Source organism: Brevundimonas sp. GW822-FHT03E11, from assembly GCF_058801445.1.
In genome coordinates this window covers 1-57,671 of the sequence record NZ_JBXANG010000012.1, presented here as the reverse complement: position 1 = coordinate 57,671, position 57,671 = coordinate 1, and the positions used below count along the sequence as shown (strand labels likewise).

Genomic DNA, 57,671 nt, shown 5'->3' with positions numbered 1-57,671 from the left:
AATCGCGTCCATCAGCGAGAAGTCCGATACCGTCCAGGGGAACAGCGTCCCCTCGCGATAGCCTGACCCGCGCAGGAAGAAGGGGGTGGCCGACAGGTCGTAGACCATGCGGACGCCCACCTTACGCTTCAGCGCTTCCAACCCCGAAATCCATAACCGGGCGGCCTCTGCGTTGCGCTTGGCTTCTTCTCGCTCTTCTGCCGCCACCGGAGCCTCGGCGTCGCCGCCCGCGCGTTCGCGATAGCAGTGGTGTGCCTCGTCGTTGATCACGACCAGATTCTTGAACGCTAGTAGCTCGCCGCAGGCGCGCTTGAGCATGGCGCCTTCGGTTTCCAACGTCTGGATAGGTTCGTCACGACCCTGCAGAAAGGCCCTGCCGACCTTTGACAGCTCCATGGTCTCGCGTCGTTTGAAGGCGTGGTAGTTGGCGATGACCACCTTGGCCTTCGCCATGTCTGGCAGAAGGTCCTGCGGGACCAGTTCACGGCGGGCGTAGTAGTTTTCGGGATGGCTAGGCTGCAGGATCTGTAAGCGGTCCCGAATGGTGATCCCCGGCGCCACGATCAAAAAAGCGCGGCTGAACCGATCGCTATTAGCCGCGCGAACAGCGTTCAGTGTTTGCCAAGCCATCAACATGGCCATGACCGTCGTCTTGCCCGCGCCTGTGGCCAGCTTAAGCGCCGTTCGTAACAACTCCGGATTGGCGTCCTGATTGGCTTGTCTGAGGTTCGCCACGAGGTGGGCATGCTGCTTCTGGCGCGGGGCGACCTCAGTGAGCCAGATCGCCGTTTCCACGGCCTCCACCTGGCAGAAAAATGGACGGACCGTTTCGAAATTGTGGTGCCGCCAGTATTGCAGCAGGCGCTGAGTGATCGGCGTCACTCCCCAATCCGCCGGGTTGGGCAGGCGCCGCCAGTTGGAGACGTGGGTACGGATCTCGTTGATGTTTTGGAGGGTGTAGGCCTGACCTTCCTCATCCTCCTGTTGCAGCCAGTCGCCCTGCGAGTCACGCTTCTTCTGCTTTTTCGCAGGGGGTACCGGTGAAATCAGCTCTGATCGCCGCCGGCCTTCCTTAGGAGGCAGGTTGAGCGGCTGTCCGTCCTCGCTCAGCGCATGATGCCGCCGTGGCTCCTCATACGGTGAGTTCAGGATCGGATTTTCGAAAAAGCCGTCGGCCATGCACTCCCCCGAGTTATAACCGGTGGTTTAGCGACCGAAACCCGCCCTGCACAGGGGTTGTGGGCGCCATGAGCAGAACTGCATACGAACGATGGTTGCCCAGATGGCGGCGAAGGGCGTGGGGCGGCTTCCGACCAACATCTATCCAGACGCAAAAACGCGAGGCACGGTTAGTCGTCGATGGCGTCTAGCGACCGAGCGATCCAAAAAAGCCGCTGCGCATCCCGTTTCCGCAGCCGGTCTTCTCGCGCCGCCCAAATGGCTTCGACCCAGGCAACATCATCCATGTCGTCGATGCCGAAGCGATTTTCAAAACAAGCGCGCATGAGGAACTTCACGCCCACGCCTCTGTACTGTGACAAAAACGTTGTAGAATCGCGAATATCGAGCAGCCACTCTACCTGCCTATAGCTGAGTTCTTTTGAGCGCCAAGGCCTTTGCAGACTTTCTAGAAAGTCAACATGCCTGTCTTCCAGATCATTCACCTCGCCATATGCGAGCAACTGGCGGACTAAGGCAGTCCATTCTGCGTGATCATGCCGAATTCGGGATATTTCACGTTCAGTTGCCACTGGAGCTCTCGCCTCAGCTTGGAAATGTAACTGAGAACAGCGTTATATCGATTCGGCATGGGTATGAATTTGCGAAATCCGGTATCCCGTATCCGCCCACTCTAGGACTGCGATATGTGCCGAACTTTGTGCGTTAAAGATCGTAATCCGCGTTGAATCAAACACCCGCTTAGTTTCTCTGCATCGCTGGAAGTTGAATTTCCCCTTTCAAGCCAAGGTGACACGCAACTGCGGAATGAGCTAAGTTTAGCAAATATCAGCTTCTTCTATAGAGGTATGAAATGTCCCTCTCGGAAAGTTTTCTGGCGATGCTTGGTCTGTCGCTGGTGTCGGGGGTGCTGCTGATCATCCTGAAGCATTTAGGCGAATGGCTTTTTATGAAGCTCATGCCTCGGTTACTGGGGGAGGGACGCTTCGCAGAGCTCCTACGCAGCACTGACCGAGACCGTGGGTCATGATCTGGCGTCCGAATAATATGCCTGCCGCGGCCCGCGCCGCACGAGTGAATAGCTCGTGCTGCGCCCGCCTTCGGCCTCTCTCGCCAAAACTCCTCGGTCCACCAAGTCGTTGATGTCCCGTAGGGCCGTGTCCGACGAAGTCTTCGCCAGCGCCGCCCACTTGGCGTTGGTGAGCTTGCCTTCGAAGCCGTCGAGCAGCCGGTTCAGCACCTTCCTCTGGCGTTCGTTCAACGGCTGATCGGCTAGGGCTTCCCAGAAGTGCGCCTTGCGCATGACGCTGGCTAGGATGGTCTCGGCGCCGTCGAAGGCGCGGTCGAGGCAGGCGATGAACCACAGCAGCCAAGCGGTGATGTCCAGGTCGCCTTTCTGGGTCGCCTCCAGCATCTCGTAATAGGCCTTCCGCTCGGCGCGGATCTGGGCGGACATGCTGTAGAAGCGCTGGGCCGTGCCCTCGGCTCGGGCCAGGGCGAGGTCGGCGATGGCGCGGGCGATGCGGCCGTTGCCGTCGTCGAAGGGGTGGTTGGTGACGAACCACAGGTGGGCGACGCCGGCCTTCAGCACCGGATCAGGTGCGGCGGTTTCGAACCAATTCAGGAAGGCGCCCATTTCGGAGTCCAGTCGCTCGGCAGCCGGGGCCTCGTAGTGGACGCGTTCGCGGCCGACCGGTCCTGAGACGACCTGCATTGGGTCGCCGTCCGGGGTGCGCCATGCTCCGACGGTGATCTTGGTCATGCCGCTGCGGCCCGTCGGGAAGAGGGCGGCGTGCCAGCCGAACAGGCGGTCAGCCGTAAGCGGCTGAGCGTAGTTCTGGGTGGCGTCGAGCATCATTTCGACGACGCCCTCCACGTTGCGATCAGCAGGGATCAGGCCGACGACATCCATGCCCAGACGGCGGGCGATGGAGGAGCGGACCTGGTCGCGGTCGAGGACTTCGCCCTCGATCTCGCTGGACTTCAATACGTCCTCGGTCAGGGTGCGGAGGACGGCTTCTTCGCGCAGCGGAAAGCCCAGGGCCTCCATCCGTCCGATCAGCCGGCCCTGGCGATGGCGGACGGCGGCGAGCGGTTGGGCAAGGACGCTGTCGTCCCAGGTCAGGTTGGGCCAGTCGGTCAGTTCGTGGATATAGGTCATATTTGCCGCATCAGTTGCGGTGAATGTGGGAGCTATTCGCCGCAAGGGCAAGGCATAATTGATGCAAATTGTGCGGTGAATATCGGGTGTATTCGCCGCATGCCTCTCGATCAGGCCGCGAGCTGCCGGGGTCCGCAGGGCTGCAATGCGATGGACACGCCTTTCGCCGCGAGCGGCCGACCGACGAGGTCTCTCAGTCGGGCGAAGGCTGTCTGGCTGGTGCAGAGGATGCGCCGTTCGTCGGGCTCCCATCTGGCGTGATCGAGGTAGCTCACCGCCGCGCCTTCCCCAGCGATCTGGACGACCGCCTGACGGATGTCGGTCTGGGCGAACGGGATGAGCCGCGCCGGCGTCTCGGCGCCGCCATCCGGTCGTCGGTTTTCGGCGGCGCGAAATCTTTTAATGGGTTCATAAAGGTATTGTCGGTCGCCGGTGACCGGTTTTCGTGTCGCTGATGTCCGGTTTTCCGGCGTTTGAGCGGTCGCCTGTGACCGCTTTTTGCGGATTTGATCGGTCGCCGACGACCGGTTTTGCGGCGCCTCGGCCGCGTCGCCAGGAAAGGTTGCGCGGCAGATGTTGGTGCGGCCGCGTCCCCGGCGGACCTCGACCTCCAGATAGTCGGCGGTCTGAAGCTCTTCGAGCAGGCGTCGCAGTTGGCGGGGGCTGACGCCCAGGCTGGTGGCCATGCTTTCCTGGCCGCGCCAGGCGCCGCCCTCGCAGGGGTTCAGGTCGTGGAGGATGAAGCCGGCGACGGCCTTGGCCTGGAGGCTGATCTTGGGATCGCTGGCGATCCGCTGATGCCAGACCAGTTTTTCGGCGACAAAGTTCTCGGGATTGAGGCGGCGCTTCATTTGTGTGCCCCCGACGTTGCGGTCGGGCAGGGCAGGGGGTAGAATCCCTTCGGCCTTGAGTGTTGTGCCAAGCTCATTCGAACCCCGCCGAGCGCTGCAACGCTGGCGGGGTTTTTCGTGTCCGGGAGGCGTCCCGAGGGGTTAGCCAAACGGGAAAAATCCCTAGGGATATCAATATGCGCTATATACCCCGTTAGACGACATAAGGCGTTGTATTCACTATAAGAAACGACTTCCTCTCTGTCCGCCACGGCTTTCCCTCCGTACCCCCCCCCTGCGAGCGAGTTGCTTCGGCCCGGCGATGGTCTGGACCTGCGCCGCTGAACCGAATAGCGCATGACAATGCGGAGAAGGCTACGGCTGGCCGCGCAGAACGCGTCGGAATTTTATCCCCTAAAAGACGAAACGCCGCGCCCGTCTTTTGTCCGAAATGTGTTGACGACGGTGCTCGCGCCGGTCGATTGAGTGTTTGAATTGCGCCGTGGGGTTGCAAGCTTAAGCGTTCGGCCGTCGGCCGAAGAGGGGGAAAGAGTGGCTTTCAGTTTCAAAATCGGCCTGATGGCTGCGACGGCGGGCGTGTCGGTCCTGGCGGGCGCGGCGGCGGCGCAGACGGCGCCGACCCCGCCGGCCGGCGGCTTCTATATGGCCAATGGGACGCGCACGACCAACTATCAGACGGCCCTGGCCTCGTGGCGGTCGGACGCCCAGTTTTCGGTCGACTATTCCAAGCGTTTCCTGGGGCTGGAACATGCCTACGCCATGGGTTTGACCGGGCGGGGTCAGACGATCGGGGTCAATGACGCCGGCGTCTATATGGACCACCCCCTGTTCGGATCGGCGGGCAAGGTGACGGGGCTGCGAACCCAGGTCGTCGAGGGCTACGGCAATGACGGGCGGATCAATCCGCGTCGTCGATGGGAGGGCCACGGCACCCATGTGGCGGGCACCATCGCCGGCGACCGGGTCGCGGGTCAGCCCATGTTCGGCAACGCCTACGGCGCCAAGCTCTACGCCGCCACCACCAACTTCGCGGCCGGCGACTTCCTGTGGTTCAAGGACGTCTATATCGACGGCGACATCGTCGCGACCTCGAACCAGAACATCGTCGATCTGGCCAATACGGGGCAGGTGCGCATCATCAACAACAGCTGGGGCAGCGGCACGTCCCTGCCGTACAATGCGTCGCTGTCGACCGTTCTGGCGTCGATGAACCGGAACTACGGCGACTACTACAAGCCCGTGCTGGACAAGGACGTGCTGGTGGTCTTCTCGGCCGGCAACGGCTATGGCGTCCACGCCAGCATCGACGCCGTGGCGCCCCTGTCGGATCCGCGCCTGCGCTCCAACTGGCTGTCGGTCGCCAACTATTCCAGCTTTGCCGCCGCCGACCCGTCGACCAGCTTCTGCGGTCAGACGGCGACCTGGTGCGTCGCCGGACCGGGTTCGGCCGTCGTCTCGTCCGTGCCCGCCTATACGATGGACCGGGCCGGCATCCTGGCCCTATATCCCCGGGCGAACTATACGGGACTCTATGCTGCGACCACCGTCTCGGCCCTGCAATCTGCGGCCGTGAACCAGTTTCTGGTCGTGCTGAACAACTATCTCGACGCGCGAGAAGCCGGCGGACCCGGTTATGACGAGGACGCGCAACGGCGCGAAGTGGCTCGGCAAGCGGCGGCCATCACCCTGGTTGCGGGAGCCCGCCTGGGCGATCCCGACAGCTTCACCTCCACCCTGGCGGGCTTGCTGGTCTCGACCAACAACATGGCGATCCTGACCCCGGCCTTCTCCGGCGCCGTGCTCGAATACGCCAACGCCGAACTGCAGCGGGTGCTGAACCAGTACATCCGCTACACCGGCGCCGGCTATGCGGCCTATACCGGCACGTCGATGGCGGCGCCGAACGTGTCGGGCTTCGCCGCCCTCCTGATGGAGAACTTCCCCGAATATTCCACGGCCCTGATTTCGGACATTCTGGTGTCCAGCTCGCGGGATCTGGACACGCCGGGCGTCGATCTGAAGTCCGGCTGGGGCGCGCCCCAGATGAACGTCGCCTTGGGCGGCCCGACCGCTTTGCGGGCGACCCGCGACGTCACCGTGGCGGTCGGCACCGTCGATGTCTGGAGCAACAACATCGGCGACGCCCGCGACCGCTATTCGGCCGAGGTGCGGGCCAACTTCGGCAATGACATCGGCGGTCTGGTCAAGAAGGGCGGGGGGCAGCTGATCCTGACCGGCGCCAATGACTACAGCGGCCCGACCCGCGTCGAGGGCGGTCTTCTGACCGTCAACGGCAGCCTGCTGCGTTCGAACGCCACCGTCGGCGGCGTGGGCATGATCGGCGGCGTCGGTCGTCTGCTGAACCTGACGGCGGAAAGCGGCGGCGTGGTCGCGCCGGGCGACGGGGCCAATCCGTTCGGAACCCTGACCGTCGCCGGCGACGTCAACTTCAAGCCGGGCTCCTTCCTGTGGATCCGCTCCAGCGTCAACGGCGGCGCCTATTCGCGGCTGAACGTCGGCGGGGCGACGCGCCTCGAGGGCGGTCAGGTCGTGCTGAAGGCCGACAGCGGCGAGTGGAACCTGCGCTCGCGGATGAACATCATTCAATCGACGGGCGCAGTCACCGGCGCCTTCACCGGGGCGCAGAGCGATCTGGCCTTCCTGACGCCGGTCCTGACCTATTCGACCAACGGGGTCACGCTGACGGTGCGCCGCAACGACGTGACGGTGGCGTCTCTAGGCGCCAACTCGAACCAGAAGTCGGCGGGCGCAGCCCTGGACGTGATGATCAACGGATCGGCGACCGGCGGAAGCCGCGACCTGTCGCTGGAGAACGCCCTGCTGGACGCCAGCGTGCCCGCGGTTCAGGCCGCCCTGCCCAGCCTGACCGGCGAGGTTCACGCCTCTCTGGCCGGCCTGGCGGTGTCCGACACGCGCGCGATCCGCGAGGCCATGTCGGATCGCGGCCGGGGTCAGGCCGGCGGTCAGACCTATGCGGGCAACGGGGTTTCGGTCTGGGGCAGCGGCGTCTTCGGCGACGGCCGCGGCTCGCGTCATGACGGCCTGGCGGCCTTCCGCAGCGAATCGTCCGGCTATCTGGTCGGGGCCGAAAAGGCGCTGTCGGACGATGTTCACATCGGCTTGGCCTTGGGCGAAAGCCGTTCGGAACTGCGGTCGGCGCGGCTGAACTCGACGGGTCGTGTCAACAGCGAACAGATCGGCGTCTACGGCGGCGGCGCCCTGGGCGACTTCCAGGTCCGTGTCGGCGGATCCTGGGCCAAGGCCGACGTCCGCACCGACCGCACCGCTCAGTTGAACCAGTTCAGCAACGCCTTGGCCGGCGACTATGACGGCGACGTCTGGCAGGTCTATGGCGAACTCGCCTGGAGCCGGGCGGTCGGGGCGACGATGTTCGAACCCTACGGCGCCTTCAGCCATGTCCAATACGACGCCGACGTGGTCGAGGTCGGCGGAGACGCCGCCCTGTCGGGCCAGGTCGAACAGACGGCGGATCTGGTCACGGCCGGCTTCCGCACCCGCACCGTCCTGGCCGGCGGTCAGGGCCGTCCGCGTCTGTCGGCGGTGACCCACCTGGCCTATACCCACGATCTGAACGGCGACGGGCCAGTCTTCGACGCCGCCTTCGCCGATGGACCCGGCTTCGTGATCAGCGGCGCCAATCCGGGGGACGACGTCATCTCCGGCGGCCTGGCCTTCACCGTCCAGGCGACCGAACGGACCGCGCTGGAGATGGGCTACACCGGCCTCTACAAGGACGAATACCGCGACAACCGCATCTTCGGCCGGTTCAGCGTCAAGTTCTGATTCCCGCCTGAACGCTGACTTTCGCGCCCCTGACGGCTCCGTCAGGGGCGCGATCGTTTCAGGCTCAGTCGAAAGACTTCAGTGGGGACCGGCGGACAGGGCGTCGTCGTCCAGGAAGAAGGGCCGGTCGCGATTGGCCGGGCGATGTTCAATCCAGGCGCCGGGCTGACCGATCCTTTGCTCGACCGCCTGAACCGCGCCCCGCATGAAGGCTTCTGGCGAGACGGCTTCGGACTGCGGCGCGATCGGCGTCTCTGGATCGCCGTGCAGGACGGCGGCGGCGTAGATGTCGAGCTGAAGTCCCTGGCGCGCGCCGTCGCGATAGGGAAAGAGACAGAGGGTGTAGCGGGTCCCGACCGGCCCGACCTGACGCGGGCTGACTTCGGCGCGCCAGGCGGCGCCGTTGCAGACGACCGTGCGGACCGGCCGCAGCCAGCCCGCCGCGGCGCGCGTCGTCGGACCCTCCAGCCCAAAACCCGTCGGCGCGGCCGGGTCCGCCAGGGTAAAACGACCGGGCGTGCGGGGCGGGGCGCCGGAGGCTTGGCGGCGGGTGACGACCCGGAAGCCCTGACGGCGCAGATGGCGCTCCAAGGCTTGGGCGACGCTGCGGCCGTCGTGGCGGGTCTGGAAGTCGATGACGGCGTAGGCCTGATCGACGGTCCAACGCCCCGTCGTCTGCGCAGCCGCAGTCCCAGCCTGTCCCAGGGCCGCCAGCGCCAGGATGGTCGACAGTATCGAGCGCATCGCCATGAACCATCTTGGCTCCGGCTGGGCGGCCGTTGTCAATGCGGCTCCAACAGGGCCGCCGCCGCCGCCGTCTTGACCGTCAGACCGGGCGCTTCGGTGAAGACGAGGTCGCCGGCGCCGAAATACTCGGCCTGATTGGTCGCGCACCAGTCGGTGGTGACGATGCGCACGGGGCCGTCGGCCGGGGCGGCGCCGGCGGCGTAGAGGAAGTCGCCGTTGCGCGCGCTGAGCGGCATCGGCCGGTCCTGGTTGGCGCGGGCGAGGAAGGCGTCGAACCGATCACGCGGGACGACGGCGGTCATCAACCGGCCGTCGAAACGCACGACGGCGTCGAAAACGTAGCGGCTGACCGGCCCCGCAGGCAGGCCGGCGCCCAGGGTGGTGTGGCCGATGAAGCCCGCATCGACGCCTGCGGCCTGGGCAAGGCCTGCCGCGACCCGCCGTCCAGTGTCGCCCAGGGACAGGGCGCGGGGGCTGACGCCCAGTTTGGCCCGCTCCTCCGCCGTCATCTGGGCGGCCAGGGTCGCCGCGATCCGTTCGGCCAGGGGCTGATCGGCTGCGGCGTCCAGTGCGACCGGGTGAGAGGCGGCCGTGACCGAGCCGTCGGCGCGGAATTCGCCAACCGTATAGGCGCTTGTCCACGAGCCGGTGTGGGCATAGGCGCTGCGGCCCTGTTGATGCTGGAACAGCAGATGGTTGTGGCCGCCGATCATCAGGCCGCCGTCGGGCAGCAGGGGCAGGATGTCGCGATCGGCCGCGACACCCGCATGGCTCAGGATCAGAACCCGATCGGCGCCCGACAATGCGGCTCCAAGTTGGGCCCTTGCCCAGACCGCAGGAGATGGAATGTCCAACTGGTCGCGAGAGACCTTGGGATAGGTGTTCAGGGCGTCGGTCCCTATGCCCACGACGCGCAAGGATCGGGCGCCGAAGGGCAGGGTGGTCGAAGAGGGGGCGTAGCCTTCGCCCGTGCGTCGGTCGCCGATGGTGGTGACGACCTGGACGCCCAGGGTCCGCAGCCGCGCCACGACCTCAGCCAGGTCCGGGGTCAGGTCGTTGTCGTGATTGCCCAGGTTGAACACCGTGGGCGCCAGGCGCGGCAGGGCCTCGACGAACGCCCAGTCGATCACACCGCCGGACCGCACGGCCACGGCGTTGCCGTGTTCGAACAGGTCGCCGTTGACGGCGATCACATGGGGAATCGAATGGGTCCGCACCTCCCTTTCAAAGGCGGCCAGCAGTTGGGCGGTGCGTTCATAGGCCGAATGCATGTCCGAAACCGCCAGCACCCGGCCGATCGTTTCGGTCTGATCCTTCGCTCTCAGGCCGATCAGGCCCGGCGCCAGCGTCGTCGCCCCGGCCAGTTGAAGAAGACGGCGGCGGGAAGGCCTGACGAGAGACATTCGCAATCCAGGATATGGGGAAGGGGCGCGCAGCGGAGGGACGCACCCTTACATCGTCGCACTTCAACCTTGTTCGAACAAGACTGGGGGGCCGCGCGGCGCCTTGTCTGAAGTCGATTGTCACACCGCTGTGTCCGCGTCTTCAAAGCTTCAACAAAGCGGCCCGTCTGACGCTGGCGATTCCCTTTTCGAAGCTTTACGGCGTCGCGCGATCGTTTCCTCCCTTACGACGCCAAGGATAGTTCAGCCATGCTTCGTCCCGCCCTTCTGGCCGCCACCGTCAGCAGCATCGCCCTGCTGAGCGCCGGCTCGGCCCTGGCCCAGGTTCAAACCCAGGCCCAGACTGAGGCCCAGACGCAAACCGCCGCCGAACCGGCCGGCGTCGATGACATCGTCGTCACCGCCCAGCGTCGCAGCGAGAACATCCGCGACGTTCCCTTCGCCGTTTCCGCCTTGACGCCCCAGACCTTGCAGGACATCTCGGCCGGCGGCGCCGACGTTCTGGCTCTGTCGGGCCGGGTGCCCAGCCTTCAGGTCGAAAGCTCGAACGGCCGCTATGCGCCGCGCTTCTACATCCGCGGCCTGGGCAATGTGGACTTCGACTTCACCGCCTCCCAGCCGGTTTCGGTGGTGCTGGACGACGTGGTTCTGGAAAGCGTCTATCTGAAGGGCTTCCCCCTGTTCGACGTGCAGCAGCTGGAAGTGCTGCGTGGACCGCAGGGCACCCTGTTCGGCCGCAACACCCCGGCGGGCGTGATCAAGATCGACAGCGTCAAGCCGTCGGACGAGTTCACCGGTTTCGGCTCCCTGACCTACGGCAACCTGGGTTCGACCCGGGCCGAGGCCGCCGTCACCTTGCCGGCGTCCGATACGCTCCAGGTGCGCGGCGCCGTCCTGTGGAACCATCGCGACGACTGGGTCGATAACGCCTACAATCCGTCCTTCGCCAATCCGGACAAGGACGACCTGGGCAATTTCGACGACATCGCCGGCCGCGTCCATGTCGCCTGGACCCCGACCGCGCGTCTGTCGACCCTGTTGACCCTTCAGGCTCGCGACTATGAAGGCACGGGCACGATGAACCGCGCCAACGCCCTGACCAAGGGCTCCAACAAGCTGAACGACAACTTCGACCGGGACACCGTCTATTACGACGGCGGCCGCAACAACTTCCAGAAGCAGAAGACCACGTCCCAGTCGCTGCGCGTGGCCTATGACTTCGGCCCCGCCACCCTGACCGGCATCGTCGGCTCCTACCAGGGCTGGTCGCAGGGCGACGGCGACATCGACGGCGGCGTGGCCACCGCCCCGGCGACCGCCTCCTACAAGACGCCGTTCAACTCCGAGACCGGCACCCTGTCCAGCGACCTGCTGCAGAACACCTACGAGCTGCGCCTGGCCTCGAACGGCGATGCGCGCCTGGGCTGGCAGATCGGCGCCTTCTATTGGGACGAGCGGATCAATCTGGTCTCGGGCACTTTCAACGGCGTGGGCAATCCCCAGCCGACGCGCGTGACCGACATCGTGCAGAAGTCGGACTCCTGGTCCGTGTTCGGTCAGGGCAGCTACAAGCTGACGGAGGCCCTGAAGGTCACGGCGGGTCTGCGCTATACCGACGACAACCGCGACTATTTCGGCCAGATCGTCCTGGGAGCCGGCGCCGGCGGGACGGGCGCTGTCTCGGTCGGCGACGAGCAGGTCAGCTGGGACGTCAGCGCCCTGTATGAGGTCAACGACAGCCTCAACCTGTTCGCCCGCGTGGCCAAGGGCTATCGCGGTCCGTCGATCCAGGGCCGCAACCTGCCGGTCCTGACCACGGCCGATTCGGAAACCGTCATGTCCTATGAGACCGGCTTCAAGGCCCGTCTGTTCGACGGCCGCGGCCGTTTGAACGGCACGGCCTATGCCTATGAGGTCAGCGACATGCAGTTCACCGCCATCGGCGGGGCGGACAACACCAACCGCCTGATCAACGCCGACAAGGGCGAGGGTTACGGCCTGGAGCTGGACGGCGACCTGTATCTGGGTGCGGGCTTCAGCCTGGCGGCCGGCGCCGCCTGGAACCACACGGAGATCAAGGACGGCGACCTGCTGGTCGCCATCTGCGGCTCCAACTGCACCGTCACCGACCCGATCGTGACCGTGGGCGCGACCCGTCGCGCCAAGGTCGACGGCAACCCCTTCCCGCAGGCGCCGGAATACACCGCCAATCTGACGCTGAACTACGTCCTGCCGCTGAGCGCCGACACCGAGTTCTTCGCCTCGACCGACTGGGCGATGCAGAAGGATTTCAACCTGTTCCTCTATGAATCGGTCGAGTTCATGCAGGATACGCACTTCGAGGGCGGTCTGCGGGCCGGCTGGCGCGACCTGGGCCGCGGCCTGGAAGCGGCGGCCTATGTCCGCAACCTGACCGACGAAGAGAACGTCATCGGCGCGATCGACTTCAACAACCTGACCGCCTTCGTCAACGAGCCGCGCACCTACGGCGTGCAGCTGACCAAGCGGTTCTGAGGCTCCAGATTAAAGCCAGAGCATGATTCACGCTTCTGTCGGAACCGCGAAGCGGTTCCGCCCGAAACGATCATGCTCTAGGCCGGCGAGGCCTTCGCTTCGCCGGCCCTGTCAGTTCGGCCGGGCAAGGCGCGCGCGCCAGGCGGGATAGTCCCGCTCCAGCAGCGTCTTCGCCCAGTCGCCATAGTAGTTGTAGCCGGCGCGGCGCTCCCGCTCGATGTCCGCCAGGGCCGGGCGCGGAACGCCGTCGCGGCCGGTGAACAGCGGGCGATTGTCCTCGAGCCCGTAGAATCGGGCCCAGAGCGGGCCTTCGCCCGGCGCCGGCACGACCCGTCGGTCCGCCCGTCCCTCAGCGTCGGTGAAGGACTCGATGCGGATGTCATAGAGGGCCGTGGCGCGGAACCAGGCCACGGCGCCTTCGACTGCGGCGATCACGTCAGGGCCGGGCGGGTCGATCCCCATCAGGAAGCGCACCAGGCCCACGCTTTCCTGCCCCGACAGAGACGCCGGCTCGAACCGGCGGGCGCCGACGGGCGCCAGGGTGACGGGATCGTGCTGGGCGGACCAGACGGTCAGTCGGCCGTCCTGTCGCACCTGGGATTTCAATAGGGCGTCCACGCCGCGCCGCACGGCCTGGGCCGCCCGCTCGCGCCGCGCGCCGTCGACGAAGCCGTAAGGCGGTTTGGCCTGGGCGACCTCGTCCAGCAGGCGCAGCACCCGCACCATGGCGTCGTCATTATAGGTGACCGCATCGTGATAGCCGCCCCGCAGCGGAGCGTACTGGGGCCATCCGCCGTTCGGATATTGGGCGGCCAGCAGATAGTCGAGACCCCTGTCGAAGGCGGCGCGCGGCGTCGAATCGCCGGCCTCGATCACCCGCGCGAGAAAGGCGAGGGGCAGGGTGGTGGCGTTGTTGTCGATCGTGTTGGTCAGGGCCGGATCCGCATCCGGCGCGGGCGGTGCGAACAGATCCGTGTTCTTGGGCCAGCCGCCTTGGGGCGACTGATGCGCGATGACCTGAAGCGCCAGGCGACGCGCCTCATCCGAGCCGTACCAGCCCGCCGGACGGCTGACGGCGGACGTCCCCCAGACCATGGATGAGGCCGCTGCAACCCGTTGGGACCCGGGCGGCGGGGTCTGGGCGCAGGCGGCGCCCGCGATCGCCGTCAGGCTTAGGATCAGGGTGGCTCTCAGCATGGCGCTTTCCTGGATCGAAGGGCAAAAAAAGCGGGACGTCGCCGGGGCGACGTCCCTTCAGGGGGCAGGGAGCGTCGGTCCGCCTCAGAAGATGAAGCGGGCGCCGACGAAATATTGGCGACCTGTGCTGCCATAGCTGTTGACCAGCGGATCGGCCTGATAGGCCCAGCGCTCGTCCGGCTGATCCGTCAGATTCAGGGCCTCGGCGGTGATCGTGACGTTGTCGGTCAGTTTGTAGGTGAAGGCGGCGTCCACATTCAGCGTCTCATTGGAGCCGATGAAGTCGTTGATCAGCGGCGAGTCGCACTGGCCCGGATCGCAGCCGCCCGACGCCAGCGGATAGGTGGTTTGGTAGGCGGCCCGATAGGCGGCCGAAACGCGGGCGCTCCAGCGCGGCACCTCATAGAAGACGGTCGCGTTGAAGGATTCCGGCGAGGCGCCCAGGAAGGGGGCCGTTCCGGTCAGGTTCCGCGCGGGATCGAGGATGTATTCCAGCTCGGATTCGATGTTGGTGTAGTTGGCCTGAACCCCGAAACCGTCGAACGGCGCCGGCAGGAAGGTGAAGTTCTGCTGATAGGCGACCTCGAAGCCGGACAGGGTCCCGCCCGGCGCGTCATTGTACTGACGCAGGACGAACGGCAGGTCGGCGTCGATATAGGCGCGGCGGCTGTCGGAGGCCAGGTCGGTCAGGTCGTCATAGGCGGCCCGAAGATTGGCGATCTGCTCGCTGCTGAAAACCTCGCTCAGCCTGCCCTCACGCAGCACCACCTGCGGGAAGCTTTCGATTTCCTTGTGGAAATAGGCCACGGACAACAAGGCGTCCTTGGCGAAATACCATTCGACATTGAAGTCGAGGTTGGTAGCTCGGAACGGTTTCAGCTTGGTGTTGCCCAGGCTGATCTGGGCGTTTGAACCGTCGAACTCGGCCGCCGCGCCAGCGACGCCCACAGGCACCGTGAAGGAGGTGACGCCGGGCTGCAAGGCCATCATCTGCGGGCGCGCCATGACCTTGGCCGCCGCGAAGCGCAGGATCAGGCTGTCGCTGACCTCCCACGCCAGGTTCAGCGAGGGGAGGGTGTCGTTATAGTGGTTGTCGTTGCTGATGGGGCGGCCGCTGGGCGAACGCCCCCGTGAGTCGACGCTGGTCTCGGCCCTCCGCAGACCGGCGTTGCCGCGCAGGGTTCCGGCGAACAGAGGCAGGTTGAAATCCATCTGGCCGTAGTAGGACAGGCTCTCTTCATCGACCCAGAAGGTGTTGACCCCGCCGTTGCGAAGGTCCGACAGACGCCAGTCGCCCCATTCGTTGATGCAGTCGCAGTCGAAGCCGAAGCGGTTCTGGAAGGCTTGAAGATTGGGGGCGAAGAAGGACGTCGGCATGCCGTCAGGCACGTTCAGACCGTCTCCCCAGCTGACCGTCTGGCCCATGTCAGCCACTGTCGTGGCCTGAGCCAGGCCGCTGCGGACCCCCTCCAGCAGGCTGGGGTTCATGGTGTCGCTGACCAGCCGCTCGAACCGCGTATAGTAGAAGTCGAACTTCCGCTTGCCGATGCCGAAACGCAGGGTGACGTAGTCGTTGTAATCCCAGCGGAAGTCGGCCTTGGCCGTCTGATAGCCGTTTTCGGTGACGGTGCGGAAGGCGCGCAGGGCGGAATAGCCCTTTACGAAGTCCCAGTTGTTGGGATCGGCGACATCGAAGCCGAAGTCGATGAAGGGCATGTCGCCGCCCGCGCGGTCGTCATAGACGAAGTAGTCGTTTCCTGCGACGCCCTGGCCGGAGTCCAGCCGGATGAAGTCAGCGAGCAGACCCATGTTTTCATTGGTCGATTCGGAATCGCCGACCAACAGGGACATGCTGAAGCGGTCGCTGAAGTCATGCTCGATATTGATCGAGTTCTGGCGGAACTTGGTCGTATAGGAGCCCTGATCGACCGCCGAGCGCATGTCGACGTTGCCGAGCACCAGATAGTTGGCGTTGGCCCCGGTCTCGCTGAGGCCGGCGTCGATCAGGCGCACCGAGGGGCGGCCGATGAAGGCGCCGCGCATGGCCAGATACTGCGGATGCGCGACATAGCCGACCGAGCCGGGCTGGTTATAGTAGTCGTAGACGTCGAGGTTGTTCGGATTGAAGCTGCCGACGCCGGCTGCCAGAGTCTGGTTCGTGGCGCCCGGCGCCGTGGTGAAGATCGGCGTATTGCCATAGAGGGACTGCCCGCAGTCGATGGCGTCGCGAAACTCGGTCGCGGTCTGGGCGGTGCAGTTGGCGTATACGCTGCGGCGGTTATTGTAGCTGTTGTTGGAGTTGCTGGCGGTCGTCGCGGTCTGATAGCTGAAGGCCGTAGCTGTGCGGTTGCCGTTCGTGTTGTTGCGGTTCAGGCCGACCGGACCGATCTGATAGTTGGTCGAGGTCTGGGTCATCTCCGAATAGAGATTGTCGAAGTTGATCGTGGTCCGCTCCGTCGGCCGCCATTGGCCGGACAGGGTGACCCCTAGGCGATCCTGATCCACCTCCCGGTGATTCAGGGTGGCCAGGGCCGGGATGCGAACCAGAGAGCCGCGGTTCCCCGTTCCGTTGATCAGGGCATAGGCGGCCGGGTTCGAGCCGATCAGATAGTTGCGCGCCTCGGGATTGGTGACGCGCGGCAGGGCCGAGTTGGGCGTGCCGATCGGCAGGGCGAAGCCTTGAGGGTCCCCTGCGGCGTTGGCGCCGGCGTTATTGAACGTCGCGCCGCGATAGGCGTAGTCCATCGAGCCCACCTGACGGGCGTAGCTGTCGATGACCTGTTTACGCTCATTGTAGGCGACCGAGCCCAAGAGGCCGAACTCGCCGATCTTGCTGGTCCAGCGGTCAGACGCCAACAGGGCCACGCGCGGGCTGTGGTTGCCGCCGTTCTCGTAATAGGCGTCCTGAAGCGTCAGGGCGAGACGGCGCTCTGTGAAGTCGAACGGCCGGCCCGAGATCAGATCGACGGTCGCGCCCAGGGAGCCTTCGTCCGTCTGGGCGTCTGCGGACTTCTGGACCTTCAGGGAGTTGAACAGCTCGGAGGCGAAGGTGTTGAACTGGAAGCCGCGGTCGCGCCGCAGGGCCCCGTCGGCGCTGCTGGCGCCGGAGGTGGACAGGGTTTCCAGCCCGTTCAGCCGAACCCGGGTGAAGTCGCCGCCAAGGCCGCGGACAGAGATCGAATTGCCCTCGCCGTTTTCGCGGTCGATCGAGACGCCGGGAATCCGCTGGAGCGACTCCGCCAGGTTGGCGTCGGGGAAGTCGGCGATGTCTTCGGCGTTGATGACGTCGACGATGGTGTTCGACCGACGCTTTTCGCTCAGGGCGCTGGCGAGAGAGGCGCGGATCCCGGTGACGACGATCTCATCGACGGTCGTAGCCTCCTGATCGTCGGCCTGTTGAGCCTGGGCCCAAGTGGGCGCCGCCAGCAGCAGGGCGCCGATCAGAAGCGCCGCCGGGGACGCCGCCGCGCGCAGTTGTCCTGTGGTTTGGTTGTGCATCCGTTCCCTCCGTTGCTGTCGCGCTCCGACCTCTGGCGGGCCGGATGCCGACATCCTCTGTCCCCCTCTTGATGAGGGGATCGTCTTGAATTCGTCCCCCCGCCGTTGCGAGGCAGGACAATGTCACCGGTGTCATATGGCGAAAATGTGGCGAACGCCAGGGCAAAAATCAGCGTCTGACTGGAAGGGGTCGAAAAGGACGAGGCGATCCTCGCCCATCGACGCTCCCCGAGCGGCTTAGGCGCCGAGCGCGCGGAAGCGGAAATTCCTGAACCGCGCCTCACCTTCTCCGGCGGCGTAGAGGCCCGGACGCAACATCATGAAGCCGCCCCTAACATTCTGATTATAGCCGGAAACTTCCATGCCTCGATCGAACCGCCGCCAGGTTACGCCGTCGCCGGAGGTGTCGAAATAGAGGTTCTGATAGGCGTTGGTCAGGCGGATGAACATGCGCCGTCCCTGGGGATTGGCCGGGCGGCCGCGCTCGATTCCGTATTGGTGGGTGACATAGCGCTGAGCGTCGAACCCCAGACCGGCGTAAAGGGCGCGATCGTAGAACAAAATCAGCCCCGCCACCGCGCCGGGGTCGATCTCGATTTCGCATTCAATTTCATAAGCTTGCTCGCCTTGAACGAAGGTCAGGGGCGAGCAGTCCGCCGGCGCCCTGCCTTTAGCGCGCATATGAAGCACGCCGCTGTCTCGCCGCAGACGGTCCTTTTCGTTCGGCTGCGGATCATAGAAGCTCCACTGAAGGCCGAACTTGTCGGTTGAAAAATCGTCCGACAGGGCCATGCCGTGCGGCACGGCCTGCCCGCCGCGCGGCATGGCGATCGGCTGCGACAGATCGCCGCCCCCGGCGCGGAACCAGCCGTCGTCGGTCCATTCGATCGGATCCAGCAGGGTCTGGCGGCCCAGGCTCCAATAGGCGTTCTCATAGCCGTGGTAGACCATCCACCAGTCGCCGGCCGGACCTTCGACCAGGGTGGCGTGACCGCGCGACCACCATTTTTCAGCGCCGGAGCGGGTGCGGACGATCGGATTGTGCGGGCAGTCTTCCCACGGGCCATGGATGGACCGGGAACGGGCGGCGATGACCATATGCCCCGTCGGCGGGCCCGCCGTGCCGCCGATGGCGGTGATCATGTAGAAATAGTCGCCGCGCTTCAGAAGTTTGGGGCCTTCCTGGGCGAAGCCTTCGACGATCCAGTCCTCGGGATAGCGCCAGGCGTCATAGACGCCCTCCTCGACCGGACCATCGACCGCCAGGCCGTCGTCGGTCAGCCGGACTCGGTCGCCGCCGTTCAGGAACAGATAGCGTTTGCCGTCTTCGCCGACGATGTGGCCGGGGTCGATATGGGCCGGCAGCTTCAGGTCGATCGGCGCGCTCCAGGGCCCTTCGATCCGATCGGCCCAGATCACGTAGTTCGACCGGTACTCCGGGAAACGGGCGGGGATGTAGCAGTAGAATCGCCCCTCGTGTTTGATCAGCTCGGGCGCCCAGACCGAGCCGATATTGGTGGTGAGGGCCGCAGTGACGGGGCGCCAGTTCACCAGGTCGCGCGAATGCCAGATATGGATGCCCGGCACGGATTCGAACGACGAAAAGGTCATGTAATAGTCGTCGCCGTCCTTCAGGATCGACGGGTCGGGGTGGTCGCCGGACAGGATCGGGTTCAGGAACGTCCCGTCGCCCAAATCCGCCATCCGCTGGTTTTCGATCCCGCGACGCCATTTCATGTTCGCCCATTCGCGGCCGAGCGGCGCGGCCTCTTCCAGCGTCTGGGCCAGAACGTTCCGGACCGGCAGGGCGGAGGCGGCGACCCCGCCCAGAAGACCGGTCAGTGCGGTGCGACGGTCGATGAACCTCATAGGCGTTTCCCTTGTCCCTGTTTTGTGGCCAGCTTGTCAGGTTTGCTACCGGTGTCAATTTGCGACCGGAGCCCGACGCCCTGACACGATGCAGGAACCGGGCAGGCAGGGGTCGGTTACCTCCTGGTCCCATTGGATGGAGGTTCGACATGAACAAGGAACAAGAGGCCGAAGCGGCCCTGCCGCCGGGCGTGGCGCGCGGGCGGTCGCTGAACACCCCGTCCGAGGCGCTGCAGGAACGGGCCGGCGGCGTCGGTCCGGGCGGCCAGATCGGCCCTGATCCCAATACGCTGGCGGTTCAAAAGACGCCGCACGACCAGCGCCCCGAAGGCGACCTGCCCCAGGGACCGATCAGCGGCGACCCGCGCACGCCCGTCCCGACCACCGCCAAGGACGAGGCTGTGGACGATCTGAACGAGGGCTGAGCAGGCCCGCCTACATCGGCGGCTGGGTTCGCAGGAAGGCGGTGGCGCCGACGCCGAAGTAGAGCAGGCCGAAGATCAGGGCCAAGACGAGGAGCAGGATGGCGACGCCGCGCTTGCTCTTCAGGATCGGGGGTTTGGGGGCGCGTCTGGGCATGGGCTGAAAACCGCCTTCAGCGCCGTCCGTTCCGGCCTCAGCCCTCGATCTTCAGCCGTTTTCATACCCGCGCCACCAGGCGGCGAACTTCTCAAGCCCCTCTTTCAGAGGCACCTTTGGCCGATAGCCGATCAGGGCGTTCAGCTTGGAGACGTCCGCATAGGTGGCGGTGACGTCGCCTGGCTGCATGGGGCGCATGATCTTTTCGGCCTCGGCGCCGAGCGCCGCTTCGAGGGTGGAGATCATCTCCATCAGGCCGACCGGCTGGCTGTCGCCGATATTGTAGACCTCATGACCGCCCAGTGCAGGCGGATGATCCAAGACCCCGACGATCCCGTCCACGATGTCGTCGATATAGGTGAAGTCGCGCGCCATGCGGCCCTCGCCATAGACTTCGATCGGTTCGCCGCGCGCGATCTTCCGCGTGAAGCTGAAATAGGCCATGTCGGGCCGACCCCAGGGGCCATAGACGGTGAAGAAGCGCAGACCCGACTGGGGAAAGCCGTACAGTTTGGCGTAGCTCTGGCTCAGCAGTTCGCAGGATCGTTTGGTGGCGGCGTACAAGGAGACCGGCGTCACGGTCGGATCGTCCTCGCGAAAGCCGGAGCCCTCCAGCGGCCGATCGCCATAGACCGAGCTGGACGAGGCGTAGACCAGGTGCTGGACCGCGTTGTGACGCGCCGCCTCTAAGATCGACAGATGCCCCGCCAGATTCGACCGCTCATAGGCGAAGGGGTTCTCCAGCGAATAACGAACCCCGGCCTGGGCGGCCAGATGGACGATCCGCTTGATCCCCTGATCCCGCACCAGGGCCAGCACCTGCTCATGTTCGGCGATGTCGGCCCGAACCAGGCGAAAGCCCTCGCGGGCCTGCAGCCGCGCCGCGCGGGCCTCTTTCAGCGCCGGGTCGTAATAGGTGTTGAAGTTGTCGATCCCCACAACCGTCTCGCCGCGCGCCAGCAATCGCTCGGCCGTGTGCATGCCGATGAAGCCGGCGGCGCCGGTGACGAGGATCGGCCCTTCGCTCATCCGCGGCCGATCCCGGAATATTTGAACCCACGCCGCGCCATGTCGTCGGGACGATAGATGTTTCTCAGATCAATCAGCACCGGCTGTTTCATCAGCAGCTTGATCCGGTCCAGGTCCAGAGCGCGGAACCGGTCCCATTCGGTCACGATCACGGCGACGTCGCAGCCCTCGACCGCGTCATAGGCGTTGGCCTTCATCTTCACGTCCGGCAGCAGCTTGGCCGCCTCGTGCATGCCTTCGGGATCGAAGGCCTGGACCTGGGCCCCGGCGGCGATCAGGGCCTGGGCGATGTCCAGACTGGGGGCGTCGCGCATGTCGTCAGTGTTGGGCTTGAAGGTCAGACCCAGCAGGGCCACCGTCTTGCCCGCCACGGCGGCGCCCAGGGTGGTTTCGACCCGTCCGGCCATGGCCTTCTTGCGCGCGTCATTGACCTCGACCGTGGTCTCGATCAGCCGAACCGGTGATTCATATTGCTGGGCCGTGCGGACCAGGGCCAGGGTGTCCTTGGGGAAGCAGGAGCCGCCGTAGCCGGGGCCGGCGTGCAGGAATTTCGACCCGATCCGCTTGTCCAGACCGATGCCGCGCGCGACCTGCTGCACGTCGGCGCCCACCGCCTCGCACAGGTCCGCCATCTCGTTGATGAAGGTGATCTTCATCGCCAGGAAGGCGTTGGCGGCGTATTTGATCAGTTCGGACGTGCGCCGGCCGACGAAAAGCAGCGGACTCTCGTTCAGGTTCAGCGGACGGTACAGTTCGCTCATCACCGCCTTGGCGCGGGCGCCGGCCTCGCCCTCGATGTCGTTGACGCCGATCACCACCCGGTCGGGGCGTTTGAAGTCGCCGATGGCGGCGCCCTCGCGCAGGAACTCGGGATTGGAGACCACGACGAAGTCCGCGCTCGGATTGGCCTTGCGGATCACCGCCTCGACCTCGTCGCCGGTGCCGACCGGGACGGTGGACTTGGTGACGATCACGGTGAAGCCGTCGATCAGGCCGGCGATTTCCTCAGCCGCCGCATAGACGTAGGACAGGTCCGCATGGCCGTCGCCGCGGCGGGTCGGGGTGCCCACGGCGATAAAGACCGCATCGGCCCGGCGGATCGCCTCGGCCCCGTCCAGGGTGAAGAACAGCCGACCTTCCTTGACGTTGGCGGCCACCAGATCATCCAGCCCCGGCTCGAAGATCGGAATCTCACCGCGTTCCAGACGCTCGATCTTGGAGGGATCCTTGTCGATACAGGTCACGACGTGGCCGAAATCGGCGAAACAGGCCCCAGACACCAGGCCCACATAGCCGGTGCCGATCATCGCGACGCGCATCCTAACATCCTCAAACGAACAGGAGAGACGGCCCTATATCATGCGATCCGGGCGCTGCTGGACTTATTAAGGCCTCGGCGAAAAGACTGTCGCCTAGCGTGAGCCGCCAGACCGGGGCGGGGCGGTCGAGCCGCGAGGCGCAAAGCCGAAGGCCACCCTGCTTTGGGACGGCAGGTCCGTTTCCCCCGCCTTGAACCGGATCAGCAGGTCGGCGGCGACCGCGCTCATCTCGGCGACCGGCTGGATAACCGCCGTCATGTCGGCGAACCGCGCCAGGGGCGTGTTGTCGAAACTGACGACCGACAGATCCGACGGCGTGGAAAGACCGCGCCGCTGGGCGGTGCGGATCGCCGCCAGGGCCATGCGGTCATTGCTGCAGACGACGGCCGTCGGCGGCGACGGCAGATCGAGCAGGGCGTCCACAGCGGCGACACCCGACTCATAGGAGAAGTCGCCGCGTCCGATCAGGGTCTCGTCCAGCCCATGGGGCGAGGCGCTCATGGCGGCGCGATAGCCGGACAGGCGGGCGTCGCTGACCGCATATTGCGGGCTGCCGGTGACGAAGCCGACGCGCCTATGGCCGAGGGAGAGAAGATGATCCGTCGCGTGGGCGGCGGCCTCGGCGTCGTCCATCGATACGGCGAAACCGTCGCCCTCGGCGATCGACGCGATCCGCGCAAAGGGCAGGCCCAACTGGCTGAGCAGGCCGGTGATGGCCGGGTTTTCGCTGTGCGGCGGGGTCAGGATGACGCCGTCGGGGTGAAGAGCGGCGAGGGCGGCGCGCACGGCGCGATCCACATGGTCGGAATGGGTGTCGACCAGTTCGAAGATCATCCGATAGCCGTGCGACTCGCACTTCAGCATGCCGCCCATCAGCATCTGGTCGACCCAGTCGGTGCCCTCGCCGGACTTCCAGCCCTCGATGGTCCGGTCTCGGTCGTTCAGCGCCATCAGCAGATAGGAGCGCGAGCCCCCCATGCGCCGCGCCGCCAGACTGGGTACATAGCCCAGCTTGGCCACGGCCGCCCGCACCCGCTCCTGCACCACGGGCCGCACGTTCGGTTCGTTGTTGATGACCCGCGACACCGTCTGCAGGGAAACGCCCGCCTCGGCGGCGACGTGCTTGATGGTGACGGCGCGGCGCAAACTCTGGTTCCTTATCCCCGCCTCATACTGTCAGGCTCGGCGGCGACAAGGCAAGCGCGCCGGCATCAAGCGGGTACGGCGGCCGGGGCGACCGGCGCCAGGTCGACCGGCGGGGCGGGACAGTTGTCCTGCAGAAACTGCTGATGCGACGGCAGGTCCTTGACGAAGGCGTTCAGAATGTCGGCCGCCCGGTCCATCTCGGCGGTCAGGCCGGCGAAGTCGATCCGGTCCACCAGCGGCGGATAGGAGCGGGGCGTCACCCCCATGCCGTCCATCACCGCGTACCAGCTGACATTGCGGAACAGGGGGTCCAGCGCCTCGACCAGGCTGCCGTTGGCGCGGAAGACGTCCAGCTTGTGCTGCAACCCCTCGGGCAGGACCATGTCCCGGCATTCCCGCCAGAAGGGCGTGTCGTCCCGCCGCGTCAGGGCATAGTGCAGGATGATGAAGTCGCGGATCTCCTCATAGTCCACGGTCATCCGCCGATTGTATTCGGCCGCCAGTTTCGGATCGCAGTCCAGATCCGGCATCAGCCGGAAGAAGAAGTCCATCCCGCGATAGATCAGATGGATGGCCGTCGATTCCAGCGGCTCGATGAAGCCGCTGGCCAGACCCAGGGACAGGACGTTCCTGTCCCAGATCTTCTCCCGCACCCCGGTCTTGAACGGCACCACCATCGGATTGACCACGGGCCGGCCCTCGACCTGGGCCAGCAGGCGCGCCGTCGCCTCGTCGTCCGACATGTAGTGGCTGCAGAAGACATGGCCGTTGCCGGTCCGGTGCTGCAGCGGGATGCGCCAGCGCCAGCCGCAGTCCTGGGCCTGGGCCAATGTATAGGGTTTGGGCGCCCCGACATTCTCGGTCTGGATCGCGATGGCCCGGTCGCACATCAGCCATTCGGACCAGTCCGTATAGCCGACGCCCAGGGTCTTGCCGATCAGCAGGGCGCGGAAGCCGGTGCAGTCGATGAAGAAGTCCGCCTCGACCGTCTGGCCCGATTTCAGCTTCAGCCCGCTGACGAAGCCGTCGGGCCGCGTCATCACATCCTCGACGATGCCTTCGGTGCGCTTCACCCCCCGCGCCTCGGCGAAGTCGCGCAGATAGCGGGCCACCCGTTTCGCATCCACATGGACGGCGTAGGAGGCCCCGCCGATGGGGCTGCGCTGGGCCTTGAAGGGCAGCATGAACCTTTCGTGGGCCGCCATCTGCGCCGCAGAGGCGAAGTCCATCAGCGGGCGCCGATAGCCGTTCATCCGCGCCTTCAGCCAGACGGGATAGAAGTCGCTGACGTCCACCGGCACGCCGATGGCGCCGAACGGGTGGAAATAGCTTTCGCCCTTCTCGGTCCAGTCGTCGAACTGGATGCCCAGTTTGAAGCTGGCCTGGGTCTGCTGGATGAAGTCCTGCTCGTTGATCCCCAGCTTCTTCAGCATTTCCAGGAAGGGGGGCACGGTGGATTCGCCGACCCCGATCGTGCCGATGTCGTCGGACTCGACCAACTCGACCTCGGCCATCCGGCCCTTGAAATGCTCGGCCATCAGGGCGGCGGCGATCCAGCCGGCGGTCCCGCCGCCGACGATGCAGATCTTCTTCAGGGGCCGGCGGGGTTGGTCCATCTCGGGTCTCATGCGGCTGAGGCGGCGGGATCGAGACCCGCCAGGAATTGGGCGTGATCGGGGGTCCGAGCGACGAAGTCGGCAATATTGGTCCGCATCTCGGCCAGGCTGCGCGCCAGATAGGCCGGGTCCATGGCGTCGACGGCGGGGTCGTAATGGTCGGGATACAGGCCGAAGCCGTCATAGATGGCCAGCCAGCTGGCCGGGTGGAACATCTCCCACCGATAGCGGACGAACTGGCCCCGCGCGGTCCACAGGGCGAGCTTGCGCTCCAGCGTCTCGGGGACGGCCATATCGCGGCAGTCGCGCCAGAAGTCCGTGTCGGTCCGCCGGTTCAGCTTGTAGTGCAGGATGATGAAGTCCCGCACCCGCTCCATCTCCCGCGCAGTCTGATCATTGAACTCGTCCAGGATCGGCTGGGCGAAGCGGCGGTCGGGGAACAGGGCCTTCAGTCGCTCGATGCCCGTCTCGATCAGGGCGATACTGGTGCTCTCCAGCGGCTCCAGGAAGCCGGACGACAGGCCGATGGCGACGCAGTTCCTGGCCCAGGCCTGGGTGCGACGGCCGGGGCGGAAGGGGATGCGGCGCGGCTCCGTCAGCGGATCGCCCAGCAGATGGGGCATGAGCTCGGCCAGGGCCTGATCGTCGCTCAGATGGGCGCTGGAAAACACCAGGCCGTTGCCGGCCCTGTGGCGCAGCGGAATCCCCCATTGCCATCCGGCCGACCGGGCAGTGACGCGGGTGAAGGGGGCGGGGGCGTCGCCGGGGCGGTTGGCGCTCTGCACCGCATAGGCGGCGTCGCACGGCAGCCAGCGGCCCCAGTCCTCGAACCCGACGCCCAGGGCCTCGCCGATCACCAGCCCCTTGAAGCCCGAGCAATCGACGAACAGATCGCCCTCGACCTCGCGTCCGTCGTCCAGGGTCAGGGCCCGCACGAAACCGTCCTCGGGACGCAGTTCGACCGAGCGGATGCGGGCGTCGATCCGGGCGCAGCCCCCAGCCTCTGCATAGGCGCGCAGATGTTGGGCGAACAGGCCGGCGTCCAGATGAAGCGCCCAGTCGAACACCGACAGCTGCGACGGCGGATTGGGCGAGGGCTGGATGAACTTGCCCCCGGCGGCCAGGGACGCGCCCAAGGAATAGGCCGCCAGCGGCGCGGGGTCGCCTGCGCGCTTCTGCTTCAGCCAGTAATGATGAAAACCGATCCCCTTCACGTCCTGCCCGTACAGGCCGAAGGGATGGATGAAGTCCGAGCCCGGCCCGGACCAGTCGATGAAGCGGATCCCCAGTTTGCAGGTCGCCTGGGTGGCCCGCATCACGTCGTCGTCGCGCAGACCCAGCTGCCCATAGAACCGACGGATGGTGGGAATGGTCGCCTCGCCCACGCCGATCGTGCCGATGTCGGAGGACTCGACCACGGTGATCTTCAGCGGTGTGCTGCGGAAATGCTGGACCAGGGCCGCAGCCGTCATCCAGCCGGCTGTGCCGCCGCCGACGATGACGACGGAACGGATGCGAGGATCGTCGATCTCATCCATGGCCTGATCCCAATACGCGAAAAAAGAGGCCGGCGACACGAATGCCGCCGGCCAGTCTGCTCAGGAAGAGATCAGAAGCGAGCGCGCACGCCGATGGTGTAGCGCGGCTCGAACTCGTTGCGGCTCTGGAACTGTTCCGCACCCGGCTTGAACTCGAGGTAGTACTCCTCGATTTCGCCCAGGACGTTCGATCCGTTGGCGTAAACCGTGACCATGTCGTTGACGTCATAGGTCACGTTCACATCCACGTATTGCGACGTATCCTGATAGATCGGGATGCTGCCGAACGTGCTGTTGAGGCGCGGCGTGCGATAGTTCCAGGCGACCCGCGCCTGAAGCTTGTCGCCCTGGTACCAGACGGCGGCGTTCAGCGAGTGTTTCGAGTTGTCCTGGAACGGCAGTTCGTCCCCGTTCAGGGCCGTCGAGTTGGAGGAGCTGTCCGAGAAGGTGTAGCTGCCGTCGAAGCCGAAATCGGACCAGATGGGCGTGTCGATGAAATCCGACAGACCGATCTTGGCGCCTATTTCGATGCCTTGAAGCTGGCCGCCGTCGCCTTGTACCGGACGGTTGACGTCCACCAGCCTGCGGATGACGCCATCGCCGTCCGCATATGACCCGCTCTGGGGGACGGTGGCGCGGGTGACGAAGCTATCGATGTTCAGGCGGAAGGCCGCGATGTTGAACATCGTCGCCGGGCCGTAATAGTACTCCAGCGCCAGATCGAAGTTATCCGAACGCCAAGGGTCAAGGTCCGGGCTTCCGGACAGGGTGGCCCCGGTCACCCGACGAACGCCGACGGGCGGAGCGGTCGGATCGGCGGGCGTCGGACCTTGGGAGTCCGCCGTGGATATGGTGACGCCGCCGCCGTAGTTGCCCAGATCCAGCGGGATCATGGTTTTGGCGTAGGCGGCCCGCAGACGCAGCTTGTCGCTGAAGTCGTAGGCCAGGTTCACCGACGGCAGCCAGTCCGTGTAGCTGCGGCTCGAAATCGTGTCGCCGACATCGTTGTTCGTGTCGCCATAGGCGCGCACGTCGCCGGTCTGATTTTGACGGACCCGAAGCTCGGTCCGGACCATCCGCACGCCCACGTCGCCGTGCAGGGCGCCGAACTCGACGGCGCCGTTCAGATAGGCGCTGTCCTCATACAGATCGACGTCATAGGAGTTGCCGGGAATGATGACGTCATAGGCGTTGCCGAAGACCCGCTGCTGGAAGGCGCGGGGGTCGTCGAAATCGCGCGGATCAGCCACCCACACCCCCGGAATGCCCGAGGCGACCGAGCCGAAGTCGGTCAGGAAGTAGGTATTGTTGTTTTCGCGCAGCAGCGTGGGGCGGTTGACGGTATAGCCCTGGAAGCAGGTGGGGGCGTTGGCCACCGTGCCGGCCGTACAGCTGCTGGGCGTGGTCGCAACCGCCAAGGCCGGATTGAACCCGGGGTTAGTCACGAACTCGCCAGACTGGCACTGCGGATTGTCCATCACGACGTCGATGGCCTTCCACTGGGCCGAGCAGCCCGCTTGGTTGCCGGCGCCGGCATTGGCGTAGAAGTCCGAGAACAGATGGAAGTTGGTGATCTCCACCTCGCGACCGCTGTGGCGAACCCCGGCGTCGACGCGGGTTAGGAAGCCGAAAGCAGGGCGCTCTTGGAACTCATACGAGCCGTCGAAACGGACAACGGTCAGATCCGAGTTGTTGCGCTGGTTGCCTTCGGATGAATAGGCCCCGACCGTATAGGAATCGAGGTTCGACATATATTGGCTCAGCGGCACATTGCCCAAGCCGCCGACGATGTTGTTTTCGAACCCGCTCCAGGCCAGTTTCGAACCGCCGGTATCGATATGCAGTTGCGGGTCCGCCCCATAACCGAAGGGGTTGGGCGTGATGTAGCGACCGCCTTGGCTGCCGACGACGTTGTTGGAATAGCGTGAGGCCGGATACAGGGCGGCGATCGAGGCGGGGTAGAAGGTGCCGCGGGTGCGGTCCGCCGCTTGGCGGAACAGGGTGAAGGCGCGGTCCGATCCGTACTCCCAGTTGGACAGGTCGCCCTGGACCTGACCGTTCATGCTCAGCAGCGAGGCCTCGGCCTTGATCGCCCGCGCATTGAAGGTGAAGGGACCGCCCTTGTCGTAGTCCAGCTCCAGGTTGAAGTTCTTGGACTCATTGTTGGTGACGCGGTTGACGGTGAAGGAGTTCACCCACCAGGCGTCCAGATCATATTCCTCGACGTCGAGCCAACCCAGGCCCGTGTCGGTCGACTCGGTCGGGGTGGTCCACCCCAGCCCGCTCCAGCGGTTGGAGACGTTCAGGCCGGCGGCGCGATTGTACTCGTCCTGTTTGGTGTAGAAGGCCTCGGCCGTCAGACGAATGCCGTCTTCGATGTCAAACTGGAAGGCGGCGTTCAGACCGACCCGTTCGCGCTCGACCACGCGGTTGAACATTTCGTAGCCGTGGGGCGCCAGCCAAGCGTTGCCCGAACCGCCCCAGTCGTTGCTGCCGAACAGGCTGCCGGCGGTGCCCGCGTAGTTATTGCCCAGGTTCGAATTGCTGAGCACGCCCGAGACCATGACGCCCATGCGGTCGCCGCGCCAGTTCAGCAGGCCGTTGATCAGGTAGTCGTCCTGACGAGTGCGTTCGCCCGTCTGGTATTCGGCGGCGCCGGTGACGGTCGTTCCGTAGCTGAAGTCCATCGGACGACGGGTGCGCAGATCGATGGTGCCGGAGATGCCGGACAGGGCGTTCGTCACGTCCTGCGACTTGAATACGACGATCGAGCTCATCAGCTGCGACGGCACGTCGTTCAGGTTCGGCTGGGCGCTGCCCAGGTTGCCGGGGCTCAGATATTGTTCGCCGTTCAGCAGGGTCACAACCTGCGGCAGGCCGCGGATGTTGACGGTGGAGCCCTCACCTGCGGTGCGGCGGATCTGGATGCCGGCGATGCGTTGCAGGGCATCGGCCACGGTGACGTCAGGCAGTTTGCCGATGTCTTCCGCCGAAATCGCATCGACCAAAGCGGTCTCATTGCGCTTGACGTTGATCGACTGGGTCTGCGACGCGCGGATGCCGGTCACGACGATTTCGCCGACCTCGGTCGGTTCCTGCGTCGCCGCCGGTTCAGCGGTCTGGGCCCCCGTTTGGGCGTAGGCCGGCGCGACCAGCGCCGAACTCGCCAGCAAGGCCGCAACCATGGGCCTCTTGTGGATTCTCATCTCTTTCTCCCTCCTCGGTGGCGCCGCGTTTTGTTGTGCGGCATTGGTTCAAGGTTTGATGGTCGACCCTGAAAGCGTGGCGGTCGCGCTCAACCCCGGCTCAGCGGCGTCACGGGCGACGGTGATGCGGTAATCGCCCGGCGTGATGCGCCAGCCGGGCAGGGCGGTGTCGTATTCGGCCAGGATGCGCGGCTCGGCCGTCAGGGTGACGCGACGGGTCTCGCCCGGCGCCAGGTTCACCCGCGCAAAGGCGGCCAGACGGCGGGGCCGATCGCCCGAAGCGACATAGAGTTGCGCAACCTCGGCGCCGGCCCGCGCGCCGGTATTGGTCACATCGACGCTGACGCTGAGCTGGTCTGCGCTGGACGCCGCCAGGTTGGAATAGGCGAAGCTTGTGTAGCTGAGGCCGTATCCGAACGGGAACAGGGGCGTCTTGCCTTCGCGTTCGTACCAGCGGTAACCGACGTCCGAGCCTTCGGCATAGTCCACCGCGAAACCCTGGATTTCGCCGGCCTGGGGTGCGCCGGGATTGGCGGCGGCTGCGGCCTCGGCGCTCTTCAGCGCCTCCAGGCCCGGCGGCGTCGGGCGCGGCGCCTGGTCCGCCGAGGCGGGGAAGGTGATCGGCAGACGGCCCGACGGATTGACCTCGCCGAACAGGATGCGGGCGATGGCCTCGCCGCCGCGCTGGCCGGGATACCAGGCCTGGATCACAGCCGGGGTCTTCTCCAGCCAGGGCATCAGCACCGGCCCGCCGGTCTCCAGCACCACCACGGTCTTGTTGTTGGCGGCCGCGACCGCCGCGATCAGTCCGTCCTGATCGTCGGGCAGGGACAGGCTCTCGACGTCCTGGGCCTCGGTGGTCCACTGGGTCGCAAAGACGACGGCGACGTCCGCCGCTCGCGCCGCAGCAGCCGCAGCCGCCGGATCCTTGCCGTCGACATAGGTCACGGTCGCCTCCGGCGCGATCGCCCGAATGGCGTTCAGCGGTGAGGACGCATGCCAAGTGATCCGCGCGAACGAGGCTGCGGCCCCCGAGGTCAGGGGAATCTCGACCGGCGCCCCGCCGACCGACCGCACCTGGGACGATCCGCCGCCCGACAGGACGCCGACGTCGGCATGGCCGCCGATCAGCACGATCCGCTTCGCCGTCCCGGCCAGGGGCAGGACCCCGCCGTCGTTCTTCAGCAGCACGATTCCGGCCTCGGCCGCGCGCTGGGCGACCTCGGCGTTGCGGGCGTAGTCGATCGGCTGTTCGGTCGTCACCACGGGCGCGTCCAGCACCCCGGTCCGGATCAGGCCGACCAGCAGGCGGCGCACCATGTCGTCCAGCCGCGCCTGTGGGATCCGTCCGGCTTCCAGAGCCTCCCGGAAGGGCGCGTCGAAATAAAGCGCCCGGTCCAGCTCCTGACCCGAGGCTTGGTCCAGCCCCGCCAGGGCCGCCTTCTCGGTCGAATGGACCGCGCCCCAGTCCGACATGACCCAGCCGTCATAGGCCCAGTCGCGCTTCAGCACCTGGTTCAGCAGGACGTCGTTCTCGCAGGCCCAGTCGCCGTTGACCTTGTTGTAGGCGCACATGACCGAGCCGGGGTTCCCCCGCTCTATGGCGATCTGGAAGGCCAAGAGGTCGCTTTCGCGCAGGGACGCCTCGTCCAGCCGCGCATCCATGATCATCCGCCCCGTCTCTTGCGCGTTGAAGGCGAAATGTTTGATGGTCGAAACGATCCTGTTCGACTGGACGCCGCGGATATGCTCCCCGGCCATGACCCCGGCCAGCAGAGGATCCTCGCCCAGATATTCGAAATTCCGTCCGGCCCACGGATCGCGCGTCAGGTTCACCCCGCCGGCCAGCAGGATGTTGAACCGCTTGGCCCGCGCCTCCGAGCCGATCATGGCCCCGCCGGCGTAGGCGATCTCGGGATCGAAGGTGGCGGCGGTCGCCAGGCTGGAGGGCAGGGCGGTGGCGACGTCGCCCTTGCGCTGCTCGACCTGGTTGGCGACGCCCAGGCTGGCGTCGCTTTCGCGCAGATTGGGTATGCCCAGGCGGGGAATTCCCGGGATGTGGCCGGCCGAGGGAATCATGTCGGCGACTGGGGCGCCCGGCGTCCGCGCCGCCATGGGCGGGAAATAGCCGTGGATCAGCTGAAGCTTTTCGTCCTGCGTCATTCGCGCCAGCAGGGCGTCCGCCCGCGATTGGGCGGCGGCCGTCTCCGTCTGGGGGGCGGACTGCGCCGGCTGCGCGAGTGCGCCGGCGGGCGTCACGCCCACGGCGAAGGCCAGGGCGAGACGGCTGATCATCAAGGACTTGGAAAACTTCAAGAGACGCCCCGAACCGATTGCGCGACGGCGACCGCCGTCAGGACAAGAGTTGGGATGCGCCGCACAGGATCGATGATGGCGGCGGGCAGCCGACAGCATCGCCTGCTGTCGCAGGCTTTTCGATCCTGTTTGCGGATAGCGTCTTCGACGCCGAGGTTCGACGACCTGGAGAGGCCGTCAACTTTCCGCTCCCTGTGCGGAGACTCTTCGGCCTCTCGCATGAACAGGTAAGCATGGATTGAGAGCGTTCACAACACGAAACGGCCATGATCGAACGTGGTTATGACACCCCCAGTTCACATGTCGTTTCAGGGCCCTTTTGCGGATGGGGCGACGGGCGCGCAAAAGACGGGCGCGCAAAAAGAGAGGGCCGGCGCGCTGGGACGCCGGCCCTCCCTCTACTCAGACCCGCAGGGCGTTCAGAGCACCCCGATCATCGAGGCCACCAGCGGGTGGCGGACGATGTCGCGTTCGGCCAGACGCACCACGGCGATGTTGTCGACCGCCTCAAGCCGGGCGGAAATATCCGCCAGGCCGGACACGCCGGGCAGCAGGTCCGACTGGTGGGGGTCGCCCGTGACCACCATGGTCGAATGCCAGCCGAGGCGCGTCAGCAGCATCTTCAGCTGCACATAGGTGCAGTTCTGGGCCTCATCGACGACGATGAAGGCGTTGTTCAGGGTGCGGCCGCGCATATAGCCGATGGGGGCGATTTCGATCAGGCCCTCGGCCATCAGGGCCTTGACCCGTTTCATCGACAGCCGGTCCGACAGGGCGTCGTAGAGCGGGCGCAGATAGGGGGCCAGCTTGTCCTCCATGTCGCCCGGCAGGAAGCCGATCGATTCGCCAGCCTCGACGGCGGGGCGGCTCAGGACGATGCGGCCGACCTTGCCGGCCTCAAGCGCCTCGACCGCCTTGGCGACGGCGAGATAGGTCTTGCCGGTCCCTGCCGGCCCCAGGGCCATGACCAGATTGTGCGCGTCGATGGCCGCCATCAGTTCGTGCTGACCGTCCGACTTGGGCTTCAGCGTCTTCAGATAGCCCTGCTCGCGGTCGTCGTTGTTGGGATAGGGCGACCAGCCTGACCGTTCGTTGTGGGGGGCGTGCAGGCGCCGCACCTTTGATTCCTCCATGAACTCTCGCGAATCCAGGAGTCCGTTTTCACGGGACTGACGCTTCATTGCCGCACGCTTGGTCATGGACGCCTCCAGGGCATGAAAAAAGGCGGACCCACACGGGTTCCGCCTTGGCTGGTCTTGGGGAGGAAGGGGTCACGGCCTGCGCCGCAGCGACCACCGGGATCAACGGCCGGGCCGTCCAAAACGGGCTGAACCCGTTCCCGAACAACCGAACCAGGATCCCAACGCGCCAAGCGAAAGCCCCGACAACTGACCGGACCGGGCTTGATCCGGCTTCGGATCCGGGGCCGAAATGGCGACCCTCGAATCGCATCAACAGTTAGATGCTATCGTGGTTAGAAATCTGTTAAAGCCCTCAATTTTCGAAGATTAGGCGGCATTCTGATGACCATTTACGCATTGGGCGACAGCAAACCTCAGTTTCCGCCGCAGGGCGAATACTGGGTGGCGCCGAACGCATCCGTGATTGGAAACGTGATTCTGCACGTCAACGCCAGCGTCTGGTTCGGGGCGGTGCTGCGCGGCGACAATGAGCCGATCACCGTGGGCCCCGACACCAATATTCAGGACGGCAGCGTCCTGCACACCGACATGGGCTCGCCCCTGACCCTGGGCCGGGGCGTCACCGTCGGGCATAAGGCCATGCTGCACGGCTGCGAAGTCGGGGACTACAGTCTGGTCGGGATTGGGGCGGTGGTGCTGAACGGGGTGAAGATCGGCCGCAACTGCATCATCGGCGCCAACGCCCTGCTGACCGAGGGCAAGATCATCCCCGACAACAGTCTGGTGATGGGCCAGCCGGGCAAGGTGGTGCGCGAACGCGATCCCGACCAGATCGCCGTGTTGCAGATGTCGGCCGAACACTATGTCCAGAACTGGAAGCGATTTGCGGCGGAGTTGCGCCCGCTCTAATCTCGCTCATCCCGGCTTTCGCCGTGATGAGTGGACATCAGGAAGCCAGAACCGCCCGCGCCGCCGCCGCATCGGCGTCGATCTGAGCCTTCAATGCTTCCAACCCCTCGAAGCTTTCTTCGCCGCGCAGCCAGGCGATCAGGTCGGTCTCGAGGGTCTGGCCGTAAAGGTCGCCGTCGAAGTCGAACAGCCAGACCTCCAAGAGCGGGGTCTCCAGCGCATACATGGGCCGCACGCCCAGGCTGGCGACGCCGTCAACCAGCCGGCCGTCAGGCAGGCGGCTGCGGGTCGCATAGACGCCGTAGGCCGGACGCATATAGTCGCCCAGGGCGATATTGGCGGTCGGCACGCCGATGGTGCGGCCGCGCTTGTCGCCGTGGATCACCTCGCCCTGGATGGCGAAGGGGCGGCCCAGTATGGCGGCGGCCCGGTCCATGTCCCCGGCCTTCAGGGCCTCGCGCACGGCGCTGGACGACAGTTTCAGCCCGTCGGCGTCGTCCAGGCGTTCGGCCACCGAGACCGTGAAGCCCAGCCGCTCGCCATAGGCCCGCAGCGCCTCGGGCGAGCCGGACCGCCCCTTGCCGAAGGTGAAGTCGAAGCCGACGGCGGCGTGTCGCACGCCCAGACCCTGGGCCAACACCTGTTCGGCGAAGTCGGCGTCGCTCATGCCCGCCATCTCGCCGTCGAACGGCAGCAGATAAAGGATGTCGACCCCCAGGGGCGCCAGAGCCCGCGCCATTTGGTCGGCGGTCATCAGGCGAAAGGGCGCGGCCTCGGGCTGGAACCAGCGGCGCGGATGGGGATCGAAACTGACCACGCCCAGCGGGGCGCCCAGCCGTTCGGCGGCGGCCCTGGCCCCTGCAATGACCGCCTGGTGCCCGCGATGCACGCCGTCGAAGGCGCCGACCGCGACCGCCGCGCCCCTCAGGGCGTCCGGCAGGTCGCGCCAGTCGCGCCAAATACGCGTACTCCGCATCAGCGCTGGGACGGTTTGCGCCGGCGCGGAACGCGAACCACGGCGATCCCGTCCATGATCATCGTCTCGCCGACGAAGCCTTCGCAGCTCAGCTTGACCCGTGCGCTCTCGGACTCGATCTCGATCACGGTGATCCGGATACGGACCACATCGTCGATCCGCACCGGCTGATGGAAGGCCAGGGTCTGGGAGATGTAGATCGACCCCGCCCCCGGCAGGATGGTGCCGACCACGGCCGAGCCGAAGGAGGCGCTGAGCAGGCCGTGGGCGATGCGACCGCGGTAGGCGGTCTTGGAGGCGAAGGCCTCGTCCAGATGCACGGGGTTGAAATCGTCGGACGCCTCGGCGAACAGCCGAATCCGGTCCTCCGTCGCCACGACGATTTTTTCGGCCGCCATGCCGATGTGAAGCTCGTCCAGGATGTAGCCGCCGGACGGATGTTGCTGAACCAATTCGACCATGGATCAGGCTTTAGCGGCGGTGCGACAAAATGGCGAGCCTTACCAGGCCAGTTCGAGCGCGGCGTAGCGCGCATATGTTGTTTCAGCCTTCAGAAGTTCGCCGGCGCGGGCGGGATCGAGGCTTCCGTTCTCGCCCCTGGCCTGGTCGCCGTGGATCCCTTGCGCGATGAACAGGCAGTCCAGGCCTTGCGCATTGGCCCCCATGACGTCGGTCACGACCCCGTCGCCGATGCACAGGACGCGCGACCGGTCCACGGGCCGTCCCAGCAGACGTTCCGCCTCTCTCAAGGCCAGGTCGTAGATGGGGCCGAAAGGCTTTCCGGCCATGACGACCCGGCCGCCCAAAGCCTCATAGAGGTCGGCCAAGGCCCCGCCGCAATAGATCAGCTGATCGCCGCGCTGGACCACCCGATCCGGATTGGCGCAGATCAGCTCCAGATCCCGCGCCGCGCCGACAGCCAGTCGTTCACGATAGTCCTCCGGCGTCTCGACCGTGTCGTCGACCGGCCCGGTGACGGAGATGAAGGCGGCGTCCTCGGCGCTGTCGGTCCGCGCCAGGTTCAGGCCGGCGTACAGGGGAGCGTCGCGTTCGGGCCCGACGATCCAGGCCGGACCGGGGGCGCGCTTGGCCAGTTCGGCGCGGGTCGCGTCGCCCGAGGTGACGAAGGCCTTCCACGCCTCACGCGGCACGCCCAGCCCGTCCAACTGGGCGACGACATCCGAGGCCGGGCGCGGCGAGTTGGAGATCAGCACCACATGGCCGCCCTGGGCGTTGAACCGGGTGAGGGCCTCGCACGGACCCGCCCAGCTCTCTCGTCCATTGTGGATCACCCCCCAGACGTCGCACAGCAGGATGTCGTAGTCGCCAGCGACGGCTTGGAGATGGGGCAGGGCGTGGGGGAGGGTCATGGGCAGGCAAGTAGGGGGTTTAACGCCGTGACGAAAGTCTCCTCCCCATGAAATGGGGAGGGGAACCGCGAAGCGGTGGAGGGCTCTTGACGCCGCTTAAGCGCCTGGGCTGCGAAAAGCACCCCTCCGTCACGGCGCGGAAGGCGCGCCGCGCCACCTCCCCATGTCATGGGGAGGAGACAGATATGGAGCGATCAGCTGAACCGACGCCGCTGCTCAGCGCTGCGCAGGGTGGAGCGCAGGAATTCGGCCGGAGGGTCGGTTTCGGCCAGCACCTGTTCCTTGATGGCGCGGGGCTCGCCGAACAGATGGCCCTGGCCCATGGCGACGTCCAGTTCGAGGATATCGACGACCTGACGTTCCGCCTCGACCTTTTCAGCGATCACCTCGACGCCGTAGCGGCGGGTCAAGGCGGCGAAATCCGCCGCCTGAATGTCGGGCATGGAGCGCAAGGGCGCGCCGCCGTCCAGGTCCAGCAGCTGCTCGATCAGCAGATCGGCCGCCACCTTGATGAACTTCACGTCCGAACGCTGCAGATCGGCGAAGTCCAGGTCCAGGGTCTGGACCTTGTCCAGCGAAAAGCGGAAGCCCAGGTCCGCCAGCTTGGCCATGTTGCGAGCCTCGACCGCGCCGCGCGCGTCGAAGGTCGCCTGGCCCAGTTCGAAGATCAGGGCCTGGTTCAGGTCGCGGTTCTCGTTCAGGAAGTCCAGGAAGCGCGGGAAGAAGGTCTCATCGCCCAAGGAGGTCAGGGCGACGTTGCAGAAGACCCCAACCTTACGGTCCTGGCGCGACAGCCGGCGCACGATCTGGGCGCAGCGGAACAGCAGCAGATTGTCGATCGCCGGCACCAGGCCTTCGCCCTCCGCCAGGGACAGATACTCCGCCGGCATCATCACCCGGTCGCTGGCGTCGCGCAGGCGGGTGAAGCTCTCATAGAAGAGGGTGCGGCGTTGCGGCAGGGAGACGACGGGCTGAAGATACAGATCGACCCGCCCCTGGCTCAGCGCCTCGTGGATGGTCCGCAGCAGAACGTTGGACTGGGCCTGGCGGCGGCCTTCGAAGGTCTCGACGCCCAGACTGGGCGCGCTGGCCAGACGCTGGTCGATGCTGTCGCTCATCTGCTGGACCAGGGTCTCCAGCATCCGAACCTCGCCGGTCAGGGCGTCGGTGTCCGACAGGGCGCCGCTTTCAATGGCCTGGGCCAGTTCGGTCAGGGCGCCCTGCGTCGATTCCATCGCATCGGCCAGCAGCCGATGCGCCTCGCGCACCTGGTCGATTTCCTTCTTCAGAGCGCGGCGCGCCGCCATGCCGGTGACGATGCCGTGGAAGGCGCCCAACAGGCCCAGCGCCCCGATCGCCCCCGCCACGCCTGCGCCGGCGCCCAAACCCGCACGCCACAGGAAGGCCCCCACGGTCATGCCGAGGAACAGATAGGCGAAGTAGAGAAAGCCCGTGGTCAGGTTGCGCATCGGCTGGCGGTGGCCACTCCCGGATGGAATCGCCTGAGTATCAGGCTATCAATGGCGTTCGGCTAGAGCCGGGCTGCAAATAACCCGGCGAAACTCAAGGGAAACGCAATGGAACTGTTCGATCTCACCGGCAAGGTCGCCATCATCACCGGCTCATCGCGCGGCATCGGCAAGGCCATAGCCGAGCGTCTGGCCGAACACGGCGCCCGGGTCGTCATATCCTCGCGCAAGGCCGGACCCTGCGATGAGGCCGCCGCCGAGATCAACGCAAAGTACGGAGCCGGCCGCGCCATCGCGGTTCCGGCCAACATCGCCTCCAAGGAAGACCTGCAACGGCTGGTCGATGAAACCAACGCCGCCTTCGGCCGAATCGACATCCTGGTCTGCAACGCCGCGACCAATCCCTACGCCGGGCCGATGGCCGGGATCGCCGACGAGCAGTTCGAAAAGATCCTTCAGAACAACGTCATCTCCAACCATTGGCTGATCCAGATGGTCGCCCCACAGATGGTGGAGCGCGAGGACGGCGCCATTCTGGTGATCTCCTCGATCGGGGGCTTGCGCGGCAACGCCCTGATCGGCGCCTACAACATCTCCAAGGCGGCCGACATGCAGCTGGTGCGCAATCTCGCCGTGGAGTGGGGGCCGTCCAATGTGCGCGTCAACTGCATCGCGCCGGGCCTGGTCCAGACCGACTTCGCCAAATATCTGTGGGAGAATCCGGAGCTGCTGAAAACCGTCACCGAACCGGCGCCGCTGAAAAGGATCGGCCAGCCCGATGAAATCGCGGGCACAGCGGTCTATCTGTGCAGCCCTGCTTCGGCCTATGTGACCGGACAGACCCTGGTGGTGGACGGCGGATTGACGATTGCCTGGTGAAGACACGCGCGCAGACGGCCCAAGGGGCGGTCGCGCCACAGATTGGAAGCAGGACGTCATCTGGCGCCTGGAGGCCGTTGGCTTTCAAGCCCTGTTCGCCTTCCTGCGCCTTTTGGGGGTCGAGCGGGCCTCGGCCCTGGGGGGCTGGTTGCTGAGGACCCTGGGGCCGCTGACCGGCACGCAGAAGACGGTAATGCGAAATCTGCGCATCGCCTTTCCCGAGATGCCGCCGGATCGTCGCGAGGCCCTGGCGCGCGAACAGTGGGACCGCACGGGCCGCACCTTCGCCGAACTGGCGGTGATGGATCAGCTGACCCCGGCCGGTGGGCGGGTCGAGGTGGTGGGGATGGAGCGGCTGCACGCCCTGCGCGACAGCGGGCGCCCCGCAGTCCTGATCTCGGGCCATCTGGCCAATTTCGAAGTCATGGCGGCGGTCATCATGGCCTCGGGCGTGCCGTGCCAAGTCACCTATCGCGCCGCCAACAATCCCTATGTCGACGCCCAGATCCGCAAGAGCCGAGAGCGTTACGGCATCCGGCTGTTCGCGCCCAAGGGGGACGGGACGCGCGATCTGATGGCCGGGATGAAGCGGGGCGATTCCATCGCCCTGCTGGTCGACCAGAAATACAATCAGGGGCCGGAGGTCGAGTTTTTCGGTCAGCCCGTCAACGCCTCGCCGGGCGCGGCGCGGCTGGCCCTGAAGTTCGGAACCGTGATGCAGCCGCTGTCGGTGGTGCGGCTGCCTGGGGCGCGCTTTCGCGTGACCGCCCATGAGCCGATCACAGTGCGTGAAACCGAAGACAAGGCCGCCGCCGTCCTGGCCGGAATCCAGGCCGCCAACCGCTTCGTCGAAGACCGGGTGCGCGAAGTTCCCGAAGACTGGTTCTGGGTCCACAAACGGTGGCCCGACCGGGTTTACGCCGCGTTGGAAGCGGCCGCCCCGTCGGCGGAGCGGCGGAACGGGCCGCAGTAGTCGTCGGCCTCGCGGCGACGGCGGCAGGGTCCGAAATAGGTGGCGGTCTTCACGAACGGACGGGGTCGGAAGATGACGGCGTTGATCCGGTCCAGAATGGCCTTGGCCGTGATCGGCTTGACCAGAAACTCGGTCACCCCGGCGTCGCGGGCGGCGTAGACGCGGTGCTTCTCGGCATGGCCGCTCATCATGATGATGGGCAGATAGATGTTGGCGCTGTCGGGGCGGTTCCGGACCCGCCGGGTGAACTCGACCCCGTCCATCGGGAACATGTTGTAATCGACCAGAGCCAGGTCGATGGGCTGACGGCGCAAAACCTCGAAGGCTTCCGCCCCGTCGCCGGCCTCATACACCCGGTGGATGTCGGCGGAATGCAGGACGGCCGCTGCGATGGTGCGCATGTGCTGATTGTCATCGACCAGCAGCACATTCAGCGATTGAAGATGCGGCATTCGGCCCCCCGCCTAGCACGAGGGCGCAATATAAGGGATTTCCCTTAGGCAGGCAAGCGGCCGCGAATCAGGCCAGGCGCTCGGGCGGCCGGGCGCCGATCAGAAGCGAGGGGTCCAGGTTGCGGTCGCGCCATTTCAAGCGCCAGCACAGGTGCGGGCCGGTCGCGCGGCCGCTCATGCCGACCCGCCCCATCGGATCGCCGCGACGAACGGTCTGACCGGCCGCGACGTCGATCTGCGACTGGTGCAGATAGGCGCTGATCAGCCCCTGACCATGATCGATCAGGGTCAGACCGCCCTCGAAATGCATGTCGGGCTGGGTGAAGATCACGCGGCCGTCGGCCGGCGCCCGGATGACGGTTCCGATCGGCGCGGCCAGATCGACGCCGTAATGGGGCCGCGCGGGCGTGCCGTTCAAAACGCGCTGGGCGCCCCAGGCGCTGGAGACGCGATAGGTCTCCAGCGGCCAGACGAAGCCGTCGCGGAAGTCGTCCGTATCAGCCCGGCTGGCGAAGGCCTCGGTCTTGACCAGGACCTCCTGGCGAATGCGCTCCAGCAGGGCCGGATCGCTGGGCTCGACCGTGGCCGGCGGCAGGCCGTCGATCCGCGTCGAGGGGAAGTCATAGGGGGCCACGGCGATGCGGCGTCGGGTGGATTGCGCGCCGTCGCGGGCTTCGATGTCCACCTCTGCGGCGGCGTCTCGGTCAAAGCCCACGATGAACAGGCCGTCGGCGGAGGCGGTGCTCAAGGCATCTCCGTCCACGAAGATCAGGGCGCGCGGCGCCGTGCGACCCAGGGCGTAGCCGCCTTGTCGCCAGGCGCCGTTCATCGCCAGGGGCAGGGCGGACGGCGTCTCGCCGCGCGCGGCGGCGCCCAGGCCGCGGGGCGTCGCAACCGCAGCGGCCAGGCCCAGCAGCAGCGGCCGGCGGCCGATCATTCAGGCTGCATCCGGGCGATGAACTCGGCTGGGCCGAAATAGGCTTCCTGCCGGCTGGGGCTCCAGTACCGCAGCACCTCCAGGGGAATGGGCTTCTCCGTCACGGCGCAGCGCACGAAACGGCCGGGCTTCAGCACTGCGAACTCCCCGTCGCCGTAGTGAAGCACCGCCTGGGCTGAAAGGGTCTCGTCCATGGCCGCAGTTAACGACGATCCCGAGCGCCCGCCAAGAGGCGTCGGCTCAGGCGGTGGCCGGATTCGATGCGGCCTTTTCCGCCGCGTGGTCGATCGCCGCCTGTTTGGCCTCGGGCGAGCCGGCGACGGGCGGGCGGGGCCGCCCTCCCATCCGATCCGTCAGCAGGAAGACGAAGGGGTTCAGCGAGATCGACAGCAGGGCCGCCGCCAGGATCAGATCGTGGGTCTCTCGGCTCATGGCCCCCAGATAGACGCCCAGGGCCGCCAGGATGAAGGAGAATTCGCCGATCTGGGCCAGGGAGGCCGCGACGGTCAGGCCGGTCGAGCGATCCAGCTTGAAGCCGTGGGTGATGACCAGGGCCGCCAGCGACTTGCCGACGATGACGATGGCCAGGACGCCCAGAACCGCCAGCGGATCGCGCACCAGGATCATCGGGTCAAACAGCATGCCCACCGAGACGAAGAACAGGACGGCGAAGGCGTCCCGCAGGGGCAGGGACCGTTCGGCCGCATTATGCCCAAGGGGAGAGGCGTTCATGACCAGCCCGGCCAGGAAGGCGCCGAGGGCGAACGAATGGAACAGATAATAGGCCAGCCAGGCGATGCCCAGCGCAATCGCCAGGACGCCCAGGGTGAAGAGTTCGCGCGACCGGGTATGGGCGATCCGCACCAGGAGCCAGGGGATCAGACGCCCGCCGACCACCAGCATGCCGGCGACGAACAGGCCCACCTTCAACAGGGTCCAGCCGATGTTCATGCCCAGGGCGCCCAGGTCGGCCTGGGTTCCGGCCGGGACGAGGATCATCGGCAGCATGACCAGGGCGATGACGATCACCATGTCCTCGACGATCAGCCAGCCGACGGCGATCCGCCCGATTTCGCCCTTGACCTGTTTGCGCTCTTCCAGCGCCCGCAGCAGAACGACGGTGGAGGCGACCGAAAGGGAGAAGCCCATCAGCAGGGCCTCGACGTCGCCGAGGCCCAATAAGGTCCGGCCCAGGGCCCAGCCCAGGGCGGTGGCGGCGGCGATCTGGACCAGGGCGCCGGGCACGGCGACCTTGCGCACCTGCATCAAATCCTTGGGCGAAAAATGCAGACCGACGCCGAACATCAGCAGGATCACGCCGATCTCGGCCAACTGGGGCGCCAGTTCCAGATCGGCGACGAACCCCGCCGTATAGGGACCGACGACGATCCCCGCGACCAGATAGCCGACCAGAGGCGACAGTTTCAGACGATTGGCCAACATGCCGAACACGAAGGCGAGGACGAAGCCTCCGACCAGGGTGAGAATCAGGCTGTCGGCATGCGTCATCGGGGCTCCTGCGAAGGGGAAGGGCGCGCTGTTCGGAGACGTCGCAGTTGGTGGCCGCAGGCCGCTTTTTCAAGATGACGCAGTGTCGCGTTCAGACCTTCCCCGCTTGCGGGGGAAGCAGCAGGTCGAGGCGCGCAGCAATACGCTCGACGACGGGGGAGGTCTTCCTTCAGGCGACACCTCCCCCTCCGAGCCTGGTCCGCTGCGCGGACGCCGGCCCACCTCCCCCGCAGGCGGGGGAGGGTCTTGAAGTCAGCGTCGCGTCTGGTCCCAGTACCGGACCGCATCGGCGTCGCGCGCCGACAGGTCGGGGTAGTCGGGGTCGGAGCCGACGTCGGGGACGCGCCGCCAGGAGCGGGCGCATTTGGGATAGTCGGCCAGGTTCACGGTCACGGCCAGGGCCTCGCCTTCGACCAGTTCCGCGCCAGAGGTGCGGAAAATCTCGGCCGCGTCCAGGCCGTCGAACGGGGCGAAGGTCCCGGCCGGGGCCGTTACGGTGGGCCAGGCGTCCAGCGCTCCGCCGATCCGCTTGTCGCGACGGGCGGCCTCCAGGGATTCGTTGACGACTTCCAGGACGGTGTTGATCTTCGCCCACCGAGCCGCCTCGGCCGCATTCTCCCACTCCGCCGGGGTCTCAGGCATCACCCGCAGGCAGTTGCTCCCCGCCTCCGGGAAGCGCGTGGTCCAGGCCTCTTCCATCGTGAAGGGCGTCAGCGGCGACAGCCAGGCGGTCAGGCGGGCGAACACCTCGTCCATCACTGTGCGACAGGCGCGGCGGCGCAGGGCGTCGGGGCGGTCGCAGTACAGGCTGTCCTTCCTGATGTCGAAATACAGGGCCGACAGGTCGTTGGAGCAGAACTCCAGCACCGGCCGCACCACGTCCTGGAACCGGTATTCGGCATAGGCCTGGCGCACATGGGCGTCCAGCTCCCGCAGGCGGTGCAGGATGAACTTCTCCAGCGGCGGAAACTGGTCGTGGTCGGTCATTCGCTCGGCCGCGTCGAAGTCGGCCAGGGCGCCCAGCAGATAGCGGACCGTGTTCCTCAGCTTGCGATAGGCGTCGACCGTGGTCTGGAGGATCTGTTTGCCGATCCGCTGGTCCTCGGAATAGTCGACCAGGGCCACCCACAGACGCAGGATGTCGGCGCCGCTCTCCTTGATGATGGTCAGGGGATCGGTCGTATTGCCCTTGGACTTGGACATCTTCTCCCCCTTCTCGTCGAGGGTGAAGCCGTGGGTCAGGACCGCCTTGAACGGGGCGCGACCACGGGTGCCGCAACCTTCCAACAGGGACGACTGGAACCAGCCGCGGTGCTGGTCCGACCCTTCCAGATAGAGGTCGGCCGGCCAGTGCGCCGGGCGGTCGCCCGTATAGCCGTGCTCGGGCAGACGCGGGTCCAGGGTGAAGGCGTGGGTCGAGCCGGAATCGAACCAGACGTCCAGAATATCCTCGACCTTTTCGTATCGGGCCGGGTCATGGGCGCCCAGGAAGTCGCTGTCGGGGGCGGTGAACCAGATGTCGGCGCCGTGTTCGGCCACGGCCTTGACGATCCGGGCGTCGACCTCGGGATCATGCAGGGGCTGGCCGGTCTGTTTGTCGACGAACATGGCCAGCGGCGTGCCCCAGGCGCGCTGGCGGCTGACCAGCCAGTCGGGGCGGCCCTCGACCATCGAGCGGATGCGGTTCTTGCCCGCCGCCGGATGGAAGGCGGTGTCGTCGATGGCGTTCAGCGCCGTCTCGCGCAGGGTGTCGCCCGAGGCGAGCGGTTGATCCATGCGGATGAACCACTGGGGCGTATTGCGGAAGATGATCGGCGCCTTGGACCGCCAGGAGTGCGGATAGGAATGCTCCAGCCGCCCGCGCGCGAGGAGATTGCCGGCCTCGATCAGCTTCTCCATCACCGCCCCGTTGGCGGGACCGAACTTGCCGGTCTTCTTGCCCTCGGTCTCCAGAACCTTCAGCCCGGCGAACAGAGGGACGTGGGGGTAATAGGCGCCGTCCGGATCGACCGTGTCCGGCACCTCGTGATGACCGTGGGCCCTCCACACCTCGAAGTCGTCGGCGCCGTGGCCGGGCGCCGTGTGGACGAAGCCCGTACCGGCGTCGTCGGTGACGTGGTCGCCGGCCAGCAGGGGCACGGAGAAGCCGTAACCGCTGTCGAGCGCCGCGAGGGGGTGGGCGCATTCCAGGCCCGACGGATTGATGTCGTAGACACGGGTCCAGGCGGCGATCTTGGCCGCCTTGAACACATGCTCGGCCAGCTTGTCGGCGACGATCAGACGATCGCCCGGCTTGGCCCAGGGCGCGAACTCCAGACCCTCTTCGATGGCCGTGACCTCATACAGACCATAGGCGATCTCAGGGCCGTAGCTGATCGCGCGGTTGGCGGGGATGGTCCAGGGGGTGGTGGTCCAGATCACGACCGAGGGCGTGCCGCTGCGGAAGGACAAGAGGTCGTCGGGATGGTCGTCGGATGCGCCCGTGACCGGGAACTTGACCCAGATCGTCGGCGACACATGGTCGTGGTACTCGATCTCGGCGTCGGCCAGGGCGGTGCGCTCGACCGGCGACCACATGACGGGCTTGGAGCCGCGATACAGCTGGCCCGAGTTCTTGAACTTGTGGAATTCGGCGACGATGGCCGCTTCCGACTTGAAGTCCATGGTGGCGTAGCGGTTGGCGAAGTCGCCGACCGCGCCCAGGCGCAGGAACTGGTCGCGCTGCAGGTCGATGTATTTGCCGGCGTAGTCGCGGCAGGCGGCGCGGAACTCGTCCTTGGACACCTCGTCCTTGCGGCGGCCCTTGGCGCGGAACTGTTCCTCGATCTTCCACTCGATCGGCAGGCCGTGGCAGTCCCAGCCGGGGACGTAGTCGACGTCATAGCCCAGCAGGAAACGGCTGCGGACCACAAAGTCCTTCAACGTCTTGTTCAGCGCATGGCCGATGTGGATGTCGCCGTTGGCGTAGGGCGGGCCGTCGTGCAGGACGAACAGGGGCGCGTTCTGCTTCTGCCGCTCGGCGCGCAGGGCGCCGTACAGGTCGCCCCACTGCTCCAGGATCGCCGGCTCCTTCTGCGGCAGGCCGCCCCGCATGGGGAAGGGCGTTTCGGGCAGGAAGACGGTGTCGCGATAGTCGCGGCCGGAGGGGGTGTCGGTGGTGTCGGTGGCGTCGGCCATGGGTCGTCTCGGCGTCGTGGGGTGAGCGTTCGCTGTCTTCGTTCGCCCTATCGCGCTGCTGAGGGCGGTCGTTCCCGGCGTGCACGGGGCCAAGGGCCCAGAGGCGCTACGCCGGGCGGCTAATCGAAATCAGGCGAATGAGGACGCGGACGGTCATTGTGGAGGCGGTCTAGCAGACGGATGCGGCATTGCGCCATCCCGAACACCGCCGCGTCTCAACGGAAACGAAAGGCTTTTGCCGTCTTGGTTAAGTTTGGATCGTCCGGAAGTCTGTTCGGGCGAGATGAGAATTCGTTCGGGAGTCCCGCCGATGCGGCAGCGGATCAGGAATTGGATGCTGGGTCTGGCGGCCGGCGCGGCCATGCTCGGCGTCGCCGGCGCGGCTGCCGCCCAGAGCTGCGGCCAACCGGCCTGCGAGCCGCCGCCGCCGCCCTGCTGCGAGCCGCCGCCGCCCCCGCCCCCGCCCTCTTGCGGAGACGGCGGTTCCTGCGGCGGGGGCGGGGGCCACTGGTCGTCCAACACCAATGTCAATGTGAACGTCAATGTGAACGCCGGTGCGTCCGCCAACGCCGGCGCCAACGCAAACGCTGGCGCGCGGGCCTATATCAACGCGCGAGCCGGCGGGTTCGCGGGCGGCTATGGCTACGGCGGGGGCGGCGGTGCGGCTTATGTGACCGTGGACCAACCCTATCCGACCACCATTCAGGGCCTGGCCGTCGAGGGGCTGGCCCAGACGGTGCGGACGCCCTTCACCGCCTATCGGAGAATGATGAAGCGCGTGGTGATCCAGGCCGTCTGTATCGACGATCGCCAGGTGCCGCATCCCGCCTCTCAGGTGAAGCCTGACCGCGAGATCGCCGACGGCTATGAGGGCGAAATCTACCGTTGCCTGGCGGGCACCTGGCTCCAGGCGACGATCGCCGACTATGAGGGTGAGATCAAATTCGACCACGGCACGACCCTGACCTGCAACAAGCACGAGGCCCTGTGGTTCGGCGGCGAAGGTCGGCTGGAATGCCGCCCCGAAAAGCCCGAGCGCGACTGCAACGAGCGTTCCCTCCTGCGTCGCTACGGCGCCGGGGTGAAGATCCTGACGATGTATCGCGAGGAAGAATACACCGAATACCGCGAAGAGGTGCAGAGCGCGACGGTCGTCACCGGCGCCATCACCCTGGACGGCGGCGTCGGCGGCCGGGTCTTCTGAACCGGAGCTGACACGCCCCGTTCAGCCTCGGCTCAGGCGCCGCGTGCGAGATATGGGGGCGTCGACGTCTCCGTCGATGATCCTGAAAACTGCCCTGAAAAGGGTTCGGCCCCGGCTCTTTCGAACCGGGGCCGTTTTTCTTACTGGGCCAGCTTGTCCGAGACGACCTCGGCGCGCCAGGCCGTGTCCGGCTTCAGATAATGCTGCGCCAGCCGTTGCAGGTCGGCCGCTGTGACGGCTTCCAGTACCGCGATATTGTTGCGGGTCTGGTCCAGCGAGGCGGGGTCCGACTGGGCCTCGGACAACTGGGTCAGCCAATAGCCGTTGTCGGCCATGCTGCGGCGCAGACGCTCCAGCGCCGGGCGGCGGGCGCGGTTCAGTTCGTCCTCGCCGATCGGATTGTCGCGCAGATCGGCGGCGATGGCGTCCACTGCGGTGAACAGTTTCGGCAGGGACTCCGGCGCCGTCTCGGCCGCCACGACCATATAGCCGTAGCCGGGGAAGACGTCGGAGGTGCTGGAGCCGGCGTTGGGCGAATAGGCCAGACCCTGCTTCTCGCGGATGTCTTCGTTGAGCCGCAGCTGCAGCACGGCCGACAGCAGGGACAGCTGACGCGAGGTGGTGCGGTCGCCGATCTGGTCAGTCGTCGGCCAGGCCACCACGCCCAGAGCCTGTTCAGCCTGGCCGGTGTGGGTCAGCCGGACCGGGGTCGCCGTGGGCGCAGGGAAGCGCCGTTCGGCCGAACCGGCCGGCGGCGTCGGCGCCGCGCCGCGGGCGGGCAGGGCGCCGAAGGTCGAGCCCACGGCCGCGATCACAGCATCCACGTCCACATCGCCGACGACGGTGATCTCGACCGGGCCGGAGGCCAGGGCGGTCTTGATCTGCTCGCGCAGCGGCTCGATCCGCACCGACTGGAACTCTTCGACCGTCGGCGTGGCGGCGCGCTTGTCGCCCCCGGCCAGGATCGCGCCGCCCTTCACCGCAAAGGCGCCGCCGGGCGTGGCCGTCAGTTGCTCCAGAGTTTGGGGATAGGCCGTCTGGGCGCGTTGCAGCGGGGCGGGACGCAGGCCCGGATCGGTCAGGAAGGCGGTCAGCACCTGAAGCTCCAGCGCCAGATCTTCAGGCCGGGTCGAGCCGCTGAAGACATAGCCGTCTTCGCCCTGGCTGACCGAGGTGTTGATCACATGACCCGCCAGGACCCGATCCGCCTCATCCACCGTCAGCTTGCCCAGGCCGCCGGCGTTCAGCACCGTATCGGCCAGGGACAAGGGCGAGAAGCGGTCTGTCGGCAGCCCCAGGGAGCCGATGCCGGTCTTGGCCCTGATCAGAATCTGATCGTCGCGGAAGTCGGTCTTCTTGATGTTCAGCAGCGTGCCGTTGGGGAAGCGCACCAGCACGGCCCCCAGGTCCGACACCTCGGTGCGCGACGACGGGGTCGCCGCCGCGCCGAAGTCGGCGTAGGGCCATTCCAGGGCCGCCTGATCGGCCGGAGCCGCCACAGGAACCTGACGCGACGCCTCCAGGGCGGCCGTGACGGCCGCCTCGCCGCCCTCGACCGGGACCGGGCTGGTGAAGAGCACCAGCGGCCCCTGGCCTTCGAATACCGGGCGGACGGCGGCGTCTACCTGTTCAGGCGTCAGGTCGGCGACAATCCGTTCGAACTGATCCAGGCTCTGCTGGGGCGCGGTGAAGACCGTGTCGCTGTTGACGGCGTTCAGCAGGGCGCCGGCCAGGGCGGGGGTGGAGCGGGTCGCTGCGGTGGCGACGGCGTTCTGAAGCGAGGTGCGGTATTCGGTGATCTCGCGCTGAAGTTCAGGCGCGGTCACCCCGTATTGGGTCAGGCGGCGCGCCTCCTGTTCGACGGTCTCCAGGGCGCGCTTCCACTGGCCCGGGGTGAAGCTGACCGACAGGACGCCGGCGTCCAGGCTGTCGAACAGCGACTGATAGCCGGCGCCGGCGCCCAGGAAGGGCGGATTGTCGGCCCGCGCCATCTCGCCCAGCCGCCGGTTCAGCACGGCTAGGCCCAGGCTGCGGCGAATGTCCTCGGCCCGTTCGTTGAAGGTGTCGGGATCCAGATCCGGCGCCTTGATCCAGTTGATCTGGATCGACGACTGTACGCCCGGCTCCACAATGATGCTGGTCTGGGGCTGGCGCGGCTGCACCTGACCAAGGTCGGGCTCCGCGCCGTCGGCGGCCTTGGGCGTCCAGTCGGCGAAGGCGCCGCGCACCTTGGTCTCCATGGCGTCCAGGTCGAAGTCGCCCACGGCGATGAAGGTCGCCCGCGACGGGCGATAGTAGGCGTCATAGAAGTCCACGAAGCGCTCGCGCGGCGCGGTGCGGATCACCTCCAGGTCGCCGATCGGCAGGCGTTGCGACAGGCGCTGACCCGGCGCCAGGAGGGCCAGCTGGGTCTTCAGCACCCGCATCTGCGGGCTGTTGCGGCTGCGTTCCTCGCCCTCGATCACGCCGCGCTCGGCGTCGATGGACTCCGGCGCCATCAGGGCGTCGCCCATCATCTGCCGCATCACCCGCAGCGACGTATCGACCGTCTCGTCCTGGGTGTTGGGCAGCTCCAGCATATAGGCGGTCTGGTCGAAGCTGGTGAAGGCGTTGGTGTCGGCGCCGAAGGCCAGGCCCAGTCGCTCCAGGATCCGCAGCATCTCATTCTCGGGGATGTCCTTAGTCCCGTTGAAGGCCATATGCTCCATGAAGTGGGCCAGCCCCTGCTGGTCGTCGCGCTCCATCAGGGAGCCCGCGTCGATCCGCAGCCGGAACGAGGCCTGACCGGGCGGGGTGGCGTTGCGCATCAGGGCGTAGCGCATGCCGTTGGGCAAAAGGCCGTACCGCACCGCCGGATCGGCCGGAACATCGCTGGCGGACTGGGCCCAAGGATCGGACGGCGCGACCTGTCCTTCCACCTGAACGGCGGCGGGGGAAGCCGCCAGAGCCAGGGCGGGAACACTGAAGGCCCCCGCAGACAGAGCCAACCCGGAGGCTGCCAGCAGCAGCAGACGACGCGCAGAACGCATGAACTCACTCCCAACGCCGCAACCCCCGACGGAGCGGCTTTTGTCCGCAGTAGGGGAGCGTGGGGGCGAGGGCAAGGCGACCTTTTGCACCGCCCGACGCCCCCTCCGGGGTCGAAGGCGCTTTGCAAGCGGTGAATTTGAAGAGGGAATCCGTTCGCGGACTAGCGCCAGCCTTCGTCGCGGGCGCGCGCCTCAGTGACGGCGTCGGCGGAGGGACCGGCGATCAGGGCATCGACCGCGCTAAGGACGGCGGCGGGGGTGTCGGACGAGGCCGTGCGGACTTCGCCCGTTGGACTCGACAGGGGCGCCAGGGCCTGGACGGTCCAGCCGTCCGACCGGCGACAGGCCAGGCCCGCCAGCCCGTCGTCTCGAGCCTGGAACGTGCGGCACCAGCGGCCCTCGCCGTCCTGGAAGGTCAGACCGACGGCCCGACCGGCGTTGTCCGCCCCCTCTGACGCGAGGCGGCGATCCAAGACCTTGACCAGATCCCTGTCGGCAAGGACGCCGTCCTCGGCGACACGGATGCCGGAGCCGCTGTTCAGGCCCGGCCCGATCAGCACCCCGGCGACGAAGGCCGCCGCAGCCAGCCCGCCCCAGATCGGCGCCTGGCGCGGCGCGAGGGCTTGGGACAACCAGGCTTTCAAACCCGCCAACGGCGCTGCGCGGACGTGGCCGCCATTGGCGATCAGGCGCGACAGATCACGGTCGCGGGGATCGACCTGGACCAGAAAGGCCGCCTGCGTCGCCGCGCGCAACCGTCGCGCCGTCGCCATCCGTTCGGCCAGGGCGGAGTCGGTCCGGGCCGCCGCTTCCAGCCGTGCGACCGCATCGGGCGCCAGTTCGCCGTCGATCCATCGCATCAGGGTTTCGTCGTCGATGGTCATCCCGTCACTCCCTGTTCGGCCAACGTCTGCATCAAGGTCTGACGGCCACGCACCAAGCGGCTGGTCAGGGTGCCGGCGGGCACGCCCAGAACCTGGGCTGCCTCGGCGTAGGACAGGCCCTCGACCAGGACGAGGGCGACCGCATGTTTCTGATCCTCGGGCAGGGCGTGGATGGCGTCGCGCACCAGCCGGGCGTCGGCGCGCAGACCTTCGTCCGCCTGGGCGGCGTCGGGCACACGGGCCGTGGCCTCGTCCTCGGGCGTCAGGACCCGGCCCCAGCGCTGGCGTGCGCGACCGTCGTCTATGGCGATCCGTCTCATGATGGTGAAGGTCCAACTGTCCAGCCGCGTGCCGGTCTTGAAACCGCGCCGCGACGCCAGGGCGCGTTCCACCGTCTGTTGCACCAAATCCTGCGCGTCTGCGTCGTGGGGGCGGAGGATGCGGGCGAATCGGCGCAGGCGCGGCAGAAGCTCCACCAGCCCCGTCTGAAAATCGTCCACGTGTCGTCCTTTTCCATGCGGGATGAAACGAACGAGCCCAGGCGTTTCATCCATGGCATATCGAGAACGGAACGCCGCCCGACGCAAGGACGAAGTGGCGCGGGGCCGGAAGGAGTGGATGATGCGGTGGAAACGGACCTTGGCGTTGATCGGCCTGGCGGCGCTGGGGCTGACGCCGCTGACCACCGCTGCACCGGCCCAGGCCCAGATCGGATCTTTGCCGGTTCCCACAATTCCGGGCGTGGGGCAAAGTCTGCCGGATCGTCTGCCTGACCGTCTGACGGAGCGGCTGCCGGGTCTGGACGAGGTTGATCGCCTGGGACGCCAGGGGATCGATCAAGCCCTGAGGGCGCCGGCGCGTCTGACGCAACTCGTGCGGCGTTCCAACGGGGCGCTGGAGGCCGACCCCCAGGGCTGGCCCGTGGTGCGTGGCGAGATCGTGGCCCTGGACCTGTCGCCCGCCGCCCGCGCTCTGGCGACGAGCGCAGGTTTCACCGTTCTGCGGGAGGAGCGGCTTGAGGCTCTTGAACTGACCAGCCTGGTCCTTTCCCCGCCGCGCGGCCTGTCCCTTGCGCGGGCTGTCGCGCGTTTGAAGAGATTGGACCCACAGGCTGACGTGACCTTCAACCATATCCACGACACGGCCGGCGCCGTGTCATCGGAGGAGGGCGGGCTCGCGAAGCAATCCTCAAGCGCTGGCGGAGACGCCGGCCCTAAGCTGGGTCTGATCGACACCGGCGTCGAGGCGACCCATCCGGCTCTCGTCGGATCGCAGGTCGTGCAGCGGGGTTTCGCCGGGCCGCCGCGCATGGGCGCGCATGGCTTGGCCGTCGCCTCCTTGATGGTCGGGCGCAGCGGCCCGTTCGCTGGCGGCGCGCCGGGCGCCGATCTGCGCGTCGCCGACATCTATGGCGGCCAAGCGGAGGGCGGCTCATCGACCGCCCTGGCCCAGGCCCTGGCCTGGATGATCGAACAGAGGGTCGGGGTGGTGAACGTCAGCCTGGTCGGCCCGCGCAACGCCTTGGTCGAACGCGCGATCCAGCGGGCCCAGGCGCGGGGTCTGACGGTGGTGGCGGCGGTGGGCAATGACGGCCCGGCCGCCCCGCCGCTTTATCCCGCCGCCTATGACGGGGTGATCGGCGTCACGGCCGTGAACGCCCGCGACCAGGTTCTGCCGGAGGCGGCGCGCGGCCCCCAGGTCGCCTTCGCCGCTCCGGGCGCCGACATGGCCGCCGCGGCGCCCGCCGGCCGCTGGACCAGCGTGCGGGGAACCTCCTTCGCCGCCCCCATCGTGGCTGGACTTGTAGCGCGCCAGGGTCAGGCCGCCTTGGCGCGCAGCGCCGCCGACTTGGGGGCGCGCGGCCGCGACGCCGTCTACGGCCAGGGCTTGGTTGGCGTCGGATCTCGCGCGGCGCCGCAGACGATGGGTGCGCGCGGACGGCTGGCTCGATAAAATATCGAAGGGTCGGGATGAAATCTCGACGGCCGGTCGTTGGACACTGCGAGGGCGAGATGCCCGAGACATGCAGGAGATTGACGATGAAGAAGACCCTGATGACCGCGACCGTCGCTTTCGGCCTGGCTCTGGCCGGCGCATCGCAAGCTCAGGTCCTGGGCGGTTCCGGCGGCCTGACCGGTGGTTTGGCCGGCGGCCTGGGCGGCCAGGTCGGAAGCATGACCGGCGGCCAGATCGGTGGCGCCGGCTCTCTGACCGGAGGCGTGTCGGGCGCGATCGACGGTTCGCGCATTCGTGACGGCGTCGCCTCGACCACCAATCAGACCCTGACCCGCGCCGAGCGCCGCGCTCAGCAGGCTCAGGCCCGCGCCGCCGCAACCGCCGAACGCAACCGCGCCAGGGCTGAGAATGCTGCGGTGAACACCCGTGACCGCGTCGCTTCGACCGCCGCCTCCACCCAGGGGCGGGCCCAAGGCGCGCTGAACGGAACCGTCAACGGCGTCGCCAACGCTGCGAGCCCCGCCCAAGGCGAAGGCCAAGCTCAGGGTTCGGCCCTGTTGAACAGCGCCCTGTCCAGCAGCGGCGGCTCCGCCTCGGGCTCGGGGCAAGGCCAGGCCCAGACCCAAACACCCACGCGCCGCGCCTCAGCTGACGCTGACGCCAATGGGTCGGCGTCTGCGAACCGCAACGGCGCCTCGGCCTCGGTCGGCGTTTCGGCTGGCGGCAGCGTTCGTCCGAACTGAGTTGACGACCGATAGATGTTAAGAAGGGCCCCGTCGGTTCAGCCGGCGGGGCCCTTTTGGCGAGAAGCCTGATCTCGGACCTTATGCGCTCAACCGCCCGGTCGGCTGACGTAGAAGGTCGCGCTGTTACCCACGGCGGTGGCGCCGACGACGGCGGCGCGGCCGGCGCCGATCGTCGCACTGGTCGTGGCGGTGACATTGGCGTCATTGGTCTGGCTGTTCGTCACGTGAACCTCGCCGCCGCACTGGGAACAGGCGTACCCCGTCACGCTGTTGCCGACGGCTTCGGCGCCGACATAGGCGTCATAGCCGCTGACGCCCGTATAGGTCGCGGTCGCCTCGACCCCGCCGGTGTTCAGCTGGGTGTTGTCCAGCTCCAGATAGATGTCCTGGTTGCCGGCGACGGTCTCGTTGGCCACTGCGCGGGCGGCGACGGTGGTCTGACCTTGTAGATTGGTCTGGGCCTGGGCGACGGCGCGGATCCGGCCTTGGTTGGTCTGGTCGGTCGTTGCGACCAAGGAGCCGCCGGCGTTCGACAGGACGATCCGGTTGCCCCCGGCGCCGGCCCGGGCGGCCAGGTTCCAGGCGTTGTCGACATAGACGTCGGTACGGGCCTCGATGGTCGAGGGGGCGTTGGCCTGGCGCACCGTCAAATCCTGGTGCGAGGCGCCGTCGGTCGAGGCCTGGACCAGGTTGGCTGCCGCATGGGCGGAAAATTCGGCGGGGGCGGGGATGTATTGAACATCGGCGACGGTCTCGGCCAGGACGGGGGTTTGAGCTGACTGGTCTAGGGCGCCGGTGATCGAGGCGGACGATCCGCTGAGCGCGATATGATTGGCCGCCGCCGTGGTGGCGACGGCGGCGCCGTCTTCGATATGGGCGGTCGGCGCCCGCACGGCGGTGCGGGCCGTGACGGACGGACCCGTCATGGTCTGGCGCGCGGTCAGGTCGGCGGCCGCCTGATCGACGCCTCCGACCAGAAGATTGCCCGCAACGTCATTGGTCACCTGAAGCTGGCCCACGGCGACGTCCAGGTTCACCGCGCCGGTGACCTCGCCGGTCATCGTCTGGGTGCTGGTGCAGGTGGAGCCGGTCTGGGCGTCGCAGACCGGCGCTTGCTGGGCCCTCGTCTCAGTAGCGAGAGCGGCGAACGTCGCCGTCGCGGCGATCATGCCAGCGAGACGGATCGGCGCGAGTCTGGCCATTGTTCGTCTCCGTAGTGGGATAGGCCGGGTAATAGCCGCCGGTGGGACCGACGGTGGAATCGCCGAGCGGGTCGTTGGCGGCGTTGAGGCAGATTTCGGGGCCGGGGGCGCCGTAAAGATTGGCCATGAACTCGACCGTGGCCCGTTCGACCAGGGCGCGGACGGCCAGTTGCACCGGCTCCATCCCGCCGGACCCGGCCGAGATGTCGAAGACATTGCCGTTCAGGAAGTCGAACACGCCCGCCGAGATCTCGCGGCCGATGATTTGCTTTTGATAGGAGACCACGTCCACGACCTCCAGGGTCGTGGTCTGAACCAGCCGCAGATCCATGGCGATGTTCATCACATAGGTGCGGTGGGTGGCGATGCCGGAACCGGGCCGGTCGCTGTCCACCTCGCCCACGGCGGCGTCGAATCCGCCCGAGCGGATGTTGTAGTTTACCTCGGTGATGCCGCCGACGATGTAGAAGTCCGAACCCGGCACCTGGCCGGCCAGGATGCGGCGGTACTGGGTGTCTTCCGGCCCCTGGGCTTCGGGCGTGGCGTCGCCGATCAGCTTGTTGTTGGCGTAGCGCAGCTCAAGCTCCGACACCGAGGTGTCGTAACGTTCGACGATCCGCGCGCCGGCCTTGGCGAGGGCCGAGTTGGCCATCAGCGAGGCGCCGCCGGTGATCTGGCGCCCGCCGTCGGAGGAGACGGTGCCCGTATAGTCGCTGATCCGCCCCACGGCCATGCGCGGCGAGGGCAGATTATAGCGGCGGGCGTAGTCGGCCAGGCAGTAGAGGGCGGTCGAATAGGGGGTTGGGTTGGCGGTGACCGGCGCATTGCCGATCGGCGTCGCATACTGGCCCGACGGCCCTGCGACCGGACTGACGCAGCCGGCCAGCAGCAGGGCGGCCGCAATCGACGCAGCGCCGGTGCGAATGAAGACAGGTCGGCTCATGGCAGGGTGAGGCTTCCGTTCAGAGCCGTGCCGGCGGTGACGTCGCCGTTGTTGGTCTGTTTCGAATTGACGATGACGGTGTTGTGGCTGCCCTGAACCACCACGTTCAGTTGATTGCCGACGGCGGTCGAGCCGCCGATGGCCGCGCCCCCGCTGCTCGATGCGCCGGCGCCGGCATAGGCCGAGGCTACGCCGCCGGATTGGCTGGAATAGGAGGAGGCGCCGGACTGGATCAGACCGTTGACGATGATGCGGTTGCCGTTGGCGTCGCGTGTCGAGCCGGTCGCTGCAGCCTGGGTGGCGCTTCGCGCCGCCCCATAGCCTTGTTGAAAGCGCGCCACGCCGGCTGAGCCCGTGGTCTGGGCGGCCGCCAGCGTCGGGACCGCCAGGACGACCGCAAGCGCCATCGTCAGGGGGGCGATCGGCCTCTGGACCGGCATGGGGACTCCTTGCGCGTCGACGAACCAAGGGATCGAACCGCGATCCACCCGCTAAACTGGGTTAAGGTTATTAAGAAGCGCTTGAGATCGGCGAAATCGTCACCCATTGAAAACCATGTCCGAACCTGACGATCGATTCGACGGCCCCCCGCATTCAGATCCGCCCAAATCAGAGGCTGTATTCAACGCGCCTCTGTCGGTGGTCGTGGTCGCCCTGTCCATGCCGGTGCTGTTCTTCTTTCAGCGCCAATTGCCCGACATGGGCGCCAGCATGGCCTTTGCGCCGATCGACCTGCAGAACGGCCGTTGGGGCGGGCTGTTCACCGCCATGCTGCTGCACGGTGGATGGGCCCACGCCCTGATGAATGCGGTCGGCGCCCTGGCCTTCGGCGCGCCGGTCGCGCGGCTTTTCGGCGAACGCTTCGGATCGAGCGTCTTTCTGCTCTTCTATATAGGGTGCGGCGTCATCGCGGCCCTGGGCTACGGGCTGGTGCATTGGGGATCTTCCGATCCGATGGTGGGAGCGTCGGGCGCCGTCTTTGGGCTGATCGGCGGGGCGACCCGACTGATGGGAGCGCCACAGGGCTGGAGGGGCGGCAGAGTCCTCAGCCTGTTGGACCGACGTGTGATCGCGGCTTCCATCGCCTGGATGGCGGTCAACGCCGTGACCGGCCTGATCGGCTATGCCCCCGGCGCCGACGGCGCGCGAATCGCCTGGGAGGCCCATGCCTTCGGCTTCTTCGCCGGCCTTTTGGCGATCGGACCCCTGGGACGCGCTTTCGGAACGACGTCGCACGCGGGACGCTCAGGCGGCGCCGATTCGGCCATTTGATTCCCCGGCGTCCCTGAGCGATCATCGGTCCGAGCGGCCCTGTCGCCATCCCGGCCCTGCGGTCGTCTCCTAACAGAGAGAAGGAGCCGCGATGTTCGTCGCCGAGATCCTCAAGACCAAGGGAAACGCCGTCTATTCCATTACCGCAGATGTGACGGTGGCCCGGGCGTGTCAGGCGCTGGACGCCAAACGCGTAGGCGCTCTGGTGGTCCAGAACGGAGACGCCGTCGTGGGCGTCTTTTCGGAACGGGATGTGGTCAAGGCCGTGGCGGCCGACGGCCCAAACGCCCTCGCCCGACCCGTTCAGGACTATATGACCGCCAAGGTCATCTTCACCCAGCCGCGCGAAAGTTTGTCGGTCGTCATGAGCCGGATGACGGACCGACGGATTCGCCATCTGCCGGTCTTGGACGGAGAGACCCTGGTCGGCGTCGTCTCGATCGGCGACCTCGTCAAACGCCAGATCGAAGAACACGCCCGCGAGGCCGAAAGCCTCAAGACCTATATAGCGGCGGGCTGAGCGGCGGGGCTGCGGCTCGACCGACCGAGAGTCGGTGAGAATCTTTCCTCCGCCTTCAGAATCTGGTTGCGGGTTAGGAGGGTGGCCCGTATAGGGCTGCCTCGCTCGGAGACGGGCCGGCCTTTGAGG

44 protein-coding genes (1 of these 44 running past the window's edge) are annotated in these 57,671 nt (G+C 66.7%); 11 read left to right on the top strand and 33 right to left on the bottom strand.

Features of this window, described 5'->3' with window-relative positions:
• From AC1RKE_RS15125 to AC1RKE_RS15110, 4 genes are all read right to left on the bottom strand, one after another.
• Positions 1 to 1,179: the 5' portion of a BPTD_3080 family restriction endonuclease gene (locus AC1RKE_RS15125; RefSeq protein WP_348683723.1), read on the bottom strand. Its footprint begins 1,851 nt before the window's first position; only the first 1,179 of its 3,030 coding nucleotides appear in the window; the start codon lies at positions 1,177 to 1,179; the stop codon falls past the left edge of the window.
• Positions 1,180 to 1,349: 170 nt separating this feature from the next.
• Positions 1,350 to 1,664 (bottom strand): hypothetical protein, encoded by a 315-nt coding sequence (locus tag AC1RKE_RS15120; protein ID WP_348683722.1) that lies wholly within the window; start codon positions 1,662 to 1,664, stop codon positions 1,350 to 1,352.
• Positions 1,665 to 2,203: 539 nt separating this feature from the next.
• The gene (locus tag AC1RKE_RS15115) at positions 2,204 to 3,340 is read right to left on the bottom strand and encodes a Fic family protein (RefSeq protein ID WP_348683720.1); all 1,137 of its coding nucleotides are present in this window, start codon (positions 3,338 to 3,340) and stop codon (positions 2,204 to 2,206) included.
• Positions 3,341 to 3,450: 110 nt separating this feature from the next.
• The gene (locus AC1RKE_RS15110; protein WP_348683718.1) at positions 3,451 to 4,191 is read right to left on the bottom strand and encodes a hypothetical protein; all 741 of its coding nucleotides are present in this window, start codon (positions 4,189 to 4,191) and stop codon (positions 3,451 to 3,453) included.
• A 531-nt stretch (positions 4,192 to 4,722) separates the two neighbouring features.
• Between AC1RKE_RS15110 and AC1RKE_RS15105 the strand changes: the two genes are divergently transcribed.
• The gene (locus AC1RKE_RS15105; RefSeq protein WP_492897381.1) at positions 4,723 to 8,016 is read left to right on the top strand and encodes a S8 family serine peptidase; all 3,294 of its coding nucleotides are present in this window, start codon (positions 4,723 to 4,725) and stop codon (positions 8,014 to 8,016) included.
• A gap of 78 nt (positions 8,017 to 8,094) precedes the next feature.
• On the opposite strand, the gene AC1RKE_RS15100 is transcribed toward AC1RKE_RS15105, so the two are convergent.
• Both AC1RKE_RS15100 and AC1RKE_RS15095 read right to left on the bottom strand, forming a co-directional pair.
• Positions 8,095 to 8,766 carry a hypothetical protein gene (locus AC1RKE_RS15100; RefSeq protein ID WP_201464163.1) on the bottom strand — a complete coding sequence of 224 codons (672 nt, stop codon included), beginning with the start codon at positions 8,764 to 8,766 and terminating at the stop codon, positions 8,095 to 8,097.
• A 32-nt stretch (positions 8,767 to 8,798) separates the two neighbouring features.
• A complete protein-coding gene (locus tag AC1RKE_RS15095) occupies positions 8,799 to 10,166 on the bottom strand; it encodes a metallophosphoesterase (RefSeq protein ID WP_395941934.1) in 1,368 nt (455 codons plus the stop codon).
• A gap of 249 nt (positions 10,167 to 10,415) precedes the next feature.
• Between AC1RKE_RS15095 and AC1RKE_RS15090 the strand changes: the two genes are divergently transcribed.
• Positions 10,416 to 12,680, top strand: coding sequence for a TonB-dependent receptor (locus AC1RKE_RS15090; protein ID WP_348682853.1), 2,265 nt, complete (start codon positions 10,416 to 10,418; stop codon positions 12,678 to 12,680).
• A gap of 111 nt (positions 12,681 to 12,791) precedes the next feature.
• Here the strand turns inward: AC1RKE_RS15090 and pelA are convergent, their stop codons facing one another.
• The 3 genes from pelA to AC1RKE_RS15075 all read right to left on the bottom strand — a co-directional run bounded on the left by pelA (position 12,792) and on the right by AC1RKE_RS15075 (position 19,244).
• Complete coding sequence (gene pelA, locus AC1RKE_RS15085) at positions 12,792 to 13,877, bottom strand: pectate lyase (protein WP_348682854.1); 1,086 nt, start codon at positions 13,875 to 13,877, stop codon at positions 12,792 to 12,794.
• A gap of 84 nt (positions 13,878 to 13,961) precedes the next feature.
• Entirely contained in the window at positions 13,962 to 17,375 is a 3,414-nt protein-coding gene (locus AC1RKE_RS15080) for a TonB-dependent receptor domain-containing protein (protein WP_287395037.1), read from the bottom strand.
• Between the two features lie 237 nt (positions 17,376 to 17,612).
• The gene (locus AC1RKE_RS15075; protein WP_287395039.1) at positions 17,613 to 19,244 is read right to left on the bottom strand and encodes a family 43 glycosylhydrolase; all 1,632 of its coding nucleotides are present in this window, start codon (positions 19,242 to 19,244) and stop codon (positions 17,613 to 17,615) included.
• A gap of 149 nt (positions 19,245 to 19,393) precedes the next feature.
• Here AC1RKE_RS15075 and AC1RKE_RS15070 point away from each other — a divergent pair, with 149 nt between their 5' ends.
• The gene (locus AC1RKE_RS15070) at positions 19,394 to 19,669 is read left to right on the top strand and encodes a hypothetical protein (RefSeq protein WP_054764982.1); all 276 of its coding nucleotides are present in this window, start codon (positions 19,394 to 19,396) and stop codon (positions 19,667 to 19,669) included.
• Positions 19,670 to 19,679: 10 nt separating this feature from the next.
• Here AC1RKE_RS15070 and AC1RKE_RS15065 read toward each other — a convergent pair whose 3' ends face one another.
• The 9 genes from AC1RKE_RS15065 to AC1RKE_RS15025 form a co-directional block, all read right to left on the bottom strand.
• Positions 19,680 to 19,823 carry a hypothetical protein gene (locus AC1RKE_RS15065; protein WP_156314160.1) on the bottom strand — a complete coding sequence of 48 codons (144 nt, stop codon included), beginning with the start codon at positions 19,821 to 19,823 and terminating at the stop codon, positions 19,680 to 19,682.
• A 51-nt stretch (positions 19,824 to 19,874) separates the two neighbouring features.
• Positions 19,875 to 20,852: an NAD-dependent epimerase/dehydratase family protein gene (locus AC1RKE_RS15060; protein WP_054764983.1), complete on the bottom strand. Its 978-nt coding sequence runs from the start codon at positions 20,850 to 20,852 to the stop codon at positions 19,875 to 19,877.
• On the bottom strand, positions 20,849 to 22,171 hold the full coding sequence (locus AC1RKE_RS15055; protein WP_191558528.1) for a UDP-glucose dehydrogenase family protein: 1,323 nt from the start codon (positions 22,169 to 22,171) through the stop codon (positions 20,849 to 20,851). The genes AC1RKE_RS15060 and AC1RKE_RS15055 overlap by 4 nt, the downstream gene beginning before the upstream one ends.
• 93 nt (positions 22,172 to 22,264) lie before the next feature.
• A complete protein-coding gene (locus AC1RKE_RS15050) occupies positions 22,265 to 23,317 on the bottom strand; it encodes a LacI family DNA-binding transcriptional regulator (RefSeq protein WP_221233667.1) in 1,053 nt (350 codons plus the stop codon).
• Positions 23,318 to 23,382: 65 nt separating this feature from the next.
• Positions 23,383 to 24,933, bottom strand: a complete 1,551-nt coding sequence (locus tag AC1RKE_RS15045) for a tryptophan halogenase family protein (RefSeq protein WP_348682855.1) — start codon at positions 24,931 to 24,933, stop codon at positions 23,383 to 23,385.
• A gap of 8 nt (positions 24,934 to 24,941) precedes the next feature.
• On the bottom strand, positions 24,942 to 26,471 hold the full coding sequence (locus tag AC1RKE_RS15040; RefSeq protein ID WP_348682857.1) for a tryptophan halogenase family protein: 1,530 nt from the start codon (positions 26,469 to 26,471) through the stop codon (positions 24,942 to 24,944).
• 71 nt (positions 26,472 to 26,542) lie between these two features.
• A complete protein-coding gene (locus AC1RKE_RS15035) occupies positions 26,543 to 29,677 on the bottom strand; it encodes a TonB-dependent receptor (protein ID WP_227976064.1) in 3,135 nt (1,044 codons plus the stop codon).
• A 48-nt stretch (positions 29,678 to 29,725) separates the two neighbouring features.
• Entirely contained in the window at positions 29,726 to 31,972 is a 2,247-nt protein-coding gene (locus tag AC1RKE_RS15030; protein ID WP_348682858.1) for a beta-glucosidase family protein, read from the bottom strand.
• 440 nt (positions 31,973 to 32,412) lie between these two features.
• Positions 32,413 to 33,204, bottom strand: coding sequence for a PhoH family protein (locus tag AC1RKE_RS15025; protein ID WP_228186548.1), 792 nt, complete (start codon positions 33,202 to 33,204; stop codon positions 32,413 to 32,415).
• 312 nt (positions 33,205 to 33,516) lie between these two features.
• On the opposite strand from AC1RKE_RS15025, the gene AC1RKE_RS15020 reads away from it, so the two are divergent.
• Positions 33,517 to 34,044: a gamma carbonic anhydrase family protein gene (locus AC1RKE_RS15020; RefSeq protein WP_348682860.1), complete on the top strand. Its 528-nt coding sequence runs from the start codon at positions 33,517 to 33,519 to the stop codon at positions 34,042 to 34,044.
• A gap of 37 nt (positions 34,045 to 34,081) precedes the next feature.
• Here the strand turns inward: AC1RKE_RS15020 and AC1RKE_RS15015 are convergent, their stop codons facing one another.
• The 4 genes from AC1RKE_RS15015 to tipF all read right to left on the bottom strand — a co-directional run bounded on the left by AC1RKE_RS15015 (position 34,082) and on the right by tipF (position 37,859).
• The gene (locus tag AC1RKE_RS15015; RefSeq protein WP_348682862.1) at positions 34,082 to 35,020 is read right to left on the bottom strand and encodes a bifunctional riboflavin kinase/FAD synthetase; all 939 of its coding nucleotides are present in this window, start codon (positions 35,018 to 35,020) and stop codon (positions 34,082 to 34,084) included.
• Entirely contained in the window at positions 35,020 to 35,481 is a 462-nt protein-coding gene (locus AC1RKE_RS15010) for a MaoC family dehydratase (RefSeq protein WP_054764991.1), read from the bottom strand. The genes AC1RKE_RS15015 and AC1RKE_RS15010 overlap by 1 nt, the downstream gene beginning before the upstream one ends.
• 39 nt (positions 35,482 to 35,520) lie before the next feature.
• Positions 35,521 to 36,390, bottom strand: a complete 870-nt coding sequence (locus tag AC1RKE_RS15005) for a TIGR01459 family HAD-type hydrolase (protein WP_348682864.1) — start codon at positions 36,388 to 36,390, stop codon at positions 35,521 to 35,523.
• A gap of 194 nt (positions 36,391 to 36,584) precedes the next feature.
• Entirely contained in the window at positions 36,585 to 37,859 is a 1,275-nt protein-coding gene (gene tipF / locus AC1RKE_RS15000; RefSeq protein WP_152949701.1) for a flagella assembly cyclic-di-GMP phosphodiesterase TipF, read from the bottom strand.
• A gap of 108 nt (positions 37,860 to 37,967) precedes the next feature.
• Here tipF and AC1RKE_RS14995 point away from each other — a divergent pair, with 108 nt between their 5' ends.
• Both AC1RKE_RS14995 and AC1RKE_RS14990 read left to right on the top strand, forming a co-directional pair.
• Positions 37,968 to 38,738 (top strand): SDR family NAD(P)-dependent oxidoreductase, encoded by a 771-nt coding sequence (locus tag AC1RKE_RS14995; RefSeq protein ID WP_054764994.1) that lies wholly within the window; start codon positions 37,968 to 37,970, stop codon positions 38,736 to 38,738.
• Complete coding sequence (locus AC1RKE_RS14990; protein ID WP_054764995.1) at positions 38,728 to 39,711, top strand: lysophospholipid acyltransferase family protein; 984 nt, start codon at positions 38,728 to 38,730, stop codon at positions 39,709 to 39,711. The genes AC1RKE_RS14995 and AC1RKE_RS14990 overlap by 11 nt, the downstream gene beginning before the upstream one ends.
• On the opposite strand, the gene AC1RKE_RS14985 is transcribed toward AC1RKE_RS14990, so the two are convergent.
• From AC1RKE_RS14985 to ileS, 5 genes are all read right to left on the bottom strand, one after another.
• Positions 39,654 to 40,163 carry a response regulator gene (locus AC1RKE_RS14985; RefSeq protein WP_054764996.1) on the bottom strand — a complete coding sequence of 170 codons (510 nt, stop codon included), beginning with the start codon at positions 40,161 to 40,163 and terminating at the stop codon, positions 39,654 to 39,656. The genes AC1RKE_RS14990 and AC1RKE_RS14985 overlap by 58 nt on opposite strands.
• Positions 40,164 to 40,230: 67 nt before the next feature.
• Positions 40,231 to 41,100 (bottom strand): M23 family metallopeptidase, encoded by an 870-nt coding sequence (locus AC1RKE_RS14980; RefSeq protein ID WP_348682866.1) that lies wholly within the window; start codon positions 41,098 to 41,100, stop codon positions 40,231 to 40,233.
• Positions 41,097 to 41,294, bottom strand: a complete 198-nt coding sequence (locus tag AC1RKE_RS14975) for a DUF2093 domain-containing protein (protein WP_054764998.1) — start codon at positions 41,292 to 41,294, stop codon at positions 41,097 to 41,099. The genes AC1RKE_RS14980 and AC1RKE_RS14975 overlap by 4 nt, the downstream gene beginning before the upstream one ends.
• A 46-nt stretch (positions 41,295 to 41,340) precedes the next feature.
• Entirely contained in the window at positions 41,341 to 42,609 is a 1,269-nt protein-coding gene (locus AC1RKE_RS14970; protein ID WP_152949705.1) for a cation:proton antiporter domain-containing protein, read from the bottom strand.
• 252 nt (positions 42,610 to 42,861) lie between these two features.
• Positions 42,862 to 45,786, bottom strand: coding sequence for an isoleucine--tRNA ligase (gene ileS / locus AC1RKE_RS14965; protein ID WP_348682869.1), 2,925 nt, complete (start codon positions 45,784 to 45,786; stop codon positions 42,862 to 42,864).
• A 310-nt stretch (positions 45,787 to 46,096) separates the two neighbouring features.
• Between ileS and AC1RKE_RS14960 the strand changes: the two genes are divergently transcribed.
• On the top strand, positions 46,097 to 46,990 hold the full coding sequence (locus AC1RKE_RS14960) for a hypothetical protein (protein ID WP_183216969.1): 894 nt from the start codon (positions 46,097 to 46,099) through the stop codon (positions 46,988 to 46,990).
• Between the two features lie 140 nt (positions 46,991 to 47,130).
• On the opposite strand, the gene AC1RKE_RS14955 is transcribed toward AC1RKE_RS14960, so the two are convergent.
• The 3 genes from AC1RKE_RS14955 to AC1RKE_RS14945 all read right to left on the bottom strand — a co-directional run bounded on the left by AC1RKE_RS14955 (position 47,131) and on the right by AC1RKE_RS14945 (position 51,403).
• Positions 47,131 to 50,019 carry a M16 family metallopeptidase gene (locus AC1RKE_RS14955; RefSeq protein WP_348684250.1) on the bottom strand — a complete coding sequence of 963 codons (2,889 nt, stop codon included), beginning with the start codon at positions 50,017 to 50,019 and terminating at the stop codon, positions 47,131 to 47,133.
• 161 nt (positions 50,020 to 50,180) lie between these two features.
• On the bottom strand, positions 50,181 to 50,903 hold the full coding sequence (locus AC1RKE_RS14950) for an anti-sigma factor family protein (RefSeq protein ID WP_054765002.1): 723 nt from the start codon (positions 50,901 to 50,903) through the stop codon (positions 50,181 to 50,183).
• Entirely contained in the window at positions 50,900 to 51,403 is a 504-nt protein-coding gene (locus AC1RKE_RS14945; protein WP_224764463.1) for an RNA polymerase sigma factor, read from the bottom strand. Before AC1RKE_RS14945 ends, AC1RKE_RS14950 begins: the two co-directional genes overlap by 4 nt.
• Before the next feature lie 52 nt (positions 51,404 to 51,455).
• Between AC1RKE_RS14945 and AC1RKE_RS14940 the strand changes: the two genes are divergently transcribed.
• Together AC1RKE_RS14940 and AC1RKE_RS14935 are read left to right on the top strand one after the other, a co-directional pair.
• The gene (locus AC1RKE_RS14940) at positions 51,456 to 52,856 is read left to right on the top strand and encodes a S8 family serine peptidase (protein ID WP_224764464.1); all 1,401 of its coding nucleotides are present in this window, start codon (positions 51,456 to 51,458) and stop codon (positions 52,854 to 52,856) included.
• An 86-nt stretch (positions 52,857 to 52,942) separates the two neighbouring features.
• Positions 52,943 to 53,602 (top strand): hypothetical protein, encoded by a 660-nt coding sequence (locus tag AC1RKE_RS14935; RefSeq protein ID WP_182715112.1) that lies wholly within the window; start codon positions 52,943 to 52,945, stop codon positions 53,600 to 53,602.
• An 89-nt stretch (positions 53,603 to 53,691) separates the two neighbouring features.
• Here the strand turns inward: AC1RKE_RS14935 and hfaD are convergent, their stop codons facing one another.
• From hfaD to hfaA, 3 genes are read right to left on the bottom strand one after another with little or no spacing between them, the layout of a single operon-like run.
• Positions 53,692 to 54,807: a holdfast anchor protein HfaD gene (gene hfaD, locus AC1RKE_RS14930; RefSeq protein WP_321208175.1), complete on the bottom strand. Its 1,116-nt coding sequence runs from the start codon at positions 54,805 to 54,807 to the stop codon at positions 53,692 to 53,694.
• Entirely contained in the window at positions 54,734 to 55,750 is a 1,017-nt protein-coding gene (gene hfaB / locus AC1RKE_RS14925) for a holdfast anchoring protein HfaB (RefSeq protein WP_182715113.1), read from the bottom strand. Before hfaB ends, hfaD begins: the two co-directional genes overlap by 74 nt.
• Positions 55,747 to 56,190 (bottom strand): holdfast anchoring protein HfaA, encoded by a 444-nt coding sequence (gene hfaA / locus AC1RKE_RS14920; RefSeq protein ID WP_152949709.1) that lies wholly within the window; start codon positions 56,188 to 56,190, stop codon positions 55,747 to 55,749. Before hfaA ends, hfaB begins: the two co-directional genes overlap by 4 nt.
• Before the next feature lie 115 nt (positions 56,191 to 56,305).
• Between hfaA and AC1RKE_RS14915 the strand changes: the two genes are divergently transcribed.
• Together AC1RKE_RS14915 and AC1RKE_RS14910 are read left to right on the top strand one after the other, a co-directional pair.
• Positions 56,306 to 57,022, top strand: a complete 717-nt coding sequence (locus AC1RKE_RS14915) for a rhomboid family intramembrane serine protease (RefSeq protein WP_182715114.1) — start codon at positions 56,306 to 56,308, stop codon at positions 57,020 to 57,022.
• Positions 57,023 to 57,113: 91 nt separating this feature from the next.
• Positions 57,114 to 57,542, top strand: a complete 429-nt coding sequence (locus AC1RKE_RS14910) for a CBS domain-containing protein (RefSeq protein ID WP_183216983.1) — start codon at positions 57,114 to 57,116, stop codon at positions 57,540 to 57,542.
• Positions 57,543 to 57,671 lie beyond the last annotated feature (129 nt).

Excerpts from the sequence above, each read along its gene's own strand:
- AC1RKE_RS15115 (WP_348683720.1), bottom strand. The coding sequence starts at position 3,340 with ATGACCTATATCCACGAACTGACCGACTGGCCCAACCTGACCTGGGAC.
- AC1RKE_RS15110 (WP_348683718.1), bottom strand. The coding sequence starts at position 4,191 with ATGAAGCGCCGCCTCAATCCCGAGAACTTTGTCGCCGAAAAACTGGTC.
- AC1RKE_RS15100 (WP_201464163.1), bottom strand. The coding sequence starts at position 8,766 with ATGGCGATGCGCTCGATACTGTCGACCATCCTGGCGCTGGCGGCCCTG.
- AC1RKE_RS15095 (WP_395941934.1), bottom strand. The coding sequence starts at position 10,166 with ATGTCTCTCGTCAGGCCTTCCCGCCGCCGTCTTCTTCAACTGGCCGGG.
- AC1RKE_RS15090 (WP_348682853.1), top strand. The coding sequence starts at position 10,416 with ATGCTTCGTCCCGCCCTTCTGGCCGCCACCGTCAGCAGCATCGCCCTG.
- pelA (WP_348682854.1), bottom strand. The coding sequence starts at position 13,877 with ATGCTGAGAGCCACCCTGATCCTAAGCCTGACGGCGATCGCGGGCGCC.
- AC1RKE_RS15080 (WP_287395037.1), bottom strand. The coding sequence starts at position 17,375 with ATGCACAACCAAACCACAGGACAACTGCGCGCGGCGGCGTCCCCGGCG.
- AC1RKE_RS15075 (WP_287395039.1), bottom strand. The coding sequence starts at position 19,244 with ATGAGGTTCATCGACCGTCGCACCGCACTGACCGGTCTTCTGGGCGGG.
- AC1RKE_RS15070 (WP_054764982.1), top strand. The coding sequence starts at position 19,394 with ATGAACAAGGAACAAGAGGCCGAAGCGGCCCTGCCGCCGGGCGTGGCG.
- AC1RKE_RS15065 (WP_156314160.1), bottom strand. The coding sequence starts at position 19,823 with ATGCCCAGACGCGCCCCCAAACCCCCGATCCTGAAGAGCAAGCGCGGC.
- AC1RKE_RS15060 (WP_054764983.1), bottom strand. The coding sequence starts at position 20,852 with ATGAGCGAAGGGCCGATCCTCGTCACCGGCGCCGCCGGCTTCATCGGC.
- AC1RKE_RS15055 (WP_191558528.1), bottom strand. The coding sequence starts at position 22,171 with ATGCGCGTCGCGATGATCGGCACCGGCTATGTGGGCCTGGTGTCTGGG.
- AC1RKE_RS15045 (WP_348682855.1), bottom strand. The coding sequence starts at position 24,933 with ATGGACCAACCCCGCCGGCCCCTGAAGAAGATCTGCATCGTCGGCGGC.
- AC1RKE_RS15040 (WP_348682857.1), bottom strand. The coding sequence starts at position 26,471 with ATGGATGAGATCGACGATCCTCGCATCCGTTCCGTCGTCATCGTCGGC.
- AC1RKE_RS15035 (WP_227976064.1), bottom strand. The coding sequence starts at position 29,677 with ATGAGAATCCACAAGAGGCCCATGGTTGCGGCCTTGCTGGCGAGTTCG.
- AC1RKE_RS15030 (WP_348682858.1), bottom strand. The coding sequence starts at position 31,972 with ATGATCAGCCGTCTCGCCCTGGCCTTCGCCGTGGGCGTGACGCCCGCC.
- AC1RKE_RS15020 (WP_348682860.1), top strand. The coding sequence starts at position 33,517 with ATGACCATTTACGCATTGGGCGACAGCAAACCTCAGTTTCCGCCGCAG.
- AC1RKE_RS15015 (WP_348682862.1), bottom strand. The coding sequence starts at position 35,020 with ATGCGGAGTACGCGTATTTGGCGCGACTGGCGCGACCTGCCGGACGCC.
- AC1RKE_RS15010 (WP_054764991.1), bottom strand. The coding sequence starts at position 35,481 with ATGGTCGAATTGGTTCAGCAACATCCGTCCGGCGGCTACATCCTGGAC.
- AC1RKE_RS15005 (WP_348682864.1), bottom strand. The coding sequence starts at position 36,390 with ATGACCCTCCCCCACGCCCTGCCCCATCTCCAAGCCGTCGCTGGCGAC.
- tipF (WP_152949701.1), bottom strand. The coding sequence starts at position 37,859 with ATGCGCAACCTGACCACGGGCTTTCTCTACTTCGCCTATCTGTTCCTC.
- AC1RKE_RS14995 (WP_054764994.1), top strand. The coding sequence starts at position 37,968 with ATGGAACTGTTCGATCTCACCGGCAAGGTCGCCATCATCACCGGCTCA.
- AC1RKE_RS14985 (WP_054764996.1), bottom strand. The coding sequence starts at position 40,163 with ATGCCGCATCTTCAATCGCTGAATGTGCTGCTGGTCGATGACAATCAG.
- AC1RKE_RS14980 (WP_348682866.1), bottom strand. The coding sequence starts at position 41,100 with ATGATCGGCCGCCGGCCGCTGCTGCTGGGCCTGGCCGCTGCGGTTGCG.
- AC1RKE_RS14975 (WP_054764998.1), bottom strand. The coding sequence starts at position 41,294 with ATGGACGAGACCCTTTCAGCCCAGGCGGTGCTTCACTACGGCGACGGG.
- AC1RKE_RS14970 (WP_152949705.1), bottom strand. The coding sequence starts at position 42,609 with ATGACGCATGCCGACAGCCTGATTCTCACCCTGGTCGGAGGCTTCGTC.
- ileS (WP_348682869.1), bottom strand. The coding sequence starts at position 45,786 with ATGGCCGACGCCACCGACACCACCGACACCCCCTCCGGCCGCGACTAT.
- AC1RKE_RS14960 (WP_183216969.1), top strand. The coding sequence starts at position 46,097 with ATGCGGCAGCGGATCAGGAATTGGATGCTGGGTCTGGCGGCCGGCGCG.
- AC1RKE_RS14955 (WP_348684250.1), bottom strand. The coding sequence starts at position 50,019 with ATGCGTTCTGCGCGTCGTCTGCTGCTGCTGGCAGCCTCCGGGTTGGCT.
- AC1RKE_RS14950 (WP_054765002.1), bottom strand. The coding sequence starts at position 50,903 with ATGACCATCGACGACGAAACCCTGATGCGATGGATCGACGGCGAACTG.
- AC1RKE_RS14940 (WP_224764464.1), top strand. The coding sequence starts at position 51,456 with ATGGCATATCGAGAACGGAACGCCGCCCGACGCAAGGACGAAGTGGCG.
- AC1RKE_RS14935 (WP_182715112.1), top strand. The coding sequence starts at position 52,943 with ATGAAGAAGACCCTGATGACCGCGACCGTCGCTTTCGGCCTGGCTCTG.
- hfaD (WP_321208175.1), bottom strand. The coding sequence starts at position 54,807 with ATGGCCAGACTCGCGCCGATCCGTCTCGCTGGCATGATCGCCGCGACG.
- hfaB (WP_182715113.1), bottom strand. The coding sequence starts at position 55,750 with ATGAGCCGACCTGTCTTCATTCGCACCGGCGCTGCGTCGATTGCGGCC.
- hfaA (WP_152949709.1), bottom strand. The coding sequence starts at position 56,190 with ATGCCGGTCCAGAGGCCGATCGCCCCCCTGACGATGGCGCTTGCGGTC.
- AC1RKE_RS14915 (WP_182715114.1), top strand. The coding sequence starts at position 56,306 with ATGTCCGAACCTGACGATCGATTCGACGGCCCCCCGCATTCAGATCCG.
- AC1RKE_RS14910 (WP_183216983.1), top strand. The coding sequence starts at position 57,114 with ATGTTCGTCGCCGAGATCCTCAAGACCAAGGGAAACGCCGTCTATTCC.